Annotated in this window: 43 protein-coding genes, 6 tRNA genes and 2 pseudogenes (2 of these 51 only partly in view); 27 read left to right on the top strand and 24 right to left on the bottom strand. The window is 40.3% G+C overall.

Going from position 1 to position 57,671, the window contains the following annotated elements; all coding sequences use genetic code 11:
• From dacC to B9T36_RS01410, 4 genes are all read right to left on the bottom strand, one after another.
• On the bottom strand, positions 1–145 hold the 5' portion of the coding sequence (gene dacC, locus B9T36_RS01425; RefSeq protein WP_086207807.1) for a D-alanyl-D-alanine carboxypeptidase PBP5/6. 1,004 nt of this gene lie to the left of the window's left edge; 145 of the gene's 1,149 nt are visible here — the first part of the coding sequence; it begins with the start codon at positions 143–145; the stop codon falls past the left edge of the window.
• 117 nt (positions 146–262) lie between these two features.
• The gene (locus B9T36_RS01420; protein WP_086207806.1) at positions 263–649 is read right to left on the bottom strand and encodes an MCR_0457 family protein; all 387 of its coding nucleotides are present in this window, start codon (positions 647–649) and stop codon (positions 263–265) included.
• Between the two features lie 187 nt (positions 650–836).
• Positions 837–1,211, bottom strand: coding sequence for an MCR_0457 family protein (locus tag B9T36_RS01415; protein WP_086207805.1), 375 nt, complete (start codon positions 1,209–1,211; stop codon positions 837–839).
• Positions 1,212–2,711: 1,500 nt separating this feature from the next.
• Positions 2,712–3,866, bottom strand: coding sequence for a catalase family protein (locus tag B9T36_RS01410; RefSeq protein WP_086207804.1), 1,155 nt, complete (start codon positions 3,864–3,866; stop codon positions 2,712–2,714).
• A gap of 246 nt (positions 3,867–4,112) precedes the next feature.
• On the opposite strand from B9T36_RS01410, the gene B9T36_RS01405 reads away from it, so the two are divergent.
• From B9T36_RS01405 to B9T36_RS01395, 3 genes and pseudogenes are all read left to right on the top strand, one after another.
• Positions 4,113–4,817, top strand: a complete 705-nt coding sequence (locus tag B9T36_RS01405; protein ID WP_086207803.1) for a DUF1003 domain-containing protein — start codon at positions 4,113–4,115, stop codon at positions 4,815–4,817.
• 945 nt (positions 4,818–5,762) lie between these two features.
• Complete coding sequence (locus tag B9T36_RS01400; protein ID WP_139841334.1) at positions 5,763–6,293, top strand: hypothetical protein; 531 nt, start codon at positions 5,763–5,765, stop codon at positions 6,291–6,293.
• A gap of 252 nt (positions 6,294–6,545) precedes the next feature.
• A pseudogene (locus B9T36_RS01395) lies at positions 6,546–6,946 on the top strand (IS5 family transposase); the annotation flags it as partial.
• 52 nt (positions 6,947–6,998) lie between these two features.
• Here the strand turns inward: B9T36_RS01395 and B9T36_RS01390 are convergent.
• Positions 6,999–7,297 (bottom strand): annotated as a pseudogene (locus tag B9T36_RS01390) (Arm DNA-binding domain-containing protein); the annotation flags it as partial.
• Between the two features lie 147 nt (positions 7,298–7,444).
• Here B9T36_RS01390 and surE point away from each other — a divergent pair.
• From surE to B9T36_RS01375, 3 genes are all read left to right on the top strand, one after another.
• On the top strand, positions 7,445–8,215 hold the full coding sequence (gene surE / locus B9T36_RS01385; protein WP_086207801.1) for a 5'/3'-nucleotidase SurE: 771 nt from the start codon (positions 7,445–7,447) through the stop codon (positions 8,213–8,215).
• Between the two features lie 153 nt (positions 8,216–8,368).
• Positions 8,369–9,187: a peptidoglycan DD-metalloendopeptidase family protein gene (locus tag B9T36_RS01380; RefSeq protein ID WP_086207800.1), complete on the top strand. Its 819-nt coding sequence runs from the start codon at positions 8,369–8,371 to the stop codon at positions 9,185–9,187.
• A gap of 95 nt (positions 9,188–9,282) precedes the next feature.
• Positions 9,283–10,212 carry a LysR family transcriptional regulator gene (locus tag B9T36_RS01375; protein WP_086207799.1) on the top strand — a complete coding sequence of 310 codons (930 nt, stop codon included), beginning with the start codon at positions 9,283–9,285 and terminating at the stop codon, positions 10,210–10,212.
• A 174-nt stretch (positions 10,213–10,386) separates the two neighbouring features.
• On the opposite strand, the gene rsmI is transcribed toward B9T36_RS01375, so the two are convergent.
• A complete protein-coding gene (rsmI, locus tag B9T36_RS01370) occupies positions 10,387–11,229 on the bottom strand; it encodes a 16S rRNA (cytidine(1402)-2'-O)-methyltransferase (protein ID WP_086207798.1) in 843 nt (280 codons plus the stop codon).
• Between the two features lie 363 nt (positions 11,230–11,592).
• On the opposite strand from rsmI, the gene B9T36_RS01365 reads away from it, so the two are divergent.
• From B9T36_RS01365 to B9T36_RS01355, 3 genes are all read left to right on the top strand, one after another.
• Complete coding sequence (locus tag B9T36_RS01365; RefSeq protein WP_086207797.1) at positions 11,593–12,000, top strand: YraN family protein; 408 nt, start codon at positions 11,593–11,595, stop codon at positions 11,998–12,000.
• Between the two features lie 61 nt (positions 12,001–12,061).
• Entirely contained in the window at positions 12,062–12,745 is a 684-nt protein-coding gene (locus B9T36_RS01360; RefSeq protein ID WP_086207796.1) for a BON domain-containing protein, read from the top strand.
• Positions 12,735–13,619, top strand: coding sequence for an alpha/beta hydrolase (locus B9T36_RS01355; protein ID WP_086207795.1), 885 nt, complete (start codon positions 12,735–12,737; stop codon positions 13,617–13,619). The genes B9T36_RS01360 and B9T36_RS01355 overlap by 11 nt, the downstream gene beginning before the upstream one ends.
• Positions 13,620–13,654: 35 nt before the next feature.
• Here B9T36_RS01355 and nudC read toward each other — a convergent pair whose 3' ends face one another.
• The 3 genes from nudC to dnaQ all read right to left on the bottom strand — a co-directional run bounded on the left by nudC (position 13,655) and on the right by dnaQ (position 17,622).
• The gene (gene nudC, locus B9T36_RS01350; protein WP_086207794.1) at positions 13,655–14,431 is read right to left on the bottom strand and encodes an NAD(+) diphosphatase; all 777 of its coding nucleotides are present in this window, start codon (positions 14,429–14,431) and stop codon (positions 13,655–13,657) included.
• On the bottom strand, positions 14,431–16,074 hold the full coding sequence (locus tag B9T36_RS01345; RefSeq protein ID WP_086207793.1) for a chemotaxis protein: 1,644 nt from the start codon (positions 16,072–16,074) through the stop codon (positions 14,431–14,433). The genes nudC and B9T36_RS01345 overlap by 1 nt, the downstream gene beginning before the upstream one ends.
• Before the next feature lie 126 nt (positions 16,075–16,200).
• Positions 16,201–17,622 carry a DNA polymerase III subunit epsilon gene (dnaQ, locus tag B9T36_RS01340; RefSeq protein ID WP_086207792.1) on the bottom strand — a complete coding sequence of 474 codons (1,422 nt, stop codon included), beginning with the start codon at positions 17,620–17,622 and terminating at the stop codon, positions 16,201–16,203.
• Positions 17,623–17,831: 209 nt separating this feature from the next.
• On the opposite strand from dnaQ, the gene B9T36_RS01335 reads away from it, so the two are divergent.
• The 6 genes from B9T36_RS01335 to B9T36_RS01310 all read left to right on the top strand — a co-directional run bounded on the left by B9T36_RS01335 (position 17,832) and on the right by B9T36_RS01310 (position 28,011).
• Positions 17,832–21,110: a LysM peptidoglycan-binding domain-containing protein gene (locus B9T36_RS01335; protein WP_086207791.1), complete on the top strand. Its 3,279-nt coding sequence runs from the start codon at positions 17,832–17,834 to the stop codon at positions 21,108–21,110.
• Positions 21,111–21,145: 35 nt separating this feature from the next.
• Entirely contained in the window at positions 21,146–22,987 is a 1,842-nt protein-coding gene (locus B9T36_RS01330) for an extracellular solute-binding protein (protein ID WP_086207790.1), read from the top strand.
• Between the two features lie 21 nt (positions 22,988–23,008).
• Positions 23,009–24,070 (top strand): microcin C ABC transporter permease YejB, encoded by a 1,062-nt coding sequence (locus tag B9T36_RS01325; RefSeq protein WP_086207789.1) that lies wholly within the window; start codon positions 23,009–23,011, stop codon positions 24,068–24,070.
• Complete coding sequence (locus tag B9T36_RS01320; protein ID WP_086207788.1) at positions 24,070–25,083, top strand: ABC transporter permease; 1,014 nt, start codon at positions 24,070–24,072, stop codon at positions 25,081–25,083. Before B9T36_RS01325 ends, B9T36_RS01320 begins: the two co-directional genes overlap by 1 nt.
• On the top strand, positions 25,058–26,647 hold the full coding sequence (locus B9T36_RS01315) for an ABC transporter ATP-binding protein (protein ID WP_086207787.1): 1,590 nt from the start codon (positions 25,058–25,060) through the stop codon (positions 26,645–26,647). Before B9T36_RS01320 ends, B9T36_RS01315 begins: the two co-directional genes overlap by 26 nt.
• Before the next feature lie 119 nt (positions 26,648–26,766).
• Positions 26,767–28,011 carry an NADH:flavin oxidoreductase/NADH oxidase family protein gene (locus tag B9T36_RS01310; RefSeq protein ID WP_086207786.1) on the top strand — a complete coding sequence of 415 codons (1,245 nt, stop codon included), beginning with the start codon at positions 26,767–26,769 and terminating at the stop codon, positions 28,009–28,011.
• Positions 28,012–28,018: 7 nt separating this feature from the next.
• Here the strand turns inward: B9T36_RS01310 and B9T36_RS01305 are convergent, their stop codons facing one another.
• On the bottom strand, positions 28,019–28,684 hold the full coding sequence (locus tag B9T36_RS01305; protein ID WP_086207785.1) for a glutathione binding-like protein: 666 nt from the start codon (positions 28,682–28,684) through the stop codon (positions 28,019–28,021).
• Positions 28,685–28,749: 65 nt separating this feature from the next.
• Between B9T36_RS01305 and B9T36_RS01300 the strand changes: the two genes are divergently transcribed.
• Positions 28,750–29,358: a YiiX family permuted papain-like enzyme gene (locus B9T36_RS01300; RefSeq protein WP_086207784.1), complete on the top strand. Its 609-nt coding sequence runs from the start codon at positions 28,750–28,752 to the stop codon at positions 29,356–29,358.
• Between the two features lie 77 nt (positions 29,359–29,435).
• On the opposite strand, the gene B9T36_RS01295 is transcribed toward B9T36_RS01300, so the two are convergent.
• From B9T36_RS01295 to pyrC, 10 genes are all read right to left on the bottom strand, one after another.
• Positions 29,436–29,511, bottom strand: a tRNA-Glu gene (locus B9T36_RS01295).
• A 47-nt stretch (positions 29,512–29,558) separates the two neighbouring features.
• A tRNA-Glu gene (locus B9T36_RS01290) sits at positions 29,559–29,634 on the bottom strand.
• A 24-nt stretch (positions 29,635–29,658) separates the two neighbouring features.
• A tRNA-Glu gene (locus B9T36_RS01285) sits at positions 29,659–29,734 on the bottom strand.
• Positions 29,735–29,866: 132 nt separating this feature from the next.
• Complete coding sequence (locus B9T36_RS01280) at positions 29,867–30,772, bottom strand: alpha/beta fold hydrolase (protein WP_086207783.1); 906 nt, start codon at positions 30,770–30,772, stop codon at positions 29,867–29,869.
• Between the two features lie 80 nt (positions 30,773–30,852).
• The gene (locus tag B9T36_RS01275; protein ID WP_086207782.1) at positions 30,853–32,265 is read right to left on the bottom strand and encodes an amino acid permease; all 1,413 of its coding nucleotides are present in this window, start codon (positions 32,263–32,265) and stop codon (positions 30,853–30,855) included.
• Positions 32,266–32,373: 108 nt separating this feature from the next.
• Positions 32,374–32,449: transfer RNA gene (locus B9T36_RS01270), tRNA-Glu, on the bottom strand.
• Between the two features lie 179 nt (positions 32,450–32,628).
• Positions 32,629–34,059: an amino acid permease gene (locus tag B9T36_RS01265; RefSeq protein WP_086207781.1), complete on the bottom strand. Its 1,431-nt coding sequence runs from the start codon at positions 34,057–34,059 to the stop codon at positions 32,629–32,631.
• A gap of 406 nt (positions 34,060–34,465) precedes the next feature.
• Positions 34,466–34,541: transfer RNA gene (locus B9T36_RS01260), tRNA-Glu, on the bottom strand.
• 20 nt (positions 34,542–34,561) lie between these two features.
• Positions 34,562–35,221 (bottom strand): ribonuclease T, encoded by a 660-nt coding sequence (rnt, locus tag B9T36_RS01255; RefSeq protein WP_086207780.1) that lies wholly within the window; start codon positions 35,219–35,221, stop codon positions 34,562–34,564.
• Entirely contained in the window at positions 35,206–36,240 is a 1,035-nt protein-coding gene (gene pyrC / locus B9T36_RS01250) for a dihydroorotase (protein WP_086207779.1), read from the bottom strand. Before pyrC ends, rnt begins: the two co-directional genes overlap by 16 nt.
• 151 nt (positions 36,241–36,391) lie before the next feature.
• On the opposite strand from pyrC, the gene B9T36_RS01245 reads away from it, so the two are divergent.
• Entirely contained in the window at positions 36,392–37,654 is a 1,263-nt protein-coding gene (locus tag B9T36_RS01245) for a GGDEF domain-containing protein (RefSeq protein ID WP_086207778.1), read from the top strand.
• Positions 37,655–37,704: 50 nt separating this feature from the next.
• On the opposite strand, the gene argG is transcribed toward B9T36_RS01245, so the two are convergent.
• A complete protein-coding gene (argG, locus tag B9T36_RS01240; RefSeq protein WP_004694013.1) occupies positions 37,705–39,048 on the bottom strand; it encodes an argininosuccinate synthase in 1,344 nt (447 codons plus the stop codon).
• Positions 39,049–39,682: 634 nt separating this feature from the next.
• Here argG and lldP point away from each other — a divergent pair.
• From lldP to B9T36_RS01210, 6 genes are all read left to right on the top strand, one after another.
• Positions 39,683–41,350, top strand: coding sequence for an L-lactate permease (gene lldP, locus B9T36_RS01235; RefSeq protein WP_171264387.1), 1,668 nt, complete (start codon positions 39,683–39,685; stop codon positions 41,348–41,350).
• 32 nt (positions 41,351–41,382) lie between these two features.
• Positions 41,383–42,126, top strand: coding sequence for a transcriptional regulator LldR (gene lldR / locus B9T36_RS01230; RefSeq protein ID WP_086207776.1), 744 nt, complete (start codon positions 41,383–41,385; stop codon positions 42,124–42,126).
• Between the two features lie 2 nt (positions 42,127–42,128).
• A complete protein-coding gene (gene lldD / locus B9T36_RS01225; RefSeq protein WP_086207775.1) occupies positions 42,129–43,283 on the top strand; it encodes an FMN-dependent L-lactate dehydrogenase LldD in 1,155 nt (384 codons plus the stop codon).
• A 250-nt stretch (positions 43,284–43,533) separates the two neighbouring features.
• Complete coding sequence (gene dld / locus B9T36_RS01220) at positions 43,534–45,228, top strand: D-lactate dehydrogenase (protein WP_086207774.1); 1,695 nt, start codon at positions 43,534–43,536, stop codon at positions 45,226–45,228.
• A 181-nt stretch (positions 45,229–45,409) separates the two neighbouring features.
• Positions 45,410–47,446 (top strand): NADPH-dependent 2,4-dienoyl-CoA reductase, encoded by a 2,037-nt coding sequence (locus B9T36_RS01215; protein WP_086207773.1) that lies wholly within the window; start codon positions 45,410–45,412, stop codon positions 47,444–47,446.
• Between the two features lie 87 nt (positions 47,447–47,533).
• Positions 47,534–47,623, top strand: a tRNA-Ser gene (locus B9T36_RS01210).
• 117 nt (positions 47,624–47,740) lie between these two features.
• Here B9T36_RS01210 and B9T36_RS01205 read toward each other — a convergent pair.
• The 3 genes from B9T36_RS01205 to B9T36_RS01195 form a co-directional block, all read right to left on the bottom strand.
• Positions 47,741–48,673 (bottom strand): IS5 family transposase, encoded by a 933-nt coding sequence (locus B9T36_RS01205; protein ID WP_086207772.1) that lies wholly within the window; start codon positions 48,671–48,673, stop codon positions 47,741–47,743.
• A gap of 189 nt (positions 48,674–48,862) precedes the next feature.
• Positions 48,863–50,227, bottom strand: a complete 1,365-nt coding sequence (locus B9T36_RS01200) for an amidohydrolase (RefSeq protein ID WP_213033314.1) — start codon at positions 50,225–50,227, stop codon at positions 48,863–48,865.
• Between the two features lie 587 nt (positions 50,228–50,814).
• Positions 50,815–52,044 (bottom strand): GGDEF domain-containing protein, encoded by a 1,230-nt coding sequence (locus B9T36_RS01195; protein ID WP_086207770.1) that lies wholly within the window; start codon positions 52,042–52,044, stop codon positions 50,815–50,817.
• A gap of 956 nt (positions 52,045–53,000) precedes the next feature.
• Between B9T36_RS01195 and kdpA the strand changes: the two genes are divergently transcribed.
• The 4 genes in view from kdpA to B9T36_RS01170 are tightly spaced (at most 16 nt apart) and all read left to right on the top strand, a layout consistent with a single transcriptional unit that may run on beyond the window.
• Positions 53,001–54,698, top strand: a complete 1,698-nt coding sequence (kdpA, locus tag B9T36_RS01185; protein ID WP_086207769.1) for a potassium-transporting ATPase subunit KdpA — start codon at positions 53,001–53,003, stop codon at positions 54,696–54,698.
• Between the two features lie 16 nt (positions 54,699–54,714).
• Entirely contained in the window at positions 54,715–56,727 is a 2,013-nt protein-coding gene (kdpB, locus tag B9T36_RS01180; protein WP_086207768.1) for a potassium-transporting ATPase subunit KdpB, read from the top strand.
• A 9-nt stretch (positions 56,728–56,736) separates the two neighbouring features.
• On the top strand, positions 56,737–57,372 hold the full coding sequence (gene kdpC, locus B9T36_RS01175; protein ID WP_086207767.1) for a potassium-transporting ATPase subunit KdpC: 636 nt from the start codon (positions 56,737–56,739) through the stop codon (positions 57,370–57,372).
• A 12-nt stretch (positions 57,373–57,384) separates the two neighbouring features.
• Positions 57,385–57,671 carry the start of a sensor histidine kinase gene (locus B9T36_RS01170; RefSeq protein WP_086207766.1) on the top strand. 2,362 nt of this gene lie beyond the right edge of the window, so 287 of the gene's 2,649 nt are visible here — the first part of the coding sequence; its start codon is at positions 57,385–57,387; its stop codon lies off the right edge, out of view.

Here is a 57,671-nt window from a genome sequence, read left to right as displayed (position 1 = left end):
TTTTTGATGCGAGGATTTGCCCAGTCTCATAGTCCATCAGCACGTATGATTTATTATTTAGTTCTGGTGGTGAGGATAAGACAGTTGCTGCAAAGGAAATGCTTGGTACAAGTAATGCCGCAGCAAGGGCGCTTTTTTGAATCATTCTAAGGGGTTCCGATTTCTTTAGTATAAGCACGAGAGCCTTGCATTTTAGGGCAAAGTTCTGCCGACTTCTATGGGAGAAATCGGCTTATTTTAAAGATATTGTAACCAATTGGTATTATTTGCTGTAAGTACTCAATTCTGTACAAATTTCTTGATTCTTTGCTTTGCCTGCTTTTTTTGCATCGGCTTGCGCTTCAGCTAAAATTGGCTTGAATTTTTTTTCTTTACTGAGTTTTTTCAGATATGCAGTAGGGTTTTCTTGTTGTGGAAGATACTCTTTTGCTAAAGAGTTATAGCCATTTTCAAACTGCTTTTGGTCAGAAACTAGATCTGGGCAAACTTCTGAGAGTACATAAATTGCAGCTAATTCTTGTTGAGTCACTTGTTGTAGTGGGGTGACTTCAATATTTTCATCTTTAGTGGCTGCTTGCGCGGAACTGATGACCATTAAAGTAGAACTGCACACCGCTAAAATCACTTTTTTCATCATATTCAAATTCATTTGAAACCTTAAGACCATACTTGTTAGTGCCATAATATGATGAGCTTAAACAAATTTTAAGTAAATGTAAGCGAATAAATGTATAGAAGCTGTTGAGGTAAATTTACAGTGTTGACATTTTTGATGTTAAAAAAGGTGAATATTTTGATTTATTCACCTTTTTTATTCTGCACGGCTGGCTACTCAATTAACCTTCAAAGTTTACGACATCATCACATACAGATTTTTGTTCTGCTTTGTCTGAACCGTTTGCATCTGCACGTGCCGCTTTGAGGATAGATTGGTATTCGCTATCTGACTGTAATTTTGCGTATGTCATCGACTTGTCAGAATAATCTTGCAAATATGTTTGAATCAGCGCTTGGATGTTACTTTCAATTTTAGGAGCTTGACCCACCAAAGCAGGGCAAAATTCAGTCATGACTTGCGCTGCTGCAATATCTTCTTTCACAATGGTATTGGCTTCTTCTGTGCTTAATCCCTCTAGTGCAAAAGCAGATTGAGAGATCATGATAGCCATGCCTAATCCGAAGAAATTACGTAATGTTAAGCTTTTAATCATTTTTAAAATCACATATTTATGGTGGATACGGAGCAACCAATATATATATTTTCAGTTAGAATTCAATGAAAAGTTCTGACCGGTCATTTTTTAATAGAGATTTCTGTTGTGAATATTTGGATTTTCAATATATTCGCTTTTTACATGGTATTTCTTATATTTCTTCTTTTTTATGACTACGAAGCTTTATCATCTAACTTGAGTGTTGTTTGTAGTCGGTATTGGGAGGGTGAAGTTGTACGCGTTGGTGGCTTCAGACTTAAAAAATTGAATATTTAAAAATATTGCGAAATAGAGGTGGTGATTCCATTTACTTTGAAAAATTGATTTTTTCAAATATGTGTGTGTTTTAAAATAGCATAATACTTCAATCGATTTTCTTTTAAAGCTTGGTGAGCCTTTGTTTGTTGTCAGCTTGATGGATTTGATATATTAAGAACAATAAAGCTAATTTAAGCAGAAAAAACACAGAACTAATGCAATACATAATACATATTTCAGGTGTGGTGAACTATGTGAGTCTGAGTTCTAGTTTAAGTTAGTCTGTGAAATTTATTAATTAAGATAAAAGTAAATTAAAAATATGAGTGTCTAAATATATATTTTAATAATATATGGGTTGTTATGAAATTAGTTAAAGCTATTTTTTTAATTTAGATGTAATGTGTAGTAATAGTAAAGTGCATAAATTTTTGGATATTTCAATTTTTTAATAATTGTTAAAATAGTTGGTCTATGTTTAATTATATATTTATTTTATTGGAGGTGTGGGGAGAGGATGAAGGATTATATGATATGTATAATATATCCAATTTTAATAATTGTTATTATACACCCATTTTTTATTGATTATTTTTTTGAAAAAAAGCACGAGAATTATCATTAGATGATAAAGAAATTCTTGTAGGGTGCTTATCCTTAGAGAATAAATACCATCATAGACGTAGTAGTGATTCTTGGAAGTATGATGTCAATATTGATGGTAAGATTTATAATACATTGGATATAAGAATTAGTGGTTTTCCATATTATTCCAAACAATTTAGTTTTGAAGAAAAAATAGATCAAAATGTTTCTTGTTATAGGGTTAAATATGTGAAAGTAGGTTATTTATTTTTTGAAAGGAGATATATATATGATTTGGTTGACTGATAAGAGTGGGATAATAAGATTTTCACCAAAAACTACAGCTGCTGCTTTCTTATGTATTTGAATTTCTATATCTTCTTGCCAGTGGGTTAAAATTCAATGTATTGCCTTTCATTATCAGGTGCTCTATGTCTTTTTCTTTAGACTTTAGCAATTTTATTTTGGTATCTGAAAGCATTGAGTTGCTCGTTAGATTAAAGAAGTTACTCGCTACAATACCCGTTTATTTGGCAGATTAGTGCGAACTAATGTTGAATAAAATGTATTAATATTTAATTTAAATATTTGGTTTTAAATGATTGTTTGTGCGAGAGGTTTGGCAGGCCATTGAGTTTAACCATAGGACATTCCTTATTTATCTCCGACATTGTTAGCGTTTGTTTGTTTAGCTGAATTCATCTCATGTCTGACGCGACTAATCTGGTCATATATGACTTTGCGCATTCGGTTTATCGCACCCAGTGGTTTATGTTCAGCTAATGCATGCCATGGTGTAAAGGATAGATTTTCACAAAACTTATTTTGCTCAGGGGTATCAAAAACTTGCTGAGGAATACGAATAGTGGCCACCTTATAGAAAGGAGCTTGGTCTTCTTTCCATTCCGTCATCGAGTCTTCAACAGACATTGAGCTGGATGTCCGAGGTTGTACTAGAAATTCCATGCAGGCATCATGGTTTTGTACCGTCGTCCGAAGAGCCTCTCTTAAAAAGTCCTTTTGAGGAGTAACAGGAATAGGGCTAACAACGGTTGAACATGCGCGAGCAGAGTACTTTACCGCTTGACGATGCGCGCCAACTCCTAACTGATAGGGCACCATAGACCAGTATCTAGTTTGTAGTGGATTTGAAATTTTATTTCTAGTGTTTAACGCAATCCAAGTTCCTTTCGCTCCTAATGCAAAAGGGGCATGCAATTTTTTTAGAAATTGATCGCTATTGATATCTTGCATAAATGACAGATAACGAGCAGGGTCATTTACAAAGAATACAGGGTGATTGATCATGATGAAATCTTGCGTAGGCGCAAGTTCATCTAAAAGGTTTTTCTTTGGTACGGCTAAAAGTTTGATCGCCATGCCGCGTGCGTCTTTTTTTATATCCGTTTGTTTTGCATTACTCGATCCATTCGAAAAACGAATCCATGCTTGATAAGTTTTACCCGGAATAAAAACACCATGGGCCATGTTTGGAGGCAATGTCTCATTTATCTTAAATTCTGCGCGTACGCAACCATGTGCTTTAGGGTGCGCATCACGTAGCGCAATCTCTGTGGCATATTGTTTTCGGATCGTCATTTCAATGATGTTCGCGATTTCTTTAGCAGTGGCGGCCTCATTCGGGTAAAGACTTTCACTTAGACCATGATCTATATCTGGGTACATAAAATCTTTAGGAGAACTCAACACTACAGAGGGTGTATTCGCATCTACATTAGCAGCGATGCCTGTGAGTAATATGGTATGAAAAAGTAGACCTAAGCGCATAGGTCTTGTGAAGTTAGGCATTGATTGTCTCCTTGCTCTAAAGCTGGATTTTTTTAATTTTTAGCCTGATGATATGAACTTGTTTAGCCTTATTTAAGACACAGAATAATGATGATATCTGTGGCATTTTTTTATTCATGGCTACTGTCTAGAAAAATGTTAATGAAGGGCTACTCCGAGAAATGGTGAAAATTTGACATTAGTTTGAAATTTGTTCGATGATGTTTATCTCCCCAAAAACTATAATGATTATTAAAGCGAGTGATCATGAGTGAAAAAAATGAAAGTCGTGAGTGTCTAGTCTGTGGGGAAAAATTCCTCATTAAAAATATCATTCCTATGGGGACAATACGAAAATCCATCATCGAAGAAATTGCACATGACTTCCCCGAATGGTCACCGCAAAGTTATATTTGCCAAGCAGATTTAGCCAAATATCGAATTCAGTATGTTCATTCACTGTTAAAATCTGAGAAAGGAGAGGTCACAGATCTTGAGCGTGAAGTCATTAAAAGTCTGCAACACCATGAGGTGATCACTCAAAATGTAGAAGATCAGCTCAATCAAAATTGGAGTCTAGGGGAAAGATTGGCAGATAGAATTGCTAGTTTTGGTGGCAGTTGGGCTTTTCTCATGTGCTTTGCACTTTTCCTTGCGATCTGGATTATTATCAATACAGTCGTGATGGTTTCACATCCTGCGGATCCATATCCCTTTATTTTATTAAATTTAATTTTATCTTGTATCGCAGCTGTTCAGGCTCCCATTATTATGATGAGCCAAAATAGACAAGAAGCCAAAGACAGGTTGCGTTCGCAAAACGATTATAAAATAAATTTAAAGGCGGAGTTAGAAATTCAACATTTAAATGAAAAACTAGATCATCTATTGATGCATCAGTGGAATAGATTAGCTCAAATACAAGAAATACAACTGGATTTGTTATCTGAAATGAGTAAAAAACATGAATAATTTGATGGACAAATACTGAATATAATTTATCGGTTGGATTATCTTTTCTTTGGCTTGTTTTCTATGCTTAAGCCTGAAGCAGCTAGCTTATTTTATCTTGTTGCTTTCTTCCTTTTGTAAAGTAATAACTGAATATTCATTCAGACTCGTTGTTCCTACTTTTCAGATGGCTTTATCTCAATGTATAGTGCAGTCTGCACCTAAGATGCTATACGTTTTTATTTTGGCGTTGAAGGCATTAAATTCTTTAGCTAATGTTTTCATATTATCTGTAAATCTACTGATTTTAATTGCTGACTAAAAATGGCTAAGTTTAAGATAAACTTAGGTGCATACACTTAAATAACTGTGATGAATTTAACTGATTTGGTTTAAATGTTTAATATGGGTTGAAAGCATGAAACATCAATCATTTAAGTTTGAGTTTTTGTTAATTTTTTAAGCATCTTATTTAAATTTTAGGTAAAAATATTTAAAGTGATATAAACTAGAAGCTTAACACTTGTGAATAAAAATAATGTATATAACTTTTAGAATAGAAAATCAGGATCGTATTGTGCGTGCTGGACGCATTCATATTTTTTTAGATCAATAGCGCGGAAATTTGAATGGAATAATACTGAGAAAACTTTATTTTTAGTTCATAGTGCCCCTTTTTTTTGTTGTCAGTTTGATGGGGGAGGTACATTACGAAAATAAGCTATTTCAAGCAGATAAAACTCCAAAACGAATTAATTATATAGAGCAGATTTTAGGTGTAGTGAATTATGAGAATCAGAGGTTTTTATTATTTTTGAAGGGGTTGTATTAATTAAAAAGTATTGAGTTAAATTATATTTAAAATAGGTTTGTTTGATGTATTTGGTGAGATGGATAAATGAAATATTAATATTTTAATGTGTTTTTTATTGTGTTTTTTATATTATGTCGATAAGCGAGTATGGTATGGGTAAGGTAGGTTTTGATTTAAAGGCTTCATTTTTACTTAGTGGAGCTATGGTATTGTTATCTGAGTTTTTTATTGTTTTTTTTGATAAATATATAGTGCTGAGTAATTTGGAATTGATATTAAGATTTTTTCCATTTTATATTGATGTTTCATTGTTAAATATTGTGGAGGTTAGAGCTTGGATTTACATATTTTTAATGTATTTTTTTTCTTTTCCTACTCTATTTTTAATAGTGTCGTATTTGCTTTATGACCATAAAATGCTAAATCACCCAATTCCTAAGAGGTTTTTAGTTTCAATATTGAATATGTGTCTATCACCTGTAGCAATTGTTTTACCTTTCATTGTTATGTTAGAAGGTGCGGATAGCATAGGTCGTGGAGGAGCATTTTATAAATTATTCACGAATTCTATGTTGGGTTTATGGATACTAGGTGCATTAATGTTTTACGGGATTACTTATATCTTTTGGAACTTAGTCATAGGTATGCCAAAAATGTGGGTTTCGCCAAAGAAAAAAAAGTAATTTTAATAAAAGAAGGATAAAAAGTTATGACAACAGCTATTTTTACATATAAAGAAGCAGAACAATATATAGCGGTTCTTTTGATTTCAATCACAATTTACTTCAAGCTTATATGTTTGCTTACGAGAAGAAACATCAAGAAGAGCTTGCGAGAGGTATCACGCCGATTAATGCTCAAAATTCTGCTATGGAGTCCGGTTTAAGGGGCTTTGTTGCACAAACCTATCGTTATCAGTGATTCACGGGTACTCTGATTTACTTGGTCAAATACCACTTGATGAGCGAATAGATTCTGTCTATACCGATGGAGCCTATGACACTAAATGCTGCAGACGAGTGATCTCAGATCGTCAAGCGCAAGCAGTGATTCCGCCAAGAAAAAATGCAAAACCATGGAAAGACAAAAAAGTATAATCTTTAGAAAGAAAAGAATTATTGAAAACAGTAAACGTCTAGGAAGAATGATTTGGAAAAAGTGGTCTGGATATCATCTGCGTAGTTTGCTCGAAACCAAGATGCATTGTATCGAATTATTAGGCGATAAACTCAGCGCTAAGAATTTTGACAGTCAAGTCAATGAGATTCATGCACGTGTGGCAGTCTTAAATAAATTTACAGAATTAAGCCGACCTCATACCCAAGTTGTTATTTAAACTTGAGTCGCTTAGGGGTATTTATTTTTTAAATCTTTGTGCAATAAAGCTTTTTAAAAGTATTAGATGTGGCTAGAACTGCATCAATCTTCTTTTTCTTTTTTTCATCAACAGGGTTTATATCGTTTTTTAACAAGACCCTAGATTCATCTTTCTTTTTACGTGCTTCTTCAAGTGATACGAGAAGGTATTCACCGAAACTTATAGTACCTTTTTGCCATTCAAAGTGTATTTGAAGCGCCATAACTTCTTGCCAGTAGGTCTAACTTCAATGTATAACCTTTCTGCATCAAGTACTCTATATATTTTTTCTTTAGGTTTTAGCGATTTTATTTTGGTATCTGAAAGCATTGAGTTACCTGTTAGGTTGAATAAATTACCTGCTACAGTACCCGTTTATTTAACAGATTAATGCGAACCTATATCGACTAAAATTAAAGATAAATAAATGGTTTTTTTAAGGTTTTTTCAGACAAGTATAGATTTAAGAAGATTGCAGTGAATATTTTAATAGCTAATGACGATGGTGTTTTTGCCCCTGGTATTCAAGCACTGGCACGTGCTTTACGTCCTTTAGGTCGAGTTGTAATTGTAGCCCCAGAAAGTGAACGCAGCGGTTTTTCTAGCGCTTTGACCTTGGATCGCCCGTTACGCCCAATTGAAATTGCACCTGATATGTGGGCAGTCAATGGTACACCTGCAGACTGTGTGTATTTGTCTATGAATGGTTTGTTTGATTTTGAGTTTGACCTTGTTGTAAGTGGGATTAACAGTGGGGCAAATTTGGGGGATGATGTGCTGTACTCAGGAACAGTGGGTGCAGCTTTTGAAGGTCGACTCATGAAGCAACCTGCGATTGCAGTATCATTGGCTGGGCCAGAAGTACGTTCTTACAACAGCCCAGAAGATTATCAATATGCAGCACAATGGGTACATGACTTTGTTCAACAAGGTTTGCCTACGCTACCACCACGACATATTTTAAACATTAATATCCCAGATGTAGCAGAGTTACAGGGAGCGAAAATTACCTATCAAGGACGTCGTAGTCAGTCGAAACCAATTACCAGCCATGTTGACCCACGTGGGCGCCAAGTCTATTGGATTGGATTATCTGGTGAAGCGGTAGTAGAGCCTAAACAGGGGTATGATGCTGTAGAGTCTGACTTTTTTGCAGTGGCACATGGTTTTGTGAGTATTACCCCTATTCAAATGGATGCCACCAATTATGACGTTTTACATGCATTACAAGTCCAAATGAACCCATAAATAGCCATACAGCTGGGTAATACAAGGCGTATGCTCAACTGTTTGTTATAACTTTGTGAAAATACGCGCAGAGATACTATTTCTACATGCTTTTTTGCTAATCTTAGCGCAAATTAAATTTATTATTTTTGTATTTTTTAGAGAGTAAGATAAATGTCTGTGTTGTCTCAAATCCGTTTCATTGCAGTACCCGCAGCCATGTTGAAGACAGTTGTTTTATCAACTGCTGTTGTTTCGACTGTTATTTTAAGTGGTTGTGCGTCTAAGCCACAGGTCAACAATGCAACACGTTTTGCGAAAGCACCAGACTATTATACGGTTCGTTCGGGTGATACTTTGAGTGGTATTGCGATGCGTTATGGGCTGAGTTATTTGTCAGTTGCAGAGATGAATGATATTGCTGCACCGTACCGAATTTATGTGGGGCAATCACTACGCTTAAAAGGCTCAGGGAACCCGCGTACCACAACAACACAACCAATGACCCAAGTTGCTCCAATTCAACGTCAAAATGTTGGTCTCCCGAGTCAAAATACAGCCACCACAACCAGCACGACTCCTGCTAAAGTACCTACTGCACCTGTTGCGAGCTCGCAAACCTCGACTTTACGTTGGGTTAAACCGAGTAATGGTGCTGTATTGCAAGGTTACAATTTAGCCAATAATGTGAAAGGTATTCGCTATGCTGGTAACCAAGGCGATCCAATCTATGCAGCAGCAGATGGGCAGGTGGTATATGCGGCAGACGGTTTAAAAGAATATGGGAACTTAATTTTGATCAAGCATATTGATGGCTATATCACAGCCTATGCACATAATAGTGCAATGAATGTGAAGAGCGGTCAAAATGTGACAGCTGGCCAAAAAATTGCTGAAATGGGATCAACAGGCACAAATCGTACCATGTTGGAGTTCCAAGTACGCCTAGATGGCAAGCCAATCAATCCGACTATAGTTTTACCATTAAATTAAAAAATCTGGATGCAAAGCAAAAAATTCACCGTATAATACAATGAGTTGTTTTTATCGAAAAGATGAAAACTTCTCATGAATCCAGAGAGAATTTTATGTTAGATCAACTACGGGCAATGGGTGTTTTTGCTTGTGTTGTAGAAAAAAGTTCCTTTAGTGGTGCTGCGCGTGAGCTAGGCATCACTACAAGTGCTGTGAGCCAGCAAATTCGTTCTTTAGAGCAAGAGATGGAAGTTGTTCTTCTACATCGCTCAACTCGAAAGTTGAATTTAACTGAAGCAGGTCAGGCTTTTTTCCACAGCTGTCAAGAAATGCTCGCCGCTGCTGAACGTGGCAAAATACGTATCAATGAATTGCGCGATGATCTAGTCGGTGAGCTACGAATAGCGACTACGCCAGAGTTGGGTGCAAATCATGTGATTCCTGCTTTGTCACATTGGATGTCTGCACATCGTGGATTATCTGTTCATATAGAAGCAGATAATCATTATGTGGACTTGCTTGCAGGGCGTATTGATATTGCTTTAAGAATGGGGCCAATAGTTGACGATCAGAGTTTTCATGTTGTGCCTTTGGCTCGTGTTGAACAAATCTTGGTCGCATCGCCCAGTTATTTGAACCAGTCGGCGCCAATTTCACGACCTGAAGATTTAAAAAATCACGATCTTATTCCGATTACCATCATGAAAAATAATCATGATTTTGATTTTAAAAATGTGGTTACAGGTGAGATGGTTGAGCTTGAGATGAAATCGAGAGTAGCCAGTAACAATATTTTGGTGACAAAAACGCTGTGCCAGCATGGTCATGGGGTCGCTCGGATTTTATATTTGGATGTACAAAAAGAATTGGTGAACGGTTCTTTAGTAGAAGTTATTCCAGAATGGAAGCTACCAAATTTTACTTTATATGCTATCACTTCAAAGCATGAACAACAGCCGATGAAGATCCATCGTTGTTTGGATGCCTTGAAACAATACTTTTGCCAACTACCTGGCGGTCGTATCTACCAAGAAGCAAGCTAATTCTATAGAGACAATACTCAAGTATGAGGCAAGCTCTACATATTCTTACTTATAAATTTTTACTGATATAAAAACATAATTTGGGGTTAAGCGGTTCACATTGATCCGCTTAACATTTAGAGCAGTAGAACGAGGCAAAAAACCTAAATTCTGCTGCTCTTTATTTTTGTATTTTTAAGCGTCGCCTTGAGTGAGTTCTAAAGCACGTTGGTAGGCAATTTTCTTTTTAATCCCTGTTAAGTCCGCAGCCAATTGAGATGCAGCTTTTACAGATAAATCTTGTAAGAGGCGTGTTAACAGCTGATCAAGCTTTTCTTGTTCCATATCTTTTTCTGCAGTTGCACCGCCTACAACCAGAACAATTTCACCTTTTTGTTGATGATGGTCGTTGGCAATGAACGCCACCAGTTCACCTAAAGTCATTTTCTTGATGGTTTCAAAGGTTTTGGTAATTTCACGTGCAAAACCAACAGGGCGATCTGCTCCAAACACCTTCGCCATATCTGTCACACTGTCTAAAATGCGATGTGGTGCTTCATAAAAAATTAGCGTTTGTGTCTCGTCTTTGAGTTTTTCTAGGTTTGCTAGTCGCTGAGTTTGTTTGGAGGATAAAAATCCCTCGAAGCTAAAACGGTCACTGGGTAAGCCTACTGAACTTAAAGCAGCAATTGCGGCACAAGCGCCAGGGACAGGAATGACGCGGATATTATGCTCTTGTGCAGCACGAACCAATTTAAAACCGGGATCACTAATCAGTGGCGTACCTGCATCACTGATCAGTGCCATGTCTTCGCCCTTTAGCAAGCGCTGAATTAACAAGTCGATTTTATTACTTTCGTTGTGATCATGACATGCAGTAAGAGGGGTTTGAATATTGAAGTGCTTAAGAAGTTGAGCTGAGGTTCGTGTATCTTCAGCAGCAATCACTTTGACTGACTTTAATACATCAATTGCACGATAAGTCATGTCATCTAAGTGCCCGATAGGGGTTGCGACTACAAATAACTGGGCACTCATGGGTTTTCTCCGCACTGCAAAATAATAAAAGGACTTCGCTTGAAAGTCTAAAAGTGCAATATATCTTTTCAAACATACTGCAATACATCATTCTACCCGAATTGCTCGCTATGGCGCGAATTAGAATCTATGAGACATCTATTTTCCAGCTACAATTTAAGACTTCGCTTGAAATTTGGCTATTAAGAAATAAGGAAAAGTAGAAGTCATCAAGAGAAGTGGTGGTGATACATCTCAGATCAGAGCTTTTATGTCTAAGCGGATAGGAAGATAATGGAAGTCATCAAACTATATATAATTTAAGCTGTGATTTTTAGATCATACTGCCATTCATAGAAAATAATAACGGGGAAATAGAACAGAATGAAACTGGGACAGTGGGCAGAGCAGCAAGCTTTGGTCTTATTAGAACAACAGGGTTATGCTTATGTGGTAGGCAATTATCATTCAAGATTTGGTGAAATTGATTTAATTGTACAGAAGGAGCAAGAGTTGGTCTTTGTTGAGGTTAAAGCGCGATCAAGAACGCGATTTGCGCAAGCCGTTGAAACAATTTCCCAGTCAAAACAGCGTAAAATAGCCAAAACGGCCATGTTATTTTTACAAGATCATCCACATTTCCAGCATTATTATTGTCGCTTTGATGTGATTTGTTTTGATTTTTTTAAAGAAATTGCAAAAACCATACAGCAAGATTTTTCAAAATTCACTTATGATCAGCAATGGATAGAAAATGCTTTTACTTTTGATCAAGACTTTATTAATCTTTGAACAAAATCAGAGCTGAAATGCTGCATTAAAAATAGTTTGAAAAATTGAGGAGTCTTGCTGAGTGTTCAATCGTATTGCAATGACCGTATTATGTGTCGCAAGTTTATCTGGATGTGCAAGTTTCATTTCGGGTGGAACAGGGACAGCTGCTGTAGGAACAGAAAGTGGTGCGCGTTCATTAGGACAAGTTTTCATCGACTCTTCAATTGAGCGTACTGCAAAAATTAATTTATATAAATTGGATAGCCGTTTTAAACAGTCACGTGTCAATATTGAAAGTTTTCACGGCAATGTACTATTAACAGGACAAGTTCCTGATCAGCATTTACGTCAACTCGCAGAAGATAATGTCCGTGCGATGTCGGATGTAAAAACGGTACATAATTATATTACTGTTGGAGACCAGATCAGTTACGGTACGATCATGCAAGATACATCTGTGACGGCTAATACCCGTGGTTTGATTATGAAAGCAGCGGTGGTTTCTGATGCAAAAGTACGGATTCACACAGAAGATGGCGTGTTGTATGTGATGGGGCGTTTAAATACTGCTGAAATTGCGGACTTAAACCAAGTATTACAACAAGTGGGTAACGTCACTAAAATTATTACCTTAGTTGATAACATTGAACAACAATCACAAACGAGCAATGCATTTGCATCACCTATGATGAATGCTGTACCTACAGAACAAACACCTGTAGCGATAGACCCAGACCAAGTTGAGCCAAGTAATGTTCAATAAACTTCAGCCTTTTATTAAAGGACTGAATCGTTCGGTAGAGTATGCAAGATTACTGTACCGTGATTTTCGTATTTATGATGTCGGTAGTTATGCCCTAAACCGTTTAACGCCGCGTAAAGGCTATTTCGTTCAAGAAAATGTAGCTTATGGTTTGCGTGCGCGACATCGTTTGGATTTGTTCCGCACACAAACGCCACGTGAGCATCGTCCACTAATTGTTTTTGTGCATGGTGGTGCGTGGATGCATGGTGATAAGAAAGACTATCGCTTCATTGGTGAGGCTTTTGCCAAAGAAGGTTTTGATGTGGCAGTGATTAATTATCATTTGGCACCTGAGCATATCTTTCCGACCTCAATTGATGACTTGAGTTTGGCTTTAAACTTTTTAAATGTGCATCAACAAAAGTATCAGATTTCGACTGAAAAAGTTGTATTGATGGGGCATTCCGCAGGTGCATTTAATGTGATGTCGGCGCTTTATCATCCTAAGCCTTATGAGATCCAGTGCCGAAGTCAAATTACCGCCATTATTGGTTTGGCAGGGCCTTATCATTTTGACTATAAAGGCGATCCAATTTGTGCAGATGCTTTTGATCAAAACAAGCCTTATCAAGAAGTCATGCCGTATTATTTTGTTGAGTCGAATACGGTGAAACATTATCTGCTGGTTGCAGAAAATGATGACATTGTTGGCTTAAGCAATGCTGTTGACTTGGATCGTAGATTGAAAGAAAAGGGTAATTACAGTCAACTTTGGACCGTACCACGTATGGGACATATCTCGATGATTGGTTCAGTCTCAAGTTTATTTAGTCGTTACTTTAGTACCAAGCAAAAAATCATGCAGGCGTTAGAGGATGCACTTAAGCATTAATTGGGTCGTAACTTATCATGGAACAGTGAGTGAGCTTATAGCCACTCACGTGTGTCATCGGCCACAATAGTCCCTTGAGTCGCATGCATAATCATCGCATGCGCGATACTGCCTTTAAAAGGAATTTCAGGGAGTTGATCAAACTTAAAGAATTGTGCATCACTGATTTCTTCTTCTTGTAAACATAGTTCACCCGAGGCATATTCAGCTTTAAATGCAACCATTAAATTACTCGGGAAAGGCCAAGGCTGGCTTGCCAAGTATTGAATATTTTGCACTTGAATCCCGACTTCTTCCAATGTTTCGCGACGTACAGCTTCTTCTAAAGTTTCACCGACCTCAACAAAACCTGCAATCAAACCATACATGTTGCTGCGTGTGTTGCGTGCATTTTTAGCCAATAGGATTTCATTTTCTCCCCGAGTGATGACTGTAATCACACACGGTTGTACACGTGGGTACTGATGATAACCACAAGCAGGGCAAATCATGGCGTATTCGGTTGCATGTGTTTGAGTGGCATGACCACAGTGGCTACAGTACTTATGATTACGGCGCCATTCTAGTAGTTGGATTGCGCGGCTGGCTTGCTCAAATTGCTCAGTACTCCAAAGTGGAAGTAACTGACGAATTGGAATTAACTGCAAGCCTTCGGGAATAGGCTCATTTTCTAATAAATCTCGGGCAATCACCTGATCACCCGAGTGAAAACTTAAATCACTTGCTAACTTTTCTACACGGGGCAATTGGAAGTTATGGTCAACCAATAATTGTTGTTGATGAAAAATATATGCAAGTGATAATTCTGACATTAGGCAACAGTCTTTAAGTTTTGGCTACTGGCTAATGCTACATCAAACATGCTGTGTAATACAGGTTGTTTACTCTTTAAATTCTCAATCAGCATATCGGCACTTGCGAGTGCATCAAGCACATGATTCACTTGCGCTGCCGTCAGAGCCGTTTCTGCATCTAGCTGTTGTTGAACAAATGCTGCTGCAATATTCAGTGCTGTTTGACCATGTTCTGCACCCAAGAACAACATTGCACCAGCTACTTCACGTAACTGGGCAGAGGTATTCTCAAGCACGATTAAGTTTTGTTCTTGTTGGTATTGCGTCAATGCTTGACTGCTTAAATCAATGGATACTTTTGCTTCTGTGAGCAAAGCTGCATGTGCTTCGTCTAAACGGTCTAGCGAGATATTCATGTTATTCACACGAAGCTGCAAGCGGCTTGATGTATGGTGACGCTCTAGTACGCCAATCGAGTTCATTGCTGACAGAATGACATTCATGAGTTGTTGTGCAAAGTTTTCATCTTTAAGCATATCAGTTTGACTGAGAGATGCTGCCTGACGGTTTAAGTCATTATGTGCTTCGTTTAAATTTAACACTTTGAAAATATTGGCAAGATCGACCAGCTTCGCTTGAAGCTCTTGAGTCTTTTCTGGCGTCATGTTTTGGTAGTTGTACTCAATATCATTACGGATTTGTGACATTTCAGCGGTGACCAAATCACTAATCGTATGCATTGTTTCAAAATCAGGGCCATATAAGTGGCGGCTGAAAACTTGTAGTTGAGTATCAGTCAGTAGGTCATCGCCAATGTTGAGTTGACTCCGAATTTGCTGAGATACTTCATCTTCTTGGCTAATACAAAGGCTGAGAATATTAGCAAGATCTGTTAAGTCTGCTTTGAAGCTTTCAGGGGCTGCAAAGAATTGCGCCATATTACGTTCAATACTGACTAGGGTGCGTAAGCGGGGTTCATTGATGATGAGCTGATCAATTTGATTGAGTGCAACATAGACCAAGTTCCAATACTGTTTACTTGGTGTTTGTTCAGATAGCCCCGCTAAATAGGTTCCAACCAATTTTATAGCTTGTAAGTCCAACTCACTCTCTTCTTGCTTCAGCATTTTGCTTAGAGAAAGCTTATACAAGCGGTGAACGTATTGTGATTTTTCAAGACTTGGTGCTTGGGGTAAATGAAAATCAGGAGTGATGCAATCTAATAGCGACTCGATATGTTGACCTTCTTGGGTCAAAGGTTTACCTAAAGCTAGTTCCAGTCGGTTTAATGTATCGAGTAAAAACTGTGGGATTTTGACTTCTCTTAAGCAGATGAATTCAATGTAGCGCTTTAGCATCGTTGTGCCTTCACTCAGCGCAATGACATCTTGAGTATTAATTTGTGCAGGATTCCCCATGATCTTGCGCATTAACTCAGCAGAGTATTCAGCAATTTTTGCCAAGCTTGGCATATCAATCAATGCAAGGACTTGAGCACACTGCTCAAATTGGTTTAATGCATCGTCAATTCCAAATGGTAAAGTCTGATCTTCTGCTAAGGTGCTCACAGCTGATTCAACCAGTTTAATGGAATTATCCACTTCATTTTTTATTATCAGCAGCGCTGTTGGATCAAAATGAATAGAGGTTTGGTAAGACATTGATCTGCACCTATCCTAGTGTTTTATCGTGTTTATATGCTGCCAAATAGAGGCATAGCAACTTGTTTATCACTATAGCCTAACTGAAAAATCTTGTAATACAAAAGTTAACAAAAACTTTAGATTTTATTTGGCGAAAAGGCAAGGTGTGCCATGTTTTTCTTGGTATTGTTTGACCCAAGTCTCATGTGCTTCTAGTTCCTCGGTCGAGGGTAAAATCACTGGGAGTTCAATTTCAAGTGTTTGACGTGTTGCTTGGCTATTTTGTTGTTCGCTATGTGATAGGGCGTCCATATCAAAAGAAACCTGACCACCCGTCATAGCTAAGTAAACATCAGCAAGGATTTCAGCATCGAGTAAGGCGCCGTGGAATGTACGGTCACGCTGTGGAATTTCGTAACGGCGAACTAAGGCATCGAGTGAGTTTTTCTGTCCCGGATGCTTAGACTTTGCCATCGCGAGAGTATCTGTCACCGCACATACTTCAGAAAGCGCAACAAAACCTGCACGCTTGAACTCTGTATCTAAGAAGTTCATATCGAAAGTCGCGTTATGTGCAATGATCTCAGCACCTTTTAAATATGCAAACAAAGTATCTGCAATATCTTGGTACAGCGGTTTGTCTTTAAGAAAGTCATCTGAAATACCGTGGACATTTTCAGAGTCGCCCACAGGTTTTTGCGGATTGATATAAATATGAATTGAACTACCCGTAAGTTTGCGGTTGACCATTTCAATGGCACCGACTTCAATAATACGGTCGCCATCTTGATAATAAAAACCTGTGGTTTCGGTATCGAGAATGAGTTGTCTTGAACCAAAGACTTCAACCTTACGCGGGGTAATCACAATTTGCGGATGTTGATTGAGTTGTGTTAAATCGACACTTGCCGTAATTTCAGGCGTTTGATCAGTAGAAGGCTTCGTTGTCTCAAATTCTGGTTCAGCTACTGTACTTGGTACTTGTACTGGAACGTCTATTTCACTTTCGGCCAAATCTTCGCTGTCATCGGCTTCTTCGTCATCGAAACCCAAACCAAAAGGATCGTTTAACAACCAGTCGGGTTCAACTTTTTTTTTATCTACAGACGGTTCTGTTGTTGCAGTTTTAGACTGACGAAGTTGAGCCTGGGTTTGATCGGCACCGAGGTTTGCCAATTGATCTGCCATTTCATTGCCTTCGTGACCTGCATGACCTTTAACCCAATGCCAGTCGATATCACGCCCTTGACAGGCTGCATCGAGTTTTTGCCATAAGTCTGGATTTTTAACATCTTTCCAATTTTTCTTTTTCCAACCCGTAATCCACTCGGTAATGCCGCGTTTTACGTAGGTTGAATCCGTCCAAACAATCAACTTTGCGTCTGTTGGGCAAAAAAGGATACCCTCAATAGCGGCAGTGAGTTCCATGCGGTTATTGGTGGTATTATCTTCACCACCATACAGTTTATGTTCTTCAGTTTCTGTAATAATGTAGGCACCCCATCCCCCAAGACCTGGGTTTCCACGACAAGCACCATCGACATACAGGGTAATTGTTTGTGACATACACAACTTCCGTAAACTGAAAATTAAAACTAAGCGGGCACCATTGTATAACGCAAATGCACTAGAGAAGTGTATAAGATGCAGCTTTTTTAATTTCTTGTAACATTTATACTGATTTCGAGTTAAATTAACGCCTTGTGTCTGTGGCCTGCTTTACTACAATGGCAGATCTAAAAAATAAATTTTATACGAGTTGTTTGGATTCTCTTATGTATAAGTCAGCTGCCTTTTTTGGCCAACCGATGTTACCGACATTATTTAAAATTACAGTCCTCGGTTCAGCACTTGCGACACTCGGTTTGGTAGGCTGTTCCTCGACGCAAAGTGCAACTCAGGCATCGAAGTCCAAACAACTGGGTTCAGGTTATTTAGATGCAAACAGTTTAGATTCTTTAGAAGACCTCCTTTCTGCGACCGATATGCGCGCGGTGGAAGGGGATCGACTTTTGGTGTTAAAGCACGGTGACGTGTGGAAACGGATGACTGTGGGTTTTAAGATGAACAGTGATCACTGGAATCCACGTATTGATGCACAGCGCGGTTGGTTTATTTCACGTCAACCGTATTTGGATCGCTTAAGTGCGCGTGCTTCACGTTATTTGTATCATACTGTTAAAGAAGCTGAGCGTCGTGGTTTACCAACAGAGCTTGCTCTGCTACCTGTGATTGAAAGCTCGTATGATCCTGCTGCAACCAGTAGTGCTGCAGCTGCGGGCTTATGGCAATTTATTCCAAGTACTGGCCGTATTTATGGCTTAAAACAAAGTAGCCAGTACGATGGCCGACGTGATGTAGTTGAGTCAACGCGTGCTGCGTATGAATTCTTAGGAAGTTTATATAACCAGTTTGGTTCATGGGAACTTGCGCTAGCAGCTTATAATGCAGGTCCGGGCCGTATTCAACAAGCGATTAACCGCAATAAAGCGGCGGGTTTACCAACGGATTATTGGTCGTTAAAACTGCCTGAAGAAACCATGAACTATGTACCACGTTTCTTGGCAGTTGCGCAGATCATTAAAAATCCAAATGCCTATAACATTAATTTGCCGCCGATTGCGAACCGTCCGCACTTTAGAGAAGTCACTGTGGGCGCGGTGAGTTTAAATGAAGTTGCGTCGATTACAGGTTTAAGCCGAGCCGAATTGTATCAGTTAAACCCAGGACACCGTGGAGAGTGGATTGATAGTTCAAGTCCAATGCGAATTTTAATTCCTGCAGATTTGAGCCCTTCAGTTGATGCGCGTTTGAAGAAGTTACAAGGTGGCTCAGGCGGTTTATGGGCATCTGCCAATACTAAATTGCCTGAAAATAATCAAACAATCCAACCGAGCAAGGTTGAACCACCAACTTTAAACAGCAAAACTATTTCTCCATCGAAAAATACTCCACCAGTTTTGGCGACAACAACAACCAAAACTGAGCCGAAGTTAACGACATCCACTGTAACGTCATCTAGTGCCGCAAGTGTAAGTACCCCCGTACGCGGTTCTACGCCTAAAGGTTCGAGTGCACTAGCAGCCTTTGCTGCCAATAGCGATATTCCAAGTGCACCACGTATTCCTGTTGCTGTAACGCCTGTGACACCTGTAAAACCAGTATCAGTTGAACCCCCGATTTCTGCTGCGGAGCGTGAGCAGTTAACTGCAGCCATTCAGGCTGAAGGTCAAACTAAAACTGTTGATGAAGTCCTAAAACCTGTTGCGACCAAAGCAGAACAAGCTGAAGTGGTTGCTGAAATTCAAGCTTTAGCACCACAAGGGACAGAAATTGTCGATCCTTTAGATGGCAAAATTAAACTGACTGCAATTCAAACGAGTCAGTCTGTGGCTGAGCTACAAGGTAAAGAGTTGACTAAAGGCTTTGCATATCCAAAATCGGTGGCAGACAATACCAGTCTTGATTCGGACGAAGTGAAACGTAATCAAGGTAAAAACTTTGTTAAGACTGACTCTGAAATTGTAATTGTTCCGCCAAAAGGCAAACGTTCAACTTATACCGTACAACCGGGTGATACTTTAGCCGTAATTGCAGCTAAAAATGGGGTGAATTGGCGTGATGTAGCGAAATGGAATCAAATGGATGCCAATGCTACACTATATGTCGGAACCTCTATTTATTTATATGACGCAAAACCTCTGGTTGAAAAAGTCGAACCGCGTTCTGCTATAAAAACAGATTCTAAGCCTGATAGTTATACCGTTCGTGCCAATGATACTTTAACGGGTATTGCAGATGAATTTGGTTTAAGTCTTAAACAGTTGGCTGACTATAATGGTTTAAGTGTGAGCAGTGGCGTGCGTGTGGGACAAAAGCTTTCCTTAAAAGAAACAGCACAATCACGCGCAAAAGCTAACGATGAGAAAGCGACTAGCCAAACTAAAGTAGCAACTCAGTCTTATACTGTGAAACGTGGCGAATATCTGAAACTGATTGCAGACCGCTATGCGCTGTCAAACCAAGAATTGGCAGATTTAACACCAGGTTTAAATGCGGGCAGCAACTTGTTGGTGGGACAAAAAATTAATGTGCCTCTCAATGATGTTAAAAGCTTAGCGGCAAATAATACAAAAGCCTCTTCTGTTAAAATTGATAATGCTAAAGCTGCACCACAGTTCAAAGTTGAAAGTTATAAAGTGCAACGTGGTGATACGCTATATAGCATTGCCTCACAGTCGAAAATGAGCCTGTCAGAGCTTGCGGATTTAAACAACATTTCAAGCAATAGTGGTTTACAAGTCGGTCAAACAATCAAAATCCCTGCGGGTTCAACTGTGCCAGATACTTATACCGTTCAGTCGGGGGACTCATTAACTGCGATTGCTTCGAAATATAATTTGGGTATGGACTATATTGCTGACCTCAATAATATGAGTCGTACAGCGGGCTTACGTGCGGGTCAAAAACTCAAATTAACGGGTGAAGTATCTGCTGTTGAAATGCCGAAAACAGTCGAAAAACAAACGACTGCAAGTAATAACTCAACTGATATTCACGTGGTGAAATCGGGTGAAACCCTAAATAGTATTGCGCGTAAATATCACTTACAGCTTAACTATTTGGCTGAACTGAATAACTTAAGCCGTACGGCCAATGTTCGTGTCGGTCAGCGTTTAAAAATAGACGGTGATGTTGATCCGGCGCCAATTAAAACAGAAACAGTGACAGCAAAACCACAAGCAAATTCAGGTCGAGCAACTGAAAGCTATAAAGTGAAGTCAGGTGAATCGTTAAACTCAATTGCAAGTCGTGTTGGGATGTCGGTGTCAGAGCTTGCTGCTTTAAATAACCTCAGTGCACGTGCGGGCTTACAAGTTGGCCAAAGCATTCAAATCCCGAAACTGATTACGCAGTACACAGTGAAACGTGGTGATACCTTAATTGGACTGGCAAGCCGTTATGGGATGGACACTTCGCAATTGGCTGAGCTCAATGACATTAAGCCGAATACGCAGTTGCGCATTGGTGATGTAATTAAGGTGCCGAACTAATATTGAGTTGAAATGCAATTTCAGAGAAATCTCCGATGATGGTTAGAACAACGCTCTTGCTGTTCAGCCTTGTAACGATACCTTTAAAGGCATGGTCTGCAGTGCAGACCATGCCTTTTATTGCACCTTATGGTATGCCGAAATACAGCCAATTAGATCATCTGCCTTATGCCAATGTGCAGGCACCGAAGGGTGGCGAATTAACACGTGCAGTCATTGGGAGTTTTGATAACTTAAACAGCATGAATGGTCGCGGTACTGCGGTTGAGGGAACCAATTATTTATTTGATTCACTCATGAGTAGTTCGTTAGATGAGCCTGCAGTGATGTATCCATTGTTGGCAGAAAAGGTCAGCTATGACCCGAAAAATTTTAATGCGATCATTTTTCATTTAAACCCAAAAGCACGCTTTAGTGATGGTAGTGCTGTTACCGCAGCTGATGTAAAGTTCAGTTTTGATATCTTTCAAAGCAAGTCCAATTTTGGCTTACAGATGTATTTGTCGGATTTAGCCAAGACCGAAGTGTTGTCCAAATACAGCGTCAAAATGTATTTTAAAACACGAAATAATGTGGAAATGCCTTTGATTGTGGCTAGAATGCCAATTTATTCAAAAAAAGACTGGCAAGGCAAAGATTTCAGTAAAACTTCAGTCAAACCGATTTTAGGCTCAGGCCCTTATGTTTTAGAGAAAATCAATGCAGGGCAGCGGGTTGTTTATAAGCGTAATCCAAAGTATTGGGCCAGAGATTTAAAGGTCAACCAAGGGCGCTATAATTTTAACCGTGTAGGCTATGTGTATTATCGCAGCAAAGATATTGCTTTTACTGCATTTAAGGCGGGTTTATATACCTTGCATGAGGAAGAATCCGCACGACAATGGGTGACTGCCTATAACTTTCCCGCAGTGAAACAAGGTCTTATTAAAAAGTATCGTTTTAAGCATTTCAATCCGATACCGACGCAAAGTTTTGTGTTTAATACTCGTCGTCAGCCCTTTCAAGATATTTATTTTCGCCAAGCTTTAACTTATGCCTACGACTTTGAGTGGCAAAACAAAGCGATGTTCTATGGGCAATATCAACGTCTGCAAAGTTATTTTTCTAATAGCGAACTAGAGGCGAAGGGTCTGCCTTCGGCTGCTGAAATCAAAATTTTAAAACCTTATTTGACGAAATTGCATCCTGTGCAGCGAGACGGCGTTTTAAAAAATTGGCATTATTCAGCTTCAGATGGATCGGGCTATAATCGAAATAATTTGCTTATCGCACGACAGATTTTATTAAAAAATGGCTATAGATATAATGCCAAAGGGCAATTGTTGGATCAGAAAAATAAGCCGATCCAGTTTGAGTTTCTGATTCAGCCAAGTGATGCTGTGCGTGAAGTTGCGCCTTTTGTTCGCCATCTAAAGCGACTAGGAATACAGCTAAACATTCGACAGGTTGATACACCTCAGTATTATGAGCGGATGCGTACTCAAGCTTTTGATATGACCCTACAAACGATGCCGCAGTCTTTAACACCGGGCAAAGAACAGGTACAACTGTGGGGTAGTACTTCAGCCCATCAGGTGGGAAATTATAATTATTCAGGCATTCAAAATCCGGTGATTGATCAGATGATTCAACAGTTGATTCAAGCACCTGATCGTAAGCAAGTGGTGGTACAAACGCGTATTTTAGATCGCTTGCTGCGTGCAGGTTATTATCAAATACCAACCTATGGTAAAGCTGATCAATGGTATGCCTATTGGAATATGTATCAAAAACCGGCACGGAGCCCGCAGTTGAATGTCGGGTTGGATTATTGGTGGAGTGATGCTAAACAGACAAAAAAGGTGAGCCAGTATTTAGGTCAGGCAACCAAGCCATAAGCTGGCATAGGGGTTTTTGAGATGCGTATCTATATATTCAAAAGGCTGTTGCTGATTGTTCCGACCTTATTTTTGATTTTGTTGATCAATTTTGCTGTGATCCAAATTGCGCCTGGAGGGCCTGTTGAGCAAGCTATTCAGCAAGCGGAAGTCATGCAAACTTTGGGTAATCTGGGCGGTGCAGGTGCAGGTTCAAATGTCTATCAAGGCGCACAAGGACTTAGTGATGAAATGCTCGCAAAGATCAAAGCACATTATGGTTTTGATCAGCCCATGCATGTACGCTTTTTTGAAATGGTGAAAAATTATGCGCAACTGGACTTCGGCACCAGCTTTTTTAAAGACCAGCCCGTTACAGCACTGATTAAGGATAAATTACCTGTATCCGTGTCCTTGGGACTGTGGAGTGCCTTGTTAATTTATCTGATTTCCATTCCTTTGGGCATCAAAAAAGCTCGATTGCACGGTACGGTGTTTGATCAGTCTACATCGCTACTGCTGGCCGTGGCTTATGCGGTTCCTGCATTTATTTTTGCAATTCTTCTGATTGTATTTTTTGCAGGCGGTTCTTATTTTCAATGGTTCCCCTTACAAGGTTTGGTTTCGGAAAATTTTGCGGACTTGTCGCTATGGGGCAAAATTAAAGATTATTTTTGGCACATGGCTTTACCGCTGTTAGCCATGGTGATTGGTGGTTTTGCCACGGTGACTTATCTTACCAAGTATTCGTTTATGGAAGAGCTCAGCAAGCCTTACGTGTTAACGGCGCGTTCTAAAGGTCTGACCGAGTCTCAAGTGTTGTATGGTCATGTGTTTCGCAATGCAATATTGATTGTGGTAGCAGGTTTACCTGAAGCTTTAATCGCTTACTTTTTTGTAGGTAATTTATTTATCGAGATCATTTTTAATCTGGATGGTTTAGGTTTATTGGGCTTTGAGGCGATTGTGCAACGCGACTATCCTGTGATCTTTGGCACCTTGTTCATTTTTACTTTGTTGGGCTTGCTGCTGCGTCTGATTGGCGATGTGTTGTATCAGTGGATTGATCCGCGAATACATTTTGATTCGCAAGGGAGAGGCTGATGTCACCCATTTTACAGGCAGGTTTCAAACGATTTAAGCAAAATAAGCTCGGGCTCAGTTGTTGTATTTTATTTCTTTGTGTTTTTGTACTGTCCTTAGCCGCAGAGCTGATCGCGAATGATAAACCGTTGTTGGTGAAGTATGATCATGCTTTGTATTTCCCTGTATTGAAACACTATCCTGAAACGACTTTTGGCGGTGTTTTTGAGACTGAAACTGAATATAAAGATCCAGTGGTCCAACAGCTGATTCAAGCAAAAGGTTGGGCCATGTGGCCGTTGATTCAATATTCATATCAAACTCCCAATGTAGATTTAACTGTCCCAGTACCATCACCACCCACGGCGCAAAATTGGCTCGGGACAGATGACCAAGGTCGTGATGTTCTGACGCGTGTATTGTATGGTTTACGTGTCTCATTGCTGTTCGGTTTTATTTTGACTTTCAGTTCAGCTGTATTGGGCATTGTGATTGGGGCAATACAAGGTTATTACGGTGGTTGGGTCGATTTAATTGGGCAGCGCATTTTAGAAGTCTGGGGTGGGCTACCCATGCTGTTCATGGTGATGATTCTAGTCAGTATGTTCAGCCCCAATATCTACTGGCTGTTTTTCATCATGCTGTTATTCAGTTGGACGATTTTGGCTCCATTGGTACGTGCTGAGTTTTTAAGAGCGCGCCAGTTGGATTATGTTCGTGCAGCACGGAGTTTAGGTGTCACCAACCGAGCTATTATCTTTCGGCATATTTTACCCAATGCCATCAGCTCTAGCTTGTCACAACTCCCTTTTATCTTAACTGCCAATATTACTGCGTTAACAGCACTGGATTTCTTGGGGTATGGCCTACCACCTGATGCGGCATCACTGGGCGAGCTTTTGTTACAAGGGAAGAATAATTTAAATGCACCGTGGTTAGCACTGTCTGGCTTTTTCAGCTTGGCCATTGTGCTTGCGTTGCTGATGTATATCGGGGAGGCTTTGCGCGATGCATTTGACCCTAGACGCCAATAGTACAGCACCGATACTTAAAGTGAATGCACTGAGTATTCAAAGTGCAGAGCGGGTATTGGTCGAACAGCTCAGTTTTGAACTGCGTGCTGGGCAGACTTTAGCACTGGTTGGAGAGAGCGGTTCAGGAAAATCAATCAGCGCTTTAGCCTTGATGGGGTTATTGCCGAAAATATTGCAAGTGCAAGGCTCAGTACTGTTAGATGGAAAAAATCTCTTAGCGCTGAACGATGCACAATTTAGGCCGATTCGTGGGCAAAAAATCACGATGGTTTTTCAAGAGCCGATGACCGCCTTGAATTCTTTACATCGGGTGGAAAAGATCATTGCTGAGACTCTTTGGTTACAGGGGTGGTCGAAAATACAAGCTCGGCAGCGTGTAATTGCCTTGCTAGAGGATGTGGGTATTGCAAATCCTGAAAGTGTGTTGCAACGTTTTCCTTATGAGTTGTCTGGTGGACAGCGCCAACGGGTCATGATTGCCATGGCGCTGGTGCAAGAGCCTGATATTTTGATTGCTGATGAACCCACCACAGCACTAGATGTCATGTTACAAGTTCAAATTTTAGACTTGCTCAAGTCTTTACAACAGCGTCATAACATGGCCATGATTTTGATTAGCCATGACCTTAACTTGGTGAAACATTATGCTGATGATGTTGTGGTCATCCATCAGGGCAAGGTCGTAGAGCAAGGGGCGGTTACGCAGATTTTTGAGCAATCGCAGTCTCCTTATACTCAAAACTTAATCAATCATTCTTTTGGTCAAGCCATTAGCGTACAAGATGCAGCACCTTTACTCAGCTTAAAACAACTTGAGGTCAAATTTCCGATTAAAAAAGGCTGGTTGAATCGCACGACGCAGTATCGTGCTGCGGTTGAAGCTTTGGACTTGAGCTTTGCTCAAGGGCATTCATTGGGCGTAGTGGGGGAAAGTGGTGCAGGCAAAAGTTCTTTGGCACTGGCTGTAGCAAGGTTGATTGAAAGTCGAGGACAGATCCAGTTTGGAGGACATGATTTAAACCAACTTTCGCAAAAAGCATTACGTCCATTTCGCGGTGATTTTCAAATCGTGTTTCAAGACCCGTTTGCAAGTTTAAATCCACGTATGAGTGTTGAGCAAATTATCATGGAAGGTCTGACCTTAAAACCTTTGTCCTTGTTCGAGAGGACACAGCGTGTTGAGAATGTCTTATCTCAGGTGGAGTTACCAGTCACATTTAAAAGCTATTATCCACATGAGCTATCTGGCGGACAGAGGCAACGTGTGGCTTTGGCGAGAGCCTTGGTACTTCAACCAAAACTATTGATTTTAGATGAGCCAACCTCGGCTTTAGACCGAAATACGCAACGTTCGATCGTGGCTTTATTACGCCGTCTACAACAGGAGCAGGGCATCAGCTATTTGTTTATTAGTCATGACTTACAAGTGGTACGAGCACTTTGCCAACACGTTTTGGTCTTGCGACATGCCAGAGTTGTGGAGTTACAAGCCACTGAACAACTTTTTAAGCAACCGCAGTCTGACTATACACGCCGACTGATTCAAGCCAGTCAGTATCAGTAAAATTATTTTAGTAAATAAAAGGTTGGAGAATTTGACAAAATGAATTGTCAAATTTTCTTGACTGTAGCCAAAAAACACATAGAGTAAAAACACTAAAAAATATTAAAGGATGAATTTTCATGAGCCAGCTTGCAAGCGCAATCGACATTGGCCAGGTCCATTTTAAAAATAAGATGATTAAAGGGGCGATGAGTGAAGCACTGGCCAATCATGCAGGTCAGCCGAATCATTTGCACTTGGGCTTGTATGAGGCTTGGGCAAAGGGTGGCCTAGGCTGTGCCATTACAGGTAATGTGATGGTGGACTTCCGAGCTAAAAATGAGCCGGGTGTGGTGGTGATTGAAACCGAACGTGACTTAGAATCATTAAAACAATGGGCTGCGATTGGTAAAAAACATGGCATGGTGCAATTGGTGCAGTTGTCACATCCGGGACGTCAATGTCCAAAGGGTTTAAATAAGGAGACGGTTGCACCTTCAGCAGTTCCGTTTAGCCCTGCTTTAGCAATGAGCTTTGGAACGCCGCGAGCGCTTCGCGAAGATGAAATCCTCGATATTATCCAGCGCTTTGCAACTTCAGCTGCAATCTGTGAAAAAGCAGGCTTTGAAGGAGTGCAATTACATGGCGCACATGGCTATCTGATTAGTCAGTTTTTATCACCTTTGACCAATAAACGCCAAGATCAATGGGGTGATTCTGCTGAAAACCGCATGCGTTTTTTATTGGAAATTTATAAAGCGGTACGTGCAGCGACTTCGGATCAGTTTATTATTTCGGTCAAACTTAATTCAGCAGATTTTCAGCGTGGTGGAATCTCGGAAGAAGATGTCATTGCTACATTTAAAGCTATTGATGCGGCTGGGATTGATTTGATTGAAATTTCAGGTGGTAGCTATGAAGCACCTGCGATGGCAGGAGTGAAGCAAGAAAAACGTAAAGCGTCGACCATTGCACGTGAGGCTTACTTTTTAGAATTTGCTGAAAAAATTCGTAAACATGTCCAGTGTAAGTTGATGGTGACAGGTGGTTTTCGCACTGTGGCTGGTATGAATGCAGCCTTAGAAAGTGGTGCGTGTGATTTTATTGGGATGGCACGCCCGTTTGCGGTAGAACCCGATGTGACCAACCGTTTAATTGCAGGGCAAGATGTGCGTTATGCAGTCGATAAGATTAAAACGGGTATTTCGATGATTGATAAAATGGCGATTATGGAAGTGATCTGGTACGCCGCGCAATTTAAGGATATCGCAGAAGGCAAACAACCAAATCCGAAACTGTCACCGCTCAAAGTGTTTTTTAATTATTTAAAAGGCAATGTGAAAGCCGTGATTAAAGGGCAAGTTAACTCTAGAAAGTCTGCCTAAGTAGAACTTACTGCGTGATAGACCAATAGTCTTCAAAATAGGAAGCAGACCATTGCCCGCGTGCCATTGCAGCATTGAAGGCAGGTCTGCTTCGTATTTGGGTGAAATAGTGTTGAATGGCCTGATACTGAGCAAACTGCGGTGTGGCATAACTGGCTGCATAGAGTGGAAACCACATTAGTATATCCGCATAACTAAACACATCGCCTGCAAAGTATGAATGCGTGCTTAAGTGAGTATCAATTTGTTTAAGTTGTCGATGTAGCTCAGGGTTTAAATAAGCGCGATTGAAGGCGCCTTGAAAGGCTAAACTCACAAAACGTACAACTAAAGGTGTTTGTTGTTTAATGTGTTGGAAGACCTGTTTCAATGCCAAGTTGGGCATGAGACTGGCATCGCTATAACGGCTATAAAAACAGAAGTTCCAATACTGTGTATGGTCATGTTGAATAATCAACTTCTGCTGTAGTTGGCATAAGTATTCTGCGATGGCACTGCTTTCAGTCAATCGTACAGTCTGAGCATCTTGTGGAATGTCGAGCGTCGGAAATTTCAGATTGGTTTGTTTAGCTTGTGCTGTATCATAAAGTTTGAGTTCATAAGACAGCTCAAGTTCCTCAAGTAGCCAAAGAATACGCTGTGAACGTGAGTTTTGAAGATGATGTAAGATCATAAATATTTTATAGTTTTAAAAATGATAGGTCGTATCTATAAAAAGAAGAATAAAGGAAAACTAGGATGAAAAATAGCAATGTTGTGATTTTAAGTGCTGTTTTACTTTGGGCAAGTCCTCAACTGCTATGGGCGAATACATCCTATCAAACGGGCGATATTATTTTTCACGTCTCGAAGTCTCAACAAAGTTTAGGGATACAAAAAGCGACCAAATCTCGTTATAGCCATATGGGTTTAATGGTGAATAAAAATGGAAAAGCATGGGTTTTAGAGGCAGTTCAGCCTGTGAAATATACGGCACTTCAGCAGTGGATTGATTGCGGGGTTGAGCGACATTATGTGGTGAAGCGCTTTAAATCAAATTTGACTGTTCAGCAAAAGCAGAAGCTAATCAAGAACGCAGAACAATACTTAGGTCAGCCTTATGATCTTTATTTTGAGTGGGACAATCGTGCGCTATATTGCTCAGAAATAGTCTGGAAAGCTTATCATGATGCTTTAGGCATTGAGTTGGCTCCGTTATCCAAACTCAAGCAATTTGATTTAAGTTCGTCTGAAGTCAAGCAACTCATGCAACAGAGATATGGGCAAAACATTCCCTTGAATGAAACTGTGATTGCACCACAGACTATTTTTGCCTCGACAGCTTTAGTTGAAGTTGATCGTAAATAGACAGGCAATAAAAAAGCCCAAGTCATAATGCTTGGGCTTTTTTATGAGATGACTTTAGAAAAAATCAATCTCAAATATGGCGTCCCTACGGGGATTCGAACCCCGGTTACCGCCGTGAAAGGGCGATGTCCTAGGCCTCTAGACGATAGGGACAGTACAGAAGTGATGTTTTAAAACCGATTACTTTTGATCTTAAGTAATGGCGTCCCTACGGGGATTCGAACCCCGGTTACCGCCGTGAAAGGGCGATGTCCTAGGCCTCTAGACGATAGGGACTGAATAAAACTTTACTTCTGAAATTGGCGTCCCTACGGGGATTCGAACCCCGGTTACCGCCGTGAAAGGGCGATGTCCTAGGCCTCTAGACGATAGGGACGTTTCAGAGGTGGGCGTATATTAGGGCGAAAACAGAGGGGTGTCAAACGCTTTTCTCTAAATAATTCCAGTTTTAAGTGTTGAGTGCATAAAATTAAAACAATAGAGATAAAGTGATTAAAAACTATATGATTTAAGTCGATTTTTTAAGCAGATCGGTGAGGCTATTTATAAACCTAGGATGTTGTAAATAACCCTCAATCAGATGAGGGTGAGCAAGATCGGTGGTGATTTGTTGATTAATAATGGCGGGATTAAATGCAAATGGTTTTTGATAGAGAGGAAATGCGCTTAGAAAATCAATGTCTGAATAAAAATTGATCCAGTCGCCATATAAAGCCACAGGTCGTTGAATGGGTTGTTGTAAATGACACTGTATGACCCGAAAAGCAAGGGGTGAAGCTAAACTAATAAACGCTTGAATGTGGAGTTCAGGGTGTTGAATTAAATAATTATAGGCAATCACGCTGCCTAGAGAGTGGCCAATCACAATCTTAGCTTTCGTACCATGTAACTGCTCATGCAGACGTGTATGCACTGTGTGGATGAAGTGTGGATTGGATAAATATAGATAAGCTTCAATTAAAAAGCGATGAATAAAGCTGCTATGTAGCTTTGGAAAGTGATTCATTAAGCTTCCTAAATCACGAAATGCAATATCCTTACTCAATAGGCTGATGTACTTAATTTTATGATTGAATGAGAGTTCATCAGAAATGGTGAGCTGAGGGTTTTGAGAAATTTCAGTCTGATGTTCGATATTGAGTGTAGCGGTGTGTGTTAGGTGAATAGGATGTAAAAAAGAAAAAGGAGACCAGTGTTGCGGTATGAGGGTGCTGGCATTGAGGGTGTTTTCTAAATGCTGACGTGTTAGAAGGTCTCCGTAAAAGGCCAGCCGACTGTGTCGCTGAATATAAAGAAAGTAATCTGCTTCTCCGCACGGTTCTAAGGCCTGTTTTAATATGATAAGCCAATGTTGAAGCAGGGTACGCGCAGTCTTATGCTGCTGATTCATCCCATGAATCCATACAATATTCATCGTGTATGCACCGATGATGTACTTGATATAAACAGTATAAAAAAAAGAGCGACCTCAGTCGCTCTTTTTAACATAAATGCTTAGGATTTATTGTGATAGAACTTATAGTAACTTGCATAGCAGACTGCAATAAACAGTAAACAACCAAAGAAGCTAATACGCATACTTGGGTCAAATACCATACTGACACAGGTGATAAAGCAGAAGATAAAGCCAAGGATTGGCACAATAGGGAACAGGGGGGCTGCAAAACCTAATTCTTCTTTTTTACGTCCTTGTTTATACCACTGACGACGGAAGTTAAATTGGCTTAAACAGATACTCATCCAAACTACGACCATGGTAAAGGCTGCAATACCAAGTAGATTGGTAAAAATTGTTTCAGGTGCAAACTGTTCAGACAGTAAACCCGGCATTCCGCCAATCATCGTGACAATGACTGCAACATAAGGAATACCGCGAGTATTTAATTTTGAAAATACTGCTGGTAATTGTTTCTGATAAGACAGTGACCACATCATACGTGATGCAGCAAACAACCCTGAGTTTGCAGCAGATAGCAGTGCTGTGATAATCACAAAACGAATGATATCTTCGGCATACGGAATGCCAATGTGTTGGAATACCGTTACAAATGGACTACTGCTCACGCCTTCAGCCGCTAAACCTGCTTCTTGATGCGGAAGGAGTGAAGTCACGACCAAGATGGTACCTACAAAGAAAATCAATAAGCGGAAAATCGCAGTATTGATGGCTTTGGGTACATTCTTGGCAGGATCTTTGGTTTCACCCGCAGCAACACCAATCAGCTCTGTACCAGAAAATGCAAAGTTTACAATCAGCATGGTAGTAAAGATTGGAAATAAGCCCTCAGGGAACCAACCTTGCGCTGTTAAGTTACTAAATAAAGGCGCAGCTTCATAACCTCTGTAGCCAATGACTCCAAAAATTGCCATTAAACCTAATAAGATAAAAGCAACAACCGTGATAACTTTTACCAAAGCCAGCCAGAACTCAGATTCAGCGAACCATTTGGTTGAAATCATATTCAGTGTAAATACGAAAGCACCAAAAATTAGGGTCCACATCCACATTGAGCTATCTGGATACCATTCCTGCATAAGAAGGGCAGCCGCTGTAAACTCTGTGCCTAATGTGACTGACCACGTGAGCCAATACAACCAAGTGATGGTATAACCTGTACCTGGGCCTATATAGCGTTTGGCATAAGCACCAAATGAGCCAGACTCAGGCATATGAACGGCAAGTTCCCCTAAACACAGCATGACCATATAGGCAATGATCCCACCGAGAAAATAAGAAATAATGGCACCTACAGGCCCCGTTTGTGCAATGACTTCACCCGACCCTAAAAATAGACCTGTTCCGATTGCGCCACCTAGCGAAATCATGACCAGATGTCGAGTACTCATAGCGCGCTTTAAAGGCGCAGAATTGCCCTGATGCGAAGCATCATTCGGAGATGAGTGCATAAGCGTTGAATTAGTTGGGGAATGAAGCGGGCTATTGTAGTGAAAAACTGCAAATCTGCAATGAAATAATAATAATTATGAATAAGTGTTGATCAGAAGATCAAGAGATGGCGTCCCTACGGGGATTCGAACCCCGGTTACCGCCGTGAAAGGGCGATGTCCTAGGCCTCTAGACGATAGGGACGTTGTGAGGTGATGCGTATATTAAGGATTAAAGGCTTATTTGTCAAAAGGGTTTTAGTTATATGTTTACCAAGAGTTCAAACATTAGACAAAACAAGCAATTAAATTTAATAGTCCAATTTGTATCGAATTAAAACTGAGCTCAAGGTGTGGACTTGAGCTCACTGTTAGTGAAGAGGCTTAATTTTTATTGTGATAGAGCCAATAGTAACTAGCATAGCAAGCTGCCATGAAAAGTAGGCAGCCAATAAAACCTGAAAGCATTTCAGGGTCTGCTGCCATACTTAAACCTGTCGCAGTACAGCAGATAAAACCTAAAATCGGAACCAATGGATACCAAGGGGTGCGGAATTTCAGCTCCGATAAAGCATGACCTTGCTTTAACCATTGGCGACGGAAGTTAAACTGACTCCAGCAAATACTCATCCAGACAATCACCATAGTGAATGCAGCAACACCCATCAAGTTTTTAAAAATGACATCTGCACCAAACTGCTCAGAGAGCAAGCCCGGCAAGCCACCAATCATAGTGACCCAAATGGCAATATAAGGCACCCCAGATTTACTTACTTTAGCAAAAAGCTTGGGTAGTTGGTTTTGTGAGGATAAGGCCCACATCATGCGTGAGGCTGCATATAAGCCTGAGTTTGCGGTTGATAATAATGCCGTGATAATCACAAAACGGATAAAGTCTTCTGCATAAGGAATGCCCATTTGGGTGAATACAGTCACAAATGGGCTACTGCTTAAGCCACTATGTCCACCCACTTGCAAACCTGTGTTGCTATAGCTGAGCAGTGAGCTGATAACAACGATGGTTCCCACAAAGAAAATAATCAGGCGCCAAACCGCAGCATGAATGGCTTTAGGTACATTTTTTTCTGGGTTTTCAGTTTCACCTGCGGCAATGCCAATCATTTCTGTGCCATTAAAAGCAAAGTTCACAATTAATAAGGTGGTAAACAAAGGAATAAGGCCATTCGGTAGCCAGCCTTGTGCGGTTAAGTTGCTAAATAAAGGTGCAGATTCATATCCTTGAAAAGGGATGACACCGAAAATACAGGCAAAGCCTAAAAGAATGAAAATAAGTACAGTTGCGACTTTGATCATGGATAGCCAAAACTCAGACTCTGCAAAAGCTCGGGTTGAGCTAAGGTTTGAAATCAGTACGCCACTGGCAAAGATTAATGTCCATAACCAGATCGAGGTTTGTGGGAACCATTCCTGTACCAAAATGGCTGCTGCGGTAAATTCGGTGCCGAGTGTTGCCGACCAACCGAGCCAATACATCCACGACACCATATAACCTGTGCCAGGGCCAATATAGCGTGTTGCAAAGGCACCAAATGAACCAGAAACAGGTAAATGTACTGCAAGCTCCCCGAGGCAAAGCATGACCATATATGCAATTAAACCACCAATAATATAAGCCAGCACAGCACCGAGAGGGCCTGCTTGAGAAATTACTTCACCTGAGCCCATAAATAGGCCTGTGCCAATGGCACCACCTAGCGATAGCATGATCAGGTGACGCGTGCTCATGGCACGTTTCAATGAGGTATTTTGCGGTGAATTCGTTGAGGGTTGTGAAGGTGGTGTTGCAGATTGCATAGTAAATGAAACAATGGGCTTAAAGTGATATTCTAGTTTTTAATAAGATGAAAATTCACATAAATTGGAATTTTCGGATGAAGTATCTAGATTAATTTAAAAAACAAATATTTGAGTTGTATATCTTAGTGATCGGGTGTTGGGTATGAGCTTTTGCTTTCGGTGTTTGAATGCACTTCTTGTGACGAGTTGATTGGTTGGGGCGAGTGAGTATCTTGATTGACATACCAAAGGTAAAAAAAAGATGGCGATAAGATCAATAAACAGATCAAAGCTTTTTTCAGCATAGTCATAAAGCACTTAAAAATGATTTACAGTATAGCGAGTAAGTTATTGAAATAAAAATATTATACATGCAAGAAAATTTGCAAGATGAAAATATAGGATTATAAGAATATAAATAAGATGGCGTCCCTACGGGGATTCGAACCCCGGTTACCGCCGTGAAAGGGCGATGTCCTAGGCCTCTAGACGATAGGGACGTTGCGAGGATGGCGGTATCTTATTGATCCGCCACCAGAGTGTCAAGTAGGTGTGGTGCGAGTTTGTTCAAAATATAACAGAACAGTTCAGCGGTCTTTTGAGTGTCGTATAAAGCTGAGTGGGCTTCTCTACCATCGAACTCAATTCCTGCTTGAATACATGATTTTGCAAGAACCGTTTGACCAAACATCACAGCACTTAAGGTGACGGTATCAAAGACGGAAAAGCTATGAAAGGGATTCTGATTTTTGGTCCCTGTACGATTAATAGCAGCCTGTACAAAACCTAAATCAAAGTGGGCGTTATGACCGACCAAGACCGCATGTGTACAGTTCTGTTGGCGACGAACTTCATTGACGGCTTTAAAAATACGTTTTAATGCTGTTTTTTCATCTTCAGCCATAGCCATACGCATGGGATTAAAGGGATCAATTCCAATAAAGTCCAATGAGCGACGGTCTAAGTTTGCACCTTCAAAGGGGTTGATATGCGCATGATGTGCAGGCCCTGGGACAAATTGACCTTCTTCATTATAAATAATCGGAATTGCAGCGATTTCCAATAAGGCATCGGTCTGTGCATTAAAACCTGCTGTCTCGACATCGACAACAACAGGTAGAAAACCACGGAAACGCTGACCAATTATTGGCAATGTTTCATTTGTCACACTTTTCTCCATTGAATGGTTTTACCCGCATACAGCGGAATAATCTGTTCACCATCCAAATAGTCTAAACTTTCAGGGATGACTTGGTCTTCTTTTACTAGTGTAATTGTTGAAGTATTGCGCGGTAGACCGTAGAAATCGGCACCAAAGTGGCTTGCGAAACCTTCAAGGCGTTCAATTTTGCTTACTTGATCGAATGCTTGTGCATAAAGTTCAATGGCAGTTGGTGCACTATAACAGCCTGCACAACCACATGCGTTTTCTTTGGCATTTTTAGAGTGTGGCGCACTGTCTGTACCTAAGAAAAACTTAGGGTTGCCACTGGTTGCCACTTCAAGCAATGTTTGTTGATGGGTTTGACGCTTTAAAATGGGTAAGCAGTAGAAGTGCGGCTTCACACCACCGACCAACATATCATTGCGATTAAACAATAAATGCTGTGGGGTAATCGTTGCTGCTACATTACGATCTTGTTCTAAAACAAAGTTGGCTGCTTCACTGGTGGTGATGTGCTCTAAAACCAATTTCAGTTTTGGGAATTGTTTGAGTAATGGAGAGAGTACTTCATCTAAGAAACGTTTTTCACGGTCGAAAATATCGACATGATTATGCGTAACTTCACCATGTAACAATAAGGGAACTTGGTGCTCTTCGAGTTGCTCAATGACGGCATAGACTTTACGAATATCGCTCACGCCATTATCAGAGTTGGTGGTTGCACCAGCAGGGTAGAGTTTAATCGCATTTACGAACTCAGAGTTTTTAATCTTCTTTACTTCTTCAGGAGAAGTTGTATCAGTAAAATACAATACCATACGTGGGTCGAAAGTATTACCTTCTGGTACGTGCGCCATGATGCGTTCGCGATACGCATTCGCTTCCTCGACAGTTTTGACAGGAGGCACTGTATTTGGCATACAAATAGCGCGGGAAAACTGCTTGGCTAAATCGGGAACAGTACGTTGTAATGCAAGACCATCACGAAGGTGAGCGTGCCAATCATCTGGCTGGAGAATCGTAATCGTATTCAAGGCGATTTCTGTCAGAGAAATAAAACAGATGATAATGCATATACGTTAAAAATGGTAACGACAAATAAAGACATATTGTCTGATTATTATGATTAATCTTTGTAAATTTGTGTTATTTTTAATCGACTACAAGAATTAAATCTGGTCTGGTATGGAATATAAATATAACCTCGCCAAACTTCAGTACGATAAAGAAAAAATGGAAGGGCTGATTGCACGGCATAATCGTCGTGTTGGGCAGGTTTTCCCGCAGAAATTAGAGCAGGAGTTTTGGCGTTTAAACTTAGAACGCGCACGCCGCAATATTAATGACTTTTTTTGGTCAGGTGTTTTGGTCTATTTTATTTTTGCGGTTTTAATTATTCCTGGTGACTATTGGATTATTGAACAGTCACACTTCAAAGAAGATTTCATTCATTGCCTATTAGGGCTACTGAACGGTGCAGCCTGTCTTTTATTTCTTTATGTTTTTTCACATTTTGTAAAGCTTAAGCCTTTTTTTGCTTATGCTGCTTTGTTTGTCGTGTTTTGGGCAGTGGTCTCGACGACTTGGCTCACCATGTCTGTACATACTGAAGCTTTGCGCCACCAAGCAATGATGATCATTTGTATGATCTATGTATTGGGGTATTTGTTGACTGGGGTAAAACCTTTATATGTTTTTATGACAGGTATCGTAGCTGCTGGTGTTTCTTTTTTAGTTCTTATTTCGACTTTGGTCAAGTTTGATGCAATTGTGATGAGTCGCGTTATGTTTGGGAGTTGTTTACTAGGCTTTGCCATCGGGCGCATGATTTATGCTCGTGAACGTATCATTTTTCTAAATATTCGGCGTGCGAAAATTAGTGAAAAAATCCATCGAATTCATACTTCTGAGCTTCTACATTTGAGTCAAAATGATGAGTTGACGAAAATTTCAAATCGTCGAAATTTTGATGAAATGATGGATACTTATTATGAACAATCCCGTCAGGATGAAACACCTTTATCTATTTTGTTTATTGATGTTGATTTTTTCAAAAAATATAATGATTTCTATGGGCATCAAAAAGGTGATGATGTCATTTCATCCATTGCTAAATCCATTAAAAATGCAATTCGGCATATGGATTTTGTTGCGCGTTATGGCGGTGAAGAATTTGTGGTGTTATTGCCAGAAACCGATGCACATGGCGCTTATTCGGTTGCTTCGAATATTTACCGAGCGATTGAGCGTTTGGAAATCCCGCATGAAATGTCTGAAGTATCTGCATTTGTGACCATTAGCTTAGGAATTACGGTCTTTAAAGGTGAAATGGATTTGAGCAAAGTAGAGTTACTCAGGATTGCTGACCAAGCCTTATACCGTGCCAAGCAATTAGGGCGGAATCAGATTTATTATCAGCCTTTAACCACATCGAGTTGTACTGAATAAAGCATAAAAAAAACCGCTCTTATGAGCGGTTTTTTTGACATGGAATCAACTTATTTGTTCTTGTCTTTCAACTGTGGAACAGCAGAACCCGTACCTACAGCTAGCAAACCAGTATTGGTATAAATACCAAGTTTCGCACGAGTATCGGTAATGTCCAAGTTACGCATCGTTAACTGCCCAATACGGTCCATTGGCGTAAACATTGAATCACCTTTCTCCATCGTCAAACGTTCAGCTTCATAAGTGAGGTTTTCAGATTCAGTGTTCATAATCGTGTAGTCATTACCACGACGAAGTTCTAAAGTCACAGTACCTGTGATCGCTTTCGCAACCCAACGCTGTGCAGTTTCACGAAGCATTAATGCTTGAGAGTCGAACCAACGACCTTGGTAAAGCAAACGACCTAAGCGTAAACCGTTAATACGGTATTGTTCGATCGTATCTTCGTTATGAATACCCGTAACCAAACGCTCATAAGCAATATGTAGAAGGGCCATACCAGGTGCTTCATAAATACCGCGAGATTTCGCTTCAATAATACGGTTTTCAATTTGGTCAGACATACCTAGACCATGACGACCACCAATACGGTTGGCTTCAAGAATGAACTCAACAGGATCTTCGATACGTTGGCCGTTGATTGCAACAGGGAAGCCTTCTTCAAAAGTAATAGATACTTCCTCAGCTTTAACTTCTACGTCGTCTTTCCAGAAAGCAACGCCCATGATTGGGTCAACAATTTTGATCCCTGCATTGAGGTATTCAAGATCTTTTGCTTCGTGTGTTGCACCCAGCATGTTTGAGTCTGTTGAGTATGCTTTTTCTTTCGACATTTTGTAGTCAAAGCCGTTGTCGATCAAAAATTGCGACATTTCAGCACGACCACCTAATTCATCAATAAACGTTTGGTCTAACCAAGGTTTATAGATTTTAAGTGCTGGGTTGGTTAAGAGACCATAACGGTAGAAACGTTCAATATCGTTGCCTTTATACGTTGAACCGTCACCCCAAATGTTGACGTCATCTTCTTTCATTGCGGTAACAAGCATAGTACCTGTAACTGCACGACCTAAAGGCGTGGTATTGAAGTAGGGAACACCGCCAGTGCTGATGTGGAATGCACCACATTGAATCGCAGCAATACCTTCAAGCGCAAGCTGTAAACGGCAATCAACTAAGCGAGCTTTTACTGCGCCATACGCTTCCGCTTTTTTTGGAATCGCATCGTAGTCGTCTTCATCAGGCTGACCTAAGTTTGCTGTATAAGCATAAGGTTCTGCGCCTTTTTGTTTCATCCACAAAAGTGCAGCTGAAGTATCTAGACCACCAGAGAAGGCAATACCAACTTTTTTGCCAACTGGGACATTCTGCAAGATAGTTGCATTATCAGTCATTGTTAATCCTAACGATATAAATATAGGCACCGAGAATGGGTGGCCTGAAAGAATATATATTTTCGCGATTGTAGCACTTTTCCAAATGATTTTTCTGAAAAAAACATAGGCCTTTAAAAAAAATCAAGTTTATAGACATGCTATTACTATTAAAAAATTATCAAAAAGGTCAGTGTTTGTATCTTGCCTATTTAGTTTTAACCGAGACTACGTTTTTAGTTTAAAAACGTTTCAAAAAGTACCTAAATCTAAAGAATAATTAAATTGGTATAACCAATTTTGGATTAATGCATCGAATTTTGAATGTTTAGTAGGATTTAAACTTGCTAATGATTTTTAATACTTAGACTAAAGTCTAAACATATAATTTTTCATAAGATATATTGAATATAAATAATTACTTAAGTTTGTTTGAAATGTGATCAATATGTTTTTGATATAAAAATATGTATTTTATTGGTCATACCAATAAAAGTTTTTTATTGAAGTTTTGCTTCATTCTGGATCAAAATATAGGACGTATAAGTCATTATTGGTTTATCAACCTTTTCTTTTGTTAAAATTGGTATTACCAATATTAATGAAATTACCAATAATATGCTCAAAATTAAATCTTAGTAAGCATTTCAAGGAGATGACAATGCTTCAATGGCAGCAAATGTATGACCCGATGGGGAATATTTGGATATCCAGTTTAATTGCGCTGATTCCAATTATCTTTTTCTTCTTGGCGCTCGCAGTATTTCGTTTAAAAGGTAGTGTGGCAGGTACGATCACTGTTGTACTTGCGCTTCTTGTCTCTTTATTTGCCTATAAGATGCCGGTATTGATGGCATTGGCATCTATGGTTTATGGTTTCTTCTACGGTTTATGGCCAATTGCTTGGATTATTATTGGTGCTGTTTTCCTGTATAAAATCTCAGTGAAGACAGGTCAGTTTGACATCATTCGTTCATCTATTCTCTCAATTACCGAAGATCAGCGTTTACAAATGCTGTTGGTCGGCTTTGCTTTTGGTACCTTTTTAGAAGGTGCGGCGGGCTTTGGTGCCCCTGTGGCGATTACCGCGGCGTTGCTGGTTGGCTTAGGTTTTAAACCTTTATATGCAGCAGGTCTTTGCCTAATTGTAAACACAGCACCTGTGGCATTTGGTGCGATGGGTATTCCTATTATCGTTGCGGGACAGGTATCTGGTGTCGATACCATGGAAATCAGCCAAATGGTAGGCCGTCAGTTACCATTTATGGTGCCAATCGTATTGTTCTGGATTATGGCGATTATGGACGGCTGGCGTGGTGTTAAAGAAACATGGCCAGCAGTTGTGGTGGGGGCAGGTAGCTTTGCAATCGCACAATACTTAACTTCTAACTTTGTTGGGCCAGAACTACCAGATATTACGGCTGCAATTGCATCCTTGGTTTCATTAACAATTTTGTTTAAATACTGGCAGCCAAAGCATATTTTTCGTTTTGCAGATCAAGACGCAAATATGAATGAAGATGTTGCAGCACAAAAACAGAAAAAATATAGCATCGGTCAAATTGCCAAAGCATGGTCTCCATTTGCCATTTTAACTGTAATGGTGACGATCTGGAGTGTGAAACCATTTAAGGATTTATTTGCCAAAGACGGTGCATTGCATGATCTTGTGATTTCCATCAAGGTGCCATTTTTGCATCAAATGATTCAAAAAATGCCGCCTGTAGTGACAGAAATAAAAGACTATGACGCAATCTATAAGTTCGATTGGATCTCGGCAACAGGTACTGCGATCTTTATTGCAGCATTAATTACGATTGCCTTTTTGAAGATGAAGCCTAAGGATGCAGTTGTAACTTTTGGTGAAACCTTGAATGAGTTGAAAATTCCAATTTATTCAATTGGTATGGTGTTGTCTTTTGCCTTTGTTGCGAACTACTCGGGTATGTCTTCAACCTTGGCTTTAGCGCTTGCACATACAGGTTCAGCATTTACTTTCTTTTCACCATTCTTGGGCTGGTTGGGTGTATTCCTTACAGGTTCGGATACTTCTGCGAACGCACTTTTTTCAGCGCTTCAAGCCACTACAGCTCAGCAAATTGGGGTGCCAGAGGTTTTACTGGTGGCAGCAAATACCAGTGGTGGTGTAACTGGTAAGATGATTTCACCTCAATCAATTGCGATTGCATGTGCGGCGGTCGGCTTAGTTGGTAAAGAGTCTGATTTATTCCGTTTTACTGTAAAACACAGTATAACGTTCACATTTATGATGGGTATTATGATTACACTACAAGCTTATGTGTTCCCATGGATGATTCCATAGCACAAATTGTGTATCAACGTTAAGGAAAGCAGATGAGAGTCTCCGATAAAGCTGTACAAAGCCTGCGTGTATTGATTGAACAAAGCAATATGCAAGTTGGAGACCGTCTGCCTGCTGAAAGAAAACTGTGTGAACAACTTCAAGTCTCGCGTTCCTCTTTAAGAGAAGCGATTTCTCAACTGTCCAGCATGGGTATGTTGGTCAGTAAAGTGGGAGCGGGAACTTTTTTAAAACAATTACCAGCTACCTGGTCAAGTTATCAAATTGTACAACCGATCAGTAATTTGATGAGTGAAGATCCAGCCTATCGCTTTGATGTGCAAGAGGCGCGCATTATTTTAGAAGGTGGGACGACTTGGTATGCAGCTCAACGCGCAACCCAAGAAGATTTGGTGAATATCCGACATTATTATGATCAGATTAACCATTTTCAGGCACTGGGTGATGATGATGCAGCGGCTCGTGCTGATGCGAAATTTCATTTAGCGATTGCTGAAGCATCTCATAATTTGGTTCTCATTCAGATGATGCGTGGTCTGTTCGATTTGTTGCAGTTCAACGTCGCTTTGGGACGCCGAAAAGTCTATAGCGAAGCACACCGTTTTGATCAATTGCATGATCAGCACTTTCAAGTCATGAGTGCAATTGAACGTCGTGATCCAGAAGCTGCACGCAAAGCAGTCTGTGGACACATTGAGTTTGTAGTACAACAGGTGCGCATGATTGATGAAGAAGAAGCTCGTCGTCAGCGCGCCAGTCGATTAAACAGGATATAAGCATGATTATTTCTTCTGCCAATGACTACCGTGAAGCGGCACGACGTCGTTTACCGCCATTTTTATTCCATTACATTGATGGTGGTGCGTATGCAGAATATACCCTGAAGCGTAACGTAGAAGATTTATCGAAAATTGCTTTGCGCCAGCGTGTACTGAACGACATGTCACAGTTAAGTTTAGAAACCAAACTGTTTGATGAAACGTTGTCGATGCCAGTTGCATTATCGCCTGTGGGTTTAACAGGGATGTATGCGCGTCGTGGTGAAGTTCAAGCTGCGGTTGCTGCGGATAAAAAGGGCATTCCATTTACGCTGTCTACCGTTTCAGTATGTCCAATTGAGGAAGTTGCGCCTGCGATTCAGCGTCCAATGTGGTTCCAGCTTTATGTACTGCGTGACCGTGGTTTCATGAAAAATGCTTTGGAACGTGCTAAAGCGGCAGGCTGTTCAACCTTGGTGTTTACTGTGGATATGCCTGTTCCAGGCGCGCGTTACCGTGATGCCCACTCAGGTATGAGTGGCCCAAATGCAGCAATGCGTCGTTATATGCAGTCGTGTTTCCACCCACATTGGGCGTGGAATGTCGGCATGATGGGCCGTCCGCATGACTTGGGCAATATTTCTAAATATTTAGGCAAACCTACAGGTCTAGAAGATTACATCGGCTGGTTAGGTTCAAACTTTGATCCGTCTATTTCATGGAAAGACCTTGAGTGGATTCGTGAGTTTTGGGATGGGCCAATGGTTATTAAAGGGATTCTGGATCCTGAAGATGCCAAAGATGCAGTGCGTTTCGGTGCAGATGGGATTGTGGTTTCAAACCATGGTGGTCGTCAGCTCGATGGCGTTTTATCTTCTGCATGTGCACTTCCGCCAATTGCAGATGCAGTCAAGGGTGATATTAAAATCCTCGCGGATTCAGGTATTCGTAATGGTCTAGATGTTGTGCGTATGCTGGCGTTGGGTGCAGACACGTGTATGCTTGGTCGCGCCTTTGTTTATGCACTTGGTGCAGCAGGCGGTGAAGGTGTTTCAAATCTTTTAGAATTGATTGATAAAGAAATGCGTGTTGCTATGACTTTAACTGGTGCAAAAACCATTGCGGATATTACGTCTGACTGTTTAGTGAAGTTAGAACGAGAGTTGGCTGAGTAATTCATTATATCAGTAGAAGCGTTCTCACACAGTAAACGGGCATTCAATAGGTATTTACATCAATACCGTGATTATTGCTATTTATATAATCCCTCCCAACCTCCCTTTAAAAGGGAGGAGTTATACCGATTAGAATTTATGTTGCAGGTATAAATAATTTTTCTTTTACTTTAAATGCCTAAGGTGAAGAAAAAGTCCCTCTTCGGAAAAGGGGGATTTAGGGGGATTATAATCATTGGAAATAACAAATATGAACCCTCGATCTCCACAACACGTTATTGAAAATTTAATAAATATCGTTGGTAAACAACACGTTTTAACTGACGATAAAGACACACGTTTATACCGCCAAGGTCGTCGTTACGGCGCAGGGAAAGTACTGGCTGTTGTTGCACCAGGGTCATTACTGGAACAGTGGCAAGTACTACAAGTGGCTGTTGATGCAGATTGTATTGTGATTATGCAAGCGGCCAATACAGGTTTGACTGGTGGCTCAACGCCTTTTGGTGATGATTATGACCGTCCAGTGGTTCTAATCAGCACACGTCGTTTGGTCGGCATTCAAGTCATTAATGACGGTCAGCAAGTGATTTGTCTACCCGGTGCCACACTGGATCGACTTGAAAAAGAGTTGGTGCCATTTAATCGAGAGCCACATTCAGTGATTGGTTCATCGTGTATTGGGGCTTCAGTTTTAGGTGGTGTCTGTAATAACTCAGGTGGTGCTTTGGTGCGCCGTGGTCCTGCTTATACTGAGCTGGCTCTGTATGCTCGTGTCAATGATGGTGGTCAGTTAGAATTAGTGAATCATTTAGGGGTGAACCTAGGCGAAACACCTGAAGAAATTCTAAGCATGCTTGAAACGAAAAATTATCAAATCGGCGATATTATCAATAACTCAGGCTGCTGCGCATCGGACCATCGTTATGGACATGATGTTAAACAAGTTGATGAAAATACGCCTGCACGCTTTAATGCCGATCCGTCTCGTTTATATGAAGCATCGGGTTCGGCAGGTAAAGTATGTGTCTTTGCCGTACGTTTAGATACCTTTGAAAAAATTCCAAGTCAGGTGTTCTACGTGGGAACCAACTCACATGATGATTTGACTGAAATTCGCCGTTTTTTACTAAAAGATTTGCCGCGATTGCCGATTGCAGGGGAATATATCCACCGCGTGGCTTATGACATCGGGGCAGAGTACGGTAAAGACACCTTTATGTTCATTGAAAAACTGGGTACAGCCAAAGTACCCGCTGCATTTGCAATGAAAGATAAGGTTGATGCGTACTTAGAAAAATTTGGTATGAAGGGGCTGTCAGATAAAGTCCTGCAATTGATCACCAAATTTTTGCCCAATCATTTACCGAAACGGATGAATGCATTCCGCGATTTGTATGAACACCATTTGGTTATTCGGATTGAAAATCAAGATGTTGAGCAAGTTGAAAGTTTTTTAAAACGCTATTTCCAAGATAAAACTTCAGGTGATTTTTTCCACTGTACTGAGGAAGAAGGACGTAAAGCATTTTTACATCGCTTTGCCGTTGCAGGTGCAGCAATTCGCTATCGAGATACACATCGTTCAGAAGTTGAAGATATTGTAGCTTTGGACATCGCATTGCGTCGTAATGATCGAGAGTGGGTGGAAACCTTACCTAAAGAGATGGATGATCTGATTGTTCATAAACTCTATTATGGTCATTTTTTATGTCATGTGTTTCATCAGGACTATATTGTGAAAAAAGGCGTAGATCCTTTAGCGATGGAACACCAAATGTGGCATTTATTGGATGCACGAGGTGCTGAATACCCAGCCGAGCATAATGTTGGACATTTATATGTAGCAAAACCTGCACTGCGAACACATTATGAAAAGCTGGATCCAACCAATAGTTTTAACGTAGGTATTGGCCAAACCAGTAAGTTGAAAGCTTGGAAATAAGGCTTTTAAGCAATAAAAAAACCAGTGATGGCAACATCACTGGTTTTTTTATTACTTTTTTGTGAATCCAGTTGAATTGACCGTAGTTACTCAGAAAATTTTCTAAATTGTCATCCCAAAATTTTGAAAAACAGCTAAAGTAGTATGCAACAAGTTGCAAAGCCAAAGATAAGGATTCATGATGACAACCAATAGCTATGCACATATTTTAAAACCCTTACATTTGGGTTTTACCACAATTAAGAACCGTGTGGTGATGGGCTCCATGCATACGGGTTTGGAAGATCGTTTTTATAATTATCCAAAATTGGCAGCATACTTCGGTGAGCGTGCTAAAGGTGGTGTCGGCCTGATCATTACAGGCGGGATTTCTCCAAACCGTCAAGGCTGGCTTCTTCCAGCGGGCGGTACGATGAATACGCTGGGGGATATTGCTCCGCATCGTTTAGTGACCCATGCAGTACATAAGCATGGCGCAAAAATTTTAATGCAAATTTTGCATGCTGGACGTTATGGCTACCAACCCTTTGTCGTTTCTGCCAGCCCAATCAAGTCGCCAATTTCGCCTTTTAAACCGCGTCAAATGTCTGAAAAACAAATCTTGAATACCATTGATGACTACGTTAACTGCGCTAGTCTTGCCAAAAAGGCAGGCTATGACGGTGTGGAAATTATGGGTTCAGAAGGTTATTTACTGAATCAATTCTTAAGCCGTCATGTGAACCAACGTGAAGATCGTTGGGGTGGACCGATTGAAAACCGTATGCGTTTTGCGGTCGAAATCGTTAAAGGGATACGTGCACAAGTCGGGGAGAAATTTATTATTTGCTTCCGTTTGTCATTGCTGGATTTAGTACATGACGGCAATACCATGCAAGAAGTGGTTACGATTGCACAAGCACTAGAAAAAGCAGGCATTACCTTGTTGAATACAGGGATTGGCTGGCATGAAGCTCGTATTCCAACCATCGTGACTTCTGTGCCACGTGCAGCTTTTGTTGATTATACAGCGGAAGTGAAAAAGCATGTGGCTGTGCCAGTGATTGCTTCAAATCGTATTAATATGCCAGACACGGCAGAAGAGATTTTGGCATCGGGCAAAGCTGATATGGTGCAAATGGCGCGTCCGTTATTGGCCGATGCTTTTTGGGTGAATAAAACAGCGACCAATCGTGTCGATGAAATCAATACGTGTATCGCCTGTAACCAAGCGTGTTTAGATCATACATTTAAAAATCAGCGTGCAACCTGTTTAGTCAACCCGCGTGCGGCATTTGAAACTGAGTTGGTTTATGTGAAAGCGAAGCAATCTAAACGAATTGCGGTTGTTGGCGGTGGTGTCGCAGGTATGTCGGCCGCGATGGTTGCAGCCAGTCGCGGACATGCAGTGACATTGTTTGAAGCAAGTCATGAGGTGGGCGGACAGTTTAACTTGGCAAAAGTTGTACCCGGTAAAGAAGAGTTTCATGAAACCATTCGTTATTTCAAAGTACAGATTGAAAAAACGGGAGTCGATTTACGTCTAAACACCAAGGTGAATCGTGAGCAGCTTGAGCGTGAAGGCTTTGAAGAAATTATCATTGCAACTGGTGTTGTGCCACGTGCATTACGTATCGAAGGGAGCGATTCACCGCAAGTCCTATCTTATGCAGAAGTCTTACGCGGTGCGCCAGTTGGTCGAAAAGTTGCGGTGATTGGTGCAGGGGGGATTGGTTTTGATGTGTCTGAGTATTTATTAAAACCTGAGCACCAACCTCAGCCACAACCACTTGCAGATTGGCAACGTGAATGGGGGGTAGATCCAAATCCGAATTATGTCTCTGAAGGAGGCACGCAGATCGCAGAAGTTCATCCACCTGTTCGTGAGATTTATTTATTACAACGTAAAACCTCTGCACTTGGTGCAGGCTTGGGCAAAACTTCGGGCTGGGTACACCGCGCACAGTTGAAAAAGCATGCGGTACGCATGTTACGTGGTGTTCAGTATAAAGCAGTGACTGATGAGGGGCTTTGGGTGGAGATGGCAGGGCAAGATCAATTGTTACGTGTTGATACTATTGTTGTATGTGCGGGGCAGGAGTCAGTGAAAGATCTGATGCCAAGTGCTGAGCAGAATACGCTTGCGAATTATCACATTATTGGTGGTGCTAAACTTGCCGCTGAGTTAGACGCAAAGCGTGCGATTCGTGAGGGTGCAGAAATCGCTGCGAAATTATAAGCTTTTGATTAAACAATATGCAGTTGTTTGCTTTTATTATAAGTTTTACTTGTCATCAAAACAAAAGCTCCGTATTATGGCGCACATGGAAGCGTGGCAGAGCGGTTTAATGCACCGGTCTTGAAAACCGACGAGGGTGTGAGTCCTCCGTGAGTTCGAATCTCACCGCTTCCGCCAAATTTTGAAAAAAGCCCTTGTATTTGCAAGGGCTTTTTTCTTGCCTGTAGTTTTACCCCTCAACCGGCTTTGTTGCATAAACATTCAAAAGCTGAGTTTTCCCCAATCCATTCAAATTTAAGTGACAACTTGGGTGTGAGGTCTACCTAATTCCATAAATCTATTCAGAACTGCCACACGCGCATGAATTTCATTGACTTGACTTTGAAAATGTCTTGCCGTCAGCTTATCTCCTAATAATTTGATGCAATGCATCTTGGTTTCCATCAAACTGCGACGGTGATAACCCGACCATTTTTTCCATAGGGTTCTGCCTAAATGTTTAACCGTTTGAAGTAACTCATTTCGTTCTATTGAACTGATTTTAGAATCTTTCCATGGCTTGGCATTCTTTCTGGGTGGAATTACTGCATGTGCTTGACGATCTGAAATCAATTGTCTGCAGCACTTCGTGTTGTACGCCCCATCGGTATAGACAGAATCTATTCGCTCATCTAGTGGGATTTGATCCAGTAAATCACCTAGTACTTGTGAATCACTGACATTATTTGTCGTAAGCTGAACGGCACGTATTTGCAGTGTTTCAGCATCTATAGCAATATGCAGTTTACGCCATTGCCGACGGTATTCAGGCTGATGTTTCTTACGCTTCCATTCGCCTTCACCTAAAAATTTTAAACCCGTAGAGTCGACGAGTAGGTGTAACCCATCACGACTTTTCTGATAGCTTATCGCAATATCAATATGCTTTTGTCGTCTACAGAGGGTGGAGTAATCTGGTGCTGTCCAATTTAAGCCACTGAGTTTAATCAGGCTTTGAGCAAAGCCAGTGACCATACGTAAAGAAAGACGGAATAGAGATTTGATCATTAAACAGCATTGAATCGCTGTATCGGAATAAGTTTGATTTCGTCCGTGCTTGCCTTGTGGTTGTGCATACCATTGGGTCTTCGGATCAAACCAGATTGAAATATTCCCTCGCTTGATTAAAGCTTGGTTATACGAGGACCAATTGGTTGTGCGGTAGATTTTAGGTGCAGGCTTCTTCATCTGGAAATTATATTGCTGAAGAAGCCTTCAAGAATAGCTTTGTGCAAGAAAGCCTAACGAAACTATCACTGTACAATACCGTTGTCGACATTAATCCTCGATACAATTTAGAGTCGTTTTAAGTTCGGAAAACAATTAAATAATAATGAAAAAATCAGTTTTTCTTGATCATTTAAAGAGCAATTTAATTTAAGATTGTGTTGTTTCATTAAAGATAGCTAACATTGATGTAATACCAGCTTTAGTCCCGTATGGAATTGCGGATAGATCAATTTCAAAGTCTCCATTATGTGCATTGAATGGTAGTTTTTTTTGTTTAAAGGCTTCGATAAAGCGTTTAGGCTCGGCAATACCAACATTAATATAACTGTATGCATATTTTGGATTATGAATCACTAAGTGATGAACATCCTCAGAACCCATTACAGATGGGAGAACATTCTCATCTAATAAATATTTGGGATTTTCTATTAGTCCTGAATTTGATAATGCATTTTGAACTACTTTGGTTAGAGCTATGTCATTATTTAAAGGTTGAGCCCAGCCTTTAAATGCAATTGTTGGATACTTGTCTTTTGGCATATTATAAGCATAAGCAATACTTTCATTGATTCGCTTAATACCGTCTATCATTAACTTTCGGTCATTTTCATTAAACCAACGTAAATTAATTTTTAGCAATGCGGAAGCAGGGATTACATTATTATTGCTTCCAGCTTGCACAGACCCAACTGTAATTACTGCAGAATTTTTCGGGTCAATTCCTCGACTGATAATGGTTTGGTATTGAGTTATTGCAGTTGCGGCCATGACGATAGGATCTTTGGATAAATTTGGGGTGGAGCCATGTCCCCCAATGCCATGAAATGTCACATCAAATTGATCTGTACCTGCCATGCGGACACCTGTCGCTGCTGCAATTACGCCAACTGCAACTGGTGCAGCGTGAATGCCGAATAGGTAGTCAGGAACTGGAATTTTATGTTTTGTATATAAACCATCATTTACCATTGCCTCTGCACCTAAGATCGGTTCTTCTGCAGGTTGCCCAATAAATATGACCGTTCCTTTCCAGAGGTTTTTATGCTCAGCAAAAAACTTTGCAGTGCCTAGCATCCACGCCACATGAGCGTCATGTCCACATGTATGTGCAACGGGTGTTTCAGATCCATCCTCTAATTTCACTATTTTTGTACTTGCATATGGCAGACCAGTTGTTTCTTTAACTGCATTTGCATCCATATCTGCGCGGTACATGACAACAGGGCCGTCCCCATTTTTCATGACAGCCGCCACACCAGTTTTACCAATTTTCTCAGTGGTTTGATATCCATAGGATTTTAATTCTTTTGCAACGATTGTCGCAGTTCTAGACTCCATAAAGCCCAGTTCAGGGTTTTGATGAATATCCTTGAATATTTTGACAAATTTCTCATTATCTTGGTTGACACTTTTTTCAATGAGGTATTTAGTCTCTTGTGCATAGCTATTGCTAAACAAACTTAATCCGAAACTCAATATCATTAGGGGCTTTATCGTCTTTATACTTAACATGTTCTTATCCATTTTAGGTTTTTGTTTTGATGATTCTTATGTTTAATTTTTAGTTCGAAAAAGTGCAATTTACAATACTTTTTTGAATAAAATATGTTCAATTTTACAGATGTAAATCTAAAGTCCATGAATATAAGTTTATTCTTATGGGAAAAGCAAAGCTTAAAATTCAGTAATTCTAGGTTATTGCAGATCATAAGGTTTAATCCAGACATAAAGACTACATAGGGTTTTACCTAAATGTGTGGCAACCTTTGCTCAGCTCTAATTTTTATCAGTCACTTACTTGACTACTTCAATTTTGAATTCTTTAAGATGATTTTGCAGCGTTATATTCGATTACTTTTCAAAAGAAATTCTAGAGCTCATTGAAAGAGTTACAACTTAATCTAGATGATTAGCTGAATTTCTATAGTACTGACGTAACCTATCAGGATAAGGAGTGCAATGGCAGATGGGCAGTATTGCTGTGCAAGATTGAAACATTAATTGCGAGCAAAGGTTATTGGAATTTAGCTCAAATTTCATTTGATAGTTTTAATCAAATATTGGCAGTTGTTAGCTCAGGTTTGAGCTAATACGCCCAGCTACAAAACTTGATGACTTTCTTTGTATGACGTACTCAGGTGAAATTGATTTTTTCCATTGCTTTTAGCGATATATAGGGCGTGATCTGCATGAGCAATAAATTCTGAAAGGCTATTATTCAAGTTAGGAATGATAGTTGCGACCCCAACGCTCACTGTCAGATATTTGGAAATACTGCTCTGTGGATGAATAATTCCAATTTCATGTATGCGTTCCATTAAGTATTTCGCTTTAATCAGAGCTTGATCTTCATTTGTTAAAGTGAAAAGTAATAGGAATTCTTCACCTCCATAGCGAGCAACAAGATCATTATTTTTTGAAGGTACTGAATTTAGTATATTAGCAATCTGCTTTAAGCAATCATCACCATGAAGATGACCTAATGTATCGTTATATTGTTTAAAGCAATCAATATCTACCATCATGATTGTAATAGATGTTTGGTGAATTATTGAGCGATTCCATTCATTTTCGAGAACTTTGTCTAAATAGCGTCGATTAGCTAAACCTGTTAAGGGGTCATGATTTGATAATATTGAAAGTTGTTCTGTTTGGTGTTTAAGTTCTATTCTGTTTAATTCGATCATACAATTTTGCAAATAATTTTCTCGATGTTGGCGATCAATTGCATACGCTAAAGCCATACCAAGAAAGCTACTGAATGTATAAGTTCGATTTAAAAAAGTCCAATCAATAGAGATGTTTAGCCATGTAGTTACAATTATACCAATTAAACCACCGCACCAACCTGCAATCACAGCAGTATAAAATCTCATCCCGACAAAACCATAAATAATAACAATTGCATACATCATTGCAGCATGAAAAAGTACATTATTTTGACCTTGTTCCAATACATTGATTAATGTGAAAGTAAGAGCGACAGACCCTACAGATCCTAGACAAACATAATGTTCAAACCATTTATTCATTGTTGGAATAAAAGAAAGAAACCATGCGAAAAAAATGATTAAACCGACCCAACCATAAAACATGATCCATTCAGAACGTATTTCGGTTGGCAATATTTGGTAGGTCCCTATACATAGATACAAATATAGTCCTAAAATGATAGGGGCACGATAGCGAAATTCCAAAGCCGCCCCATTTCTGTATAGGTTTTTATAGATCGTCTCTAGCCCTTTGGGGAATCGAACCAAATTTAGTCCGCGAGCAATTAAAAGATCAATTTGCTCTTGTTTGAATAGTGTTGATGCTTCCAGTTTCATTCTATTTTTTATCCCCCCCCAATATTTTTATCTTAAACAGGGATTACGCTTATATAAAATTACACTTAATTAATGAAAGTGTGAACTGTATGAAGAAAAATAATAACTTATAGTTAAAATAAGGACCCAAGAAAGCTATTTTTAGTTTTACTGTTTAACAAGAAAAATTAGCGATTTTATGGATAAGTGTACGATATTAACCTAAGACTAAGCTAAGAAATTAGCTTGAAGCAGAGAAGGGCCAAAGATATTGGTTTCGGTTACTACACTCGATTCATAGCCACAGTCTTGATGTTTGACCGTACCCCATTATTTTGTGTAATGGGCGATGAGTTCCTCACATTTGAAACTATCTATTGGAAATTTTTAAAGCAGAACTTCTCATATTGCAGAATTCGTTGTGCTTAGCTCAGTATTTCCACAATTATCTTTACGGCGCTAAATCCTGACGATAGTTGCCTATTCAAAAGTTTGTTATGTGAGCAGCGTATGTTTCACCTGATGAATACACATCAACTGGCTATATTTAGTGATGAACTTAAATACACTGTAAAGAGCACAAGATAGATTCAATGAGCTATCAGCGTAGCAATATGTAATCTGTTTCGTTGATTGAAAGGTGATAAATATGATCTAAGCCAATGCAATAAAATAAAAACTTTATTCAGCGTGCTCAACGGGGCATACACTTTGATCACGAGCAAAACTCGAAGTTTTTAGGCTATTTGGTAGGAATTTACGCATGTTTATATGCTTATCAACTCTGTCATAAAAATAAGCCGATGATTCATGCTATGGAGGCATCAGCTTAAACAGGTTGCGAGTTCTGATGTATTTCTTGATGGATTATTTTAAATAAATTTACGCAAAATTTACGCGTCTTACTTTTTTCAATATAGAGAATTTACGCTCTTAATTTCCATACTAAAGCTGACCTATTTTTAATGGCATATGCTATGTGGGAATTTATTTCAGTATTTATCCTTTCATTGCTGCTGGCTTATCCGTTAGGACACTATCTTGCGGATGTCATGCAAACCAAACCAATGAAGAGTGATAGCTTCTTTAAGTGGATTGAACAACCGATCTACGCGGTTCTCAATGTGAAGCAAGTGGGTATGAACTGGCGGCAATATCTAGGTGCTTTTGTTCTGAGTAATGTTCTACTGCTTGGAGCAAGTATCACAATCTTGATGACACAGGCATGGTTGCCATTGAATCCTGATCATATTCCAAATATGAATTGGGACTTGGCTTTACATACCACCATTTCATTCCTAACCAATACAAATCAACAGCATTATTCAGGGCAAGCGCAACTGTCTTATCTATCGCAAATGACGGTGATCGTTGGCTTGCAATATTTGTCGCCAATTATGGGACTTGCTTTATTGGTCGCCATGTTAAGGGCTTTATTCCTGCAATCACGTCAAGCGGAAGATTCAGATCAAAAGAATTGGAACCATATTAATCTAGGTAATTACTGGATGGATATCATCCGACCATTGTTTAGATTCTTTATTCCACTTGGTTTAATTTTTTCTTTGCTACTCACTTTTCAAGGTGTGCCAGCAACCTTATCTGCGGGACCAACAGCGCAGGTCTTAGATCAAAGTTCCGAGGTACAAACACAACATATTCCGCTCGGTCCAGTTGCGCCCATGGTGGCGATTAAACAACTGGGTAGTAATGGTGGCGGTTGGTATGGCCCAAACAGTAGTGTGCCTTTAGAAAATCCAACGCCACTATCCAATGTGATTGAGATGATCGCGATTTTACTGATTCCACTTTCTGCGGTGTTTATGGTTGGGCGTTTTATTCAACGTAAGAAACTGATGTGGATGATTTTTGGCACAATGTTGTTGATGTCACTTTCTTCAACGCTATTGACCCTGTGGGCTGAAAAATCTTCGCTTATTCCAAATATTGCTTTGATGGAAGGGAAAGAAGTTCGCTTTGGTGCAGAAGCATCGGCACTGTGGGGAAGTTTGACCACACAAGTCAACAACGGCTCTGTGAATATGATGCATGACTCTGCCTCACCACTGACGGGATTGGTTGAACTGTGCAATATGCTGATCAATGCCATTTGGGGTGGAATCGGTTGTGGTCTATTACAGTTCTTTATTTACCTATTTCTCGCAGTATTTATCGCAGGTTTGATGACAGGGCGTACCCCCGAACTGTTTGGGCGAAAAGTTGAAGTGACTGAAATTAAGTTATTAGCCTTCGTGATTTTATTACAACCTGTGGTGATTCTTGGTCTGACGGCGATTGCCATAGCATTTCCATCGATTACAGGGAATTCCAATCCAGCGTTTCATGGTATTAGCCAAGTGTTTTATGAGTATGTCTCTGCCTACGCCAATAATGGCTCTGGTTTTGAAGGCTTAGGCGATAACACTTTATGGTGGAACCTGAGTGCCAGTATCGCTTTATTGGCAGGGCGTTATAGCGTGTTGATTATTCCAGTTTTGATCGCAGTGAGTTTAGCAACCAAACCGCAAGCAGCCGAAAGCAAGGGTTCTTTACATATTGAATCTCCAACTTTTGCGTTGACCTTGATTGGGATCGTGCTGATTCTGACCTTGTTGCAATTCATGCCAGTGTTGGTGATTGGGCCAATTGCTGACTATTTGTCGATAAAAGTTTAAGTGTGGAGCAAGCACAATGAAACATTCAAATGCGACACAACAGATGGATATCTTGAATAAAGAAATTATTCAGCAAACTTTCCATAAATTGCTACCTCAACATGCGTTTAAAAATCCAGTGATGGCATGTGTGTGGGTGGGAACAGTTTTAACCCTTGTTGCCACTTTAATGGGAAATGCGAGTTTAGGTTTTGGTTTAGTCCTAAGCTTGATTTTATTAGTCACGGTCTTATTTGCCAATTATGCTGAGGCGGTTGCAGAAGCCAAAGGGCGTGGACAAGCAGCATCATTACGTCAGGCGCGTGAAAACTTAACTGCAAATCGGATTCTCGATTTAAATGCTGTACCGACAGTGATTTCTGCCAATCTACTTAAAAAAGATGATTTAGTCATCGTCAAGGCAGGTGAAATTGTTCCTGCGGATGGCGAGATTATTCAGGGTTTTGCGACTATCAATGAATCAGCCGTTACAGGTGAGTCTGCACCTGTACTACGTGAAGCCAATACCGACCGTTCAGGCGTGATTGGTGGCACTAAGGTCTTGTCGGATGAAATTATTATTCGGGTCAGTAATGAGGCAGGGCATAGCTTTTTAGACCGTATGATTGCCTTGGTGGAAGGTGCCAACCGTCAAAAGACACCGAATGAGATCGCACTGAGTATCTTACTGAATATCATGACCATTACCTTTATTGTGGTGGTGCTGACCTTACCTGTGATTGGTTCAATGGTCGGGATCAAAATCAGTATGGTCTTGCTGATTGCCCTATTGGTGTGTTTGATTCCAACCACGATCGGTGGTTTGCTGCCTGCAATTGGGATTGCGGGAATGAACCGTGCTTTAAAAGCCAATGTCTTAGCCAAATCAGGGAAAGCGGTTGAAGTAGCGGGTGATATTGATGTGTTGTTGTTGGATAAAACAGGTACGATCACCTATGGAGATCGCCAAGCCACTGCTTTTTATCCCTTGGCGGGTATAACACCAACCGAGTTGCGTCAAGCAGCAATGCTCACTTCTTTTGCTGATCCAACGCCTGAAGGGAAATCGGTCATCAGCCTTGGGAAAGAGTTAGGCGAAAGCATTCAAGAGCCGAAAGATGCCGAGTTCATTCAATTTAGTGCCTCAACTCGTCTTTCAGGAGTAAATCTAGCAACTGGACAAACGATTCGTAAAGGTGCTGTGGACGCGATTCTTAACTTTACCCATCAAGAAATCAAAGACAATATTGAACTGAAAACTCGTGTAGAGCAAGTGGCTTCTAAAGGTGCGACACCGCTTGTGGTGGCTTCGAATCATAATATTTTAGGCGTGATTGAACTTTCAGATGTGATTAAACAAGGGATTAAAGAACGCTTTGCGCTGCTACGTGAGATGGGCATCAAAACCATTATGGTCACGGGAGACAATCCATTGACTGCGGCTGCGATTGCGGCTGAAGCAGGGGTGGATGACTATATTGCAGAAGCGAGACCTGAGGACAAATTGGCTTGTATTCGTAACGAGCAGGCAGCAGGAAAATTAGTCGCAATGGTCGGTGATGGTACTAACGATGCACCAGCCTTGGCACAGGCAGATATTGGTTTAGCCATGAATTCGGGTACGCAAGCTGCCAAAGAAGCTGGCAATATGGTGGATTTGGATTCTGATCCAACCAAATTGCTAGATGTGGTTGAAATTGGTAAACAGCAATTGATTACTCGTGGAGCATTAACCACTTTTTCGTTGGCAAATGACGTATCTAAGTATTTTGTGATTTTACCTGCATTGTTTGCCGTGGCGATTCCACAACTTGGAGTACTGAATATTTTACAGCTTAGTAGTCCAAGCAGTGCCGTGATTTCCGCTTTGATCTTTAATGCTTTGATTATTCCAATGTTGATTCCATTGGCACTCAAAGGCGTTCAATTCAAACCTGCCAGTGCGCTGCAATTGTTACGCCGTAATATGCTGATTTACGGTATAGGTGGTGTGATCTTTCCGTTTATTGTGATCAAGCTGATTGACCTTGTTGTGTCATTGTGGATTTAGGAGTTGGAAATGAATACTTTATTGAGTCATGAGCAATTGAATCAACAGGACTTGGCATTATCTAATCAAGGACATTCAGTCCTACGTCCGAGTTTTGGTTTGATCGTGGTTGGTTTTTTCATTGCAGGCATGTTGTACGCTACAGCAAGTGTCTCGATTGCACAGTTGATCTTTCCCAAACAAGCCAATGGTAGTGTCATTGAACTGAATGGTAAAATTATTGGTTCAAGTTTGGTAGGACAAAACTTTGTTAGTGAACAATATTTCCATGGACGACCGAGTGCTGTAAGTTACAATGTCGATGGGATGGCAGGCAGTAATTTGGCGGTTTCTAATCCTGATTTGCAAAAACAAATTAAAGAGCGAACAGTGCAATTTGCCCAGAATAATCATATTACTGAGCAACAAGTGCCAAATGAGATTGTGACAGCATCAGGAAGCGGAATCGACCCAGATATTTCAGCTGAAAGTGCTTTATTACAGGTGAAACGTGTGGCACAGCAACATCATTTGCCTGAGCAGCAAGTTCGTGATTTGGTACAACAACAAATTCAGCCTGCACAATTCGGCGTCTATGGGCAAGCGCGGGTCAATGTGCTACAGCTAAATTTAGCCTTAGATCAATTGTCATCGACCACACGTTGATAGAGCGTAATTATGCAGATCGACCGTAATAACAAAGCAGATGCATGGTTGGCACATAGTCAACGTGAACAATCTGGACGTTTGACCATTTTCTTGGGTGCAGCACCTGGAGTCGGGAAAACCTATGCCATGTTGACCCGAGCGCATGAATTGATGCAGCAAGGGCAGCATGTGATGGTCGGGGTGGTTGAAACCCACGGTCGATCTGACACCGAAGCTTTGATTCAAGGGCTCAATGTGATTCCAAGAAAGTCTGTGGAATATCAAGGGCGAATGTTAGACGAGATGGATCTCGACCA

This window comes from Acinetobacter sp. ANC 4204, from assembly GCF_002135205.1.
Classification (GTDB): Bacteria; Pseudomonadota; Gammaproteobacteria; order Pseudomonadales; family Moraxellaceae; genus Acinetobacter.
The sequence above is the reverse complement of the archived record's forward strand: the minus strand, read 5'-3'. Positions and strand labels throughout refer to the sequence as shown.

Excerpts from the sequence above, each read along its gene's own strand:
- kdpC (WP_086207767.1), top strand. The coding sequence starts at position 56,737 with ATGAATACTTTATTGAGTCATGAGCAATTGAATCAACAGGACTTGGCA.
- B9T36_RS01320 (WP_086207788.1), top strand. The coding sequence starts at position 24,070 with ATGTCACCCATTTTACAGGCAGGTTTCAAACGATTTAAGCAAAATAAG.
- B9T36_RS01310 (WP_086207786.1), top strand. The coding sequence starts at position 26,767 with ATGAGCCAGCTTGCAAGCGCAATCGACATTGGCCAGGTCCATTTTAAA.
- rsmI (WP_086207798.1), bottom strand. The coding sequence starts at position 11,229 with ATGAGTGCCCAGTTATTTGTAGTCGCAACCCCTATCGGGCACTTAGAT.
- B9T36_RS01215 (WP_086207773.1), top strand. The coding sequence starts at position 45,410 with ATGACAACCAATAGCTATGCACATATTTTAAAACCCTTACATTTGGGT.
- lldP (WP_171264387.1), top strand. The coding sequence starts at position 39,683 with ATGACAATGCTTCAATGGCAGCAAATGTATGACCCGATGGGGAATATT.
- B9T36_RS01355 (WP_086207795.1), top strand. The coding sequence starts at position 12,735 with ATGTTCAATAAACTTCAGCCTTTTATTAAAGGACTGAATCGTTCGGTA.
- B9T36_RS01330 (WP_086207790.1), top strand. The coding sequence starts at position 21,146 with ATGATGGTTAGAACAACGCTCTTGCTGTTCAGCCTTGTAACGATACCT.
- B9T36_RS01305 (WP_086207785.1), bottom strand. The coding sequence starts at position 28,684 with ATGATCTTACATCATCTTCAAAACTCACGTTCACAGCGTATTCTTTGG.
- B9T36_RS01315 (WP_086207787.1), top strand. The coding sequence starts at position 25,058 with ATGCATTTGACCCTAGACGCCAATAGTACAGCACCGATACTTAAAGTG.
- B9T36_RS01380 (WP_086207800.1), top strand. The coding sequence starts at position 8,369 with ATGTCTGTGTTGTCTCAAATCCGTTTCATTGCAGTACCCGCAGCCATG.
- B9T36_RS01200 (WP_213033314.1), bottom strand. The coding sequence starts at position 50,227 with ATGTTAAGTATAAAGACGATAAAGCCCCTAATGATATTGAGTTTCGGA.
- nudC (WP_086207794.1), bottom strand. The coding sequence starts at position 14,431 with ATGTCAGAATTATCACTTGCATATATTTTTCATCAACAACAATTATTG.
- B9T36_RS01405 (WP_086207803.1), top strand. The coding sequence starts at position 4,113 with ATGAGTGAAAAAAATGAAAGTCGTGAGTGTCTAGTCTGTGGGGAAAAA.
- B9T36_RS01195 (WP_086207770.1), bottom strand. The coding sequence starts at position 52,044 with ATGAAACTGGAAGCATCAACACTATTCAAACAAGAGCAAATTGATCTT.
- dld (WP_086207774.1), top strand. The coding sequence starts at position 43,534 with ATGAACCCTCGATCTCCACAACACGTTATTGAAAATTTAATAAATATC.
- B9T36_RS01400 (WP_139841334.1), top strand. The coding sequence starts at position 5,763 with ATGGGTAAGGTAGGTTTTGATTTAAAGGCTTCATTTTTACTTAGTGGA.
- B9T36_RS01205 (WP_086207772.1), bottom strand. The coding sequence starts at position 48,673 with ATGAAGAAGCCTGCACCTAAAATCTACCGCACAACCAATTGGTCCTCG.
- rnt (WP_086207780.1), bottom strand. The coding sequence starts at position 35,221 with ATGGAGAAAAGTGTGACAAATGAAACATTGCCAATAATTGGTCAGCGT.
- B9T36_RS01375 (WP_086207799.1), top strand. The coding sequence starts at position 9,283 with ATGTTAGATCAACTACGGGCAATGGGTGTTTTTGCTTGTGTTGTAGAA.
- lldR (WP_086207776.1), top strand. The coding sequence starts at position 41,383 with ATGAGAGTCTCCGATAAAGCTGTACAAAGCCTGCGTGTATTGATTGAA.
- B9T36_RS01420 (WP_086207806.1), bottom strand. The coding sequence starts at position 649 with ATGAATTTGAATATGATGAAAAAAGTGATTTTAGCGGTGTGCAGTTCT.
- lldD (WP_086207775.1), top strand. The coding sequence starts at position 42,129 with ATGATTATTTCTTCTGCCAATGACTACCGTGAAGCGGCACGACGTCGT.
- B9T36_RS01245 (WP_086207778.1), top strand. The coding sequence starts at position 36,392 with ATGGAATATAAATATAACCTCGCCAAACTTCAGTACGATAAAGAAAAA.
- B9T36_RS01275 (WP_086207782.1), bottom strand. The coding sequence starts at position 32,265 with ATGCACTCATCTCCGAATGATGCTTCGCATCAGGGCAATTCTGCGCCT.
- B9T36_RS01325 (WP_086207789.1), top strand. The coding sequence starts at position 23,009 with ATGCGTATCTATATATTCAAAAGGCTGTTGCTGATTGTTCCGACCTTA.
- argG (WP_004694013.1), bottom strand. The coding sequence starts at position 39,048 with ATGACTGATAATGCAACTATCTTGCAGAATGTCCCAGTTGGCAAAAAA.
- B9T36_RS01265 (WP_086207781.1), bottom strand. The coding sequence starts at position 34,059 with ATGCAATCTGCAACACCACCTTCACAACCCTCAACGAATTCACCGCAA.
- kdpA (WP_086207769.1), top strand. The coding sequence starts at position 53,001 with ATGTGGGAATTTATTTCAGTATTTATCCTTTCATTGCTGCTGGCTTAT.
- B9T36_RS01345 (WP_086207793.1), bottom strand. The coding sequence starts at position 16,074 with ATGTCTTACCAAACCTCTATTCATTTTGATCCAACAGCGCTGCTGATA.
- B9T36_RS01415 (WP_086207805.1), bottom strand. The coding sequence starts at position 1,211 with ATGATTAAAAGCTTAACATTACGTAATTTCTTCGGATTAGGCATGGCT.
- B9T36_RS01410 (WP_086207804.1), bottom strand. The coding sequence starts at position 3,866 with ATGCCTAACTTCACAAGACCTATGCGCTTAGGTCTACTTTTTCATACC.
- B9T36_RS01335 (WP_086207791.1), top strand. The coding sequence starts at position 17,832 with ATGTATAAGTCAGCTGCCTTTTTTGGCCAACCGATGTTACCGACATTA.
- B9T36_RS01280 (WP_086207783.1), bottom strand. The coding sequence starts at position 30,772 with ATGAATATTGTATGGATTCATGGGATGAATCAGCAGCATAAGACTGCG.
- dnaQ (WP_086207792.1), bottom strand. The coding sequence starts at position 17,622 with ATGTCACAAACAATTACCCTGTATGTCGATGGTGCTTGTCGTGGAAAC.
- kdpB (WP_086207768.1), top strand. The coding sequence starts at position 54,715 with ATGAAACATTCAAATGCGACACAACAGATGGATATCTTGAATAAAGAA.
- B9T36_RS01300 (WP_086207784.1), top strand. The coding sequence starts at position 28,750 with ATGAAAAATAGCAATGTTGTGATTTTAAGTGCTGTTTTACTTTGGGCA.
- B9T36_RS01365 (WP_086207797.1), top strand. The coding sequence starts at position 11,593 with ATGAAACTGGGACAGTGGGCAGAGCAGCAAGCTTTGGTCTTATTAGAA.